This window comes from Microbulbifer yueqingensis, assembly GCF_900100355.1.
Taxonomy (GTDB): domain Bacteria; phylum Pseudomonadota; class Gammaproteobacteria; order Pseudomonadales; family Cellvibrionaceae; genus Microbulbifer; species Microbulbifer yueqingensis.
The window spans coordinates 1-56,010 of the sequence record NZ_FNFH01000008.1; the positions used below are offsets into that span (position 1 = coordinate 1).

Annotated in this window: 56 protein-coding genes, 1 tRNA gene and 2 pseudogenes (1 of these 59 only partly in view); 21 read left to right on the forward strand and 38 right to left on the reverse strand. The window is 60.4% G+C overall.

Annotated features, from left to right (window positions below; translation table 11 throughout):
• Positions 1-90: 90 nt before the first annotated feature.
• The 18 genes from BLT26_RS16380 to BLT26_RS15050 all read right to left on the reverse strand — a co-directional run bounded on the left by BLT26_RS16380 (position 91) and on the right by BLT26_RS15050 (position 15,879).
• Positions 91-486: a hypothetical protein gene (locus BLT26_RS16380; protein ID WP_139169599.1), complete on the reverse strand. Its 396-nt coding sequence runs from the start codon at positions 484-486 to the stop codon at positions 91-93.
• A gap of 60 nt (positions 487-546) precedes the next feature.
• On the reverse strand, positions 547-921 hold the full coding sequence (locus BLT26_RS16385) for a hypothetical protein (RefSeq protein ID WP_139169601.1): 375 nt from the start codon (positions 919-921) through the stop codon (positions 547-549).
• A gap of 123 nt (positions 922-1,044) precedes the next feature.
• Positions 1,045-1,302, reverse strand: coding sequence for a hypothetical protein (locus BLT26_RS16390; protein WP_139169603.1), 258 nt, complete (start codon positions 1,300-1,302; stop codon positions 1,045-1,047).
• A 79-nt stretch (positions 1,303-1,381) separates the two neighbouring features.
• A complete protein-coding gene (locus BLT26_RS14980) occupies positions 1,382-2,023 on the reverse strand; it encodes an ankyrin repeat domain-containing protein (protein ID WP_091516450.1) in 642 nt (213 codons plus the stop codon).
• A gap of 121 nt (positions 2,024-2,144) precedes the next feature.
• Positions 2,145-2,546 carry a hypothetical protein gene (locus tag BLT26_RS14985; protein ID WP_091516453.1) on the reverse strand — a complete coding sequence of 134 codons (402 nt, stop codon included), beginning with the start codon at positions 2,544-2,546 and terminating at the stop codon, positions 2,145-2,147.
• A 41-nt stretch (positions 2,547-2,587) separates the two neighbouring features.
• Positions 2,588-4,051: a 4-hydroxy-3-polyprenylbenzoate decarboxylase gene (gene ubiD, locus BLT26_RS14990; protein ID WP_091516456.1), complete on the reverse strand. Its 1,464-nt coding sequence runs from the start codon at positions 4,049-4,051 to the stop codon at positions 2,588-2,590.
• Positions 4,052-4,212: 161 nt separating this feature from the next.
• Complete coding sequence (locus tag BLT26_RS14995) at positions 4,213-4,482, reverse strand: RNA recognition motif domain-containing protein (protein WP_091516460.1); 270 nt, start codon at positions 4,480-4,482, stop codon at positions 4,213-4,215.
• 283 nt (positions 4,483-4,765) lie between these two features.
• Positions 4,766-6,025: a transcription termination factor Rho gene (gene rho / locus BLT26_RS15000; protein ID WP_091388407.1), complete on the reverse strand. Its 1,260-nt coding sequence runs from the start codon at positions 6,023-6,025 to the stop codon at positions 4,766-4,768.
• A 408-nt stretch (positions 6,026-6,433) separates the two neighbouring features.
• Positions 6,434-6,757: a thioredoxin TrxA gene (gene trxA, locus BLT26_RS15005; RefSeq protein WP_091516465.1), complete on the reverse strand. Its 324-nt coding sequence runs from the start codon at positions 6,755-6,757 to the stop codon at positions 6,434-6,436.
• 175 nt (positions 6,758-6,932) lie between these two features.
• A complete protein-coding gene (hemW, locus tag BLT26_RS15010; protein WP_245720730.1) occupies positions 6,933-8,123 on the reverse strand; it encodes a radical SAM family heme chaperone HemW in 1,191 nt (396 codons plus the stop codon).
• Positions 8,116-8,751 carry an RdgB/HAM1 family non-canonical purine NTP pyrophosphatase gene (gene rdgB, locus BLT26_RS15015; RefSeq protein ID WP_217631465.1) on the reverse strand — a complete coding sequence of 212 codons (636 nt, stop codon included), beginning with the start codon at positions 8,749-8,751 and terminating at the stop codon, positions 8,116-8,118. The genes hemW and rdgB overlap by 8 nt, the downstream gene beginning before the upstream one ends.
• Before the next feature lie 133 nt (positions 8,752-8,884).
• Entirely contained in the window at positions 8,885-9,337 is a 453-nt protein-coding gene (locus tag BLT26_RS15020) for a DUF4426 domain-containing protein (RefSeq protein ID WP_091516833.1), read from the reverse strand.
• 89 nt (positions 9,338-9,426) lie between these two features.
• A complete protein-coding gene (gene metW, locus BLT26_RS15025; protein ID WP_091516471.1) occupies positions 9,427-10,017 on the reverse strand; it encodes a methionine biosynthesis protein MetW in 591 nt (196 codons plus the stop codon).
• Entirely contained in the window at positions 10,017-11,186 is a 1,170-nt protein-coding gene (gene metX / locus BLT26_RS15030; protein ID WP_091516836.1) for a homoserine O-succinyltransferase MetX, read from the reverse strand. The genes metW and metX overlap by 1 nt, the downstream gene beginning before the upstream one ends.
• 216 nt (positions 11,187-11,402) lie before the next feature.
• Positions 11,403-13,370: a dynamin family protein gene (locus BLT26_RS15035; protein ID WP_091516476.1), complete on the reverse strand. Its 1,968-nt coding sequence runs from the start codon at positions 13,368-13,370 to the stop codon at positions 11,403-11,405.
• Between the two features lie 198 nt (positions 13,371-13,568).
• A complete protein-coding gene (locus BLT26_RS15040; RefSeq protein ID WP_091516479.1) occupies positions 13,569-14,174 on the reverse strand; it encodes a YggT family protein in 606 nt (201 codons plus the stop codon).
• 47 nt (positions 14,175-14,221) lie between these two features.
• Positions 14,222-15,049, reverse strand: coding sequence for a pyrroline-5-carboxylate reductase (proC, locus tag BLT26_RS15045; RefSeq protein ID WP_175453147.1), 828 nt, complete (start codon positions 15,047-15,049; stop codon positions 14,222-14,224).
• 134 nt (positions 15,050-15,183) lie between these two features.
• Positions 15,184-15,879, reverse strand: a complete 696-nt coding sequence (locus tag BLT26_RS15050) for a YggS family pyridoxal phosphate-dependent enzyme (RefSeq protein ID WP_091516487.1) — start codon at positions 15,877-15,879, stop codon at positions 15,184-15,186.
• 111 nt (positions 15,880-15,990) lie between these two features.
• Here BLT26_RS15050 and BLT26_RS15055 point away from each other — a divergent pair, with 111 nt between their 5' ends.
• The gene (locus tag BLT26_RS15055) at positions 15,991-17,025 is read left to right on the forward strand and encodes a type IV pilus twitching motility protein PilT (RefSeq protein ID WP_091516490.1); all 1,035 of its coding nucleotides are present in this window, start codon (positions 15,991-15,993) and stop codon (positions 17,023-17,025) included.
• A 63-nt stretch (positions 17,026-17,088) separates the two neighbouring features.
• Positions 17,089-18,231, forward strand: a complete 1,143-nt coding sequence (locus BLT26_RS15060; protein WP_091516494.1) for a PilT/PilU family type 4a pilus ATPase — start codon at positions 17,089-17,091, stop codon at positions 18,229-18,231.
• Positions 18,232-18,271: 40 nt separating this feature from the next.
• Here the strand turns inward: BLT26_RS15060 and BLT26_RS15065 are convergent, their stop codons facing one another.
• Positions 18,272-19,024, reverse strand: a complete 753-nt coding sequence (locus BLT26_RS15065; protein ID WP_091516498.1) for a LytR/AlgR family response regulator transcription factor — start codon at positions 19,022-19,024, stop codon at positions 18,272-18,274.
• The gene (locus BLT26_RS15070) at positions 19,021-20,145 is read right to left on the reverse strand and encodes a sensor histidine kinase (protein ID WP_091516502.1); all 1,125 of its coding nucleotides are present in this window, start codon (positions 20,143-20,145) and stop codon (positions 19,021-19,023) included. The genes BLT26_RS15065 and BLT26_RS15070 overlap by 4 nt, the downstream gene beginning before the upstream one ends.
• 169 nt (positions 20,146-20,314) lie before the next feature.
• On the opposite strand from BLT26_RS15070, the gene argH reads away from it, so the two are divergent.
• Complete coding sequence (gene argH, locus BLT26_RS15075) at positions 20,315-21,730, forward strand: argininosuccinate lyase (protein ID WP_091516505.1); 1,416 nt, start codon at positions 20,315-20,317, stop codon at positions 21,728-21,730.
• A 102-nt stretch (positions 21,731-21,832) separates the two neighbouring features.
• On the opposite strand, the gene cyaY is transcribed toward argH, so the two are convergent.
• Positions 21,833-22,159 (reverse strand): iron donor protein CyaY, encoded by a 327-nt coding sequence (cyaY, locus tag BLT26_RS15080; protein WP_091516509.1) that lies wholly within the window; start codon positions 22,157-22,159, stop codon positions 21,833-21,835.
• 100 nt (positions 22,160-22,259) lie between these two features.
• Between cyaY and lptM the strand changes: the two genes are divergently transcribed.
• The 5 genes from lptM to xerC are packed head-to-tail and all read left to right on the forward strand — an operon-like array spanning position 22,260 to position 26,337.
• Positions 22,260-22,562: an LPS translocon maturation chaperone LptM gene (gene lptM, locus BLT26_RS15085; protein ID WP_091516512.1), complete on the forward strand. Its 303-nt coding sequence runs from the start codon at positions 22,260-22,262 to the stop codon at positions 22,560-22,562.
• Complete coding sequence (gene lysA, locus BLT26_RS15090; RefSeq protein ID WP_091516522.1) at positions 22,559-23,821, forward strand: diaminopimelate decarboxylase; 1,263 nt, start codon at positions 22,559-22,561, stop codon at positions 23,819-23,821. The genes lptM and lysA overlap by 4 nt, the downstream gene beginning before the upstream one ends.
• 7 nt (positions 23,822-23,828) lie before the next feature.
• Positions 23,829-24,659, forward strand: coding sequence for a diaminopimelate epimerase (gene dapF / locus BLT26_RS15095; protein WP_091516525.1), 831 nt, complete (start codon positions 23,829-23,831; stop codon positions 24,657-24,659).
• Positions 24,660-24,678: 19 nt separating this feature from the next.
• A complete protein-coding gene (locus BLT26_RS15100) occupies positions 24,679-25,419 on the forward strand; it encodes a DUF484 family protein (RefSeq protein WP_091516528.1) in 741 nt (246 codons plus the stop codon).
• 6 nt (positions 25,420-25,425) lie between these two features.
• Positions 25,426-26,337, forward strand: coding sequence for a tyrosine recombinase XerC (gene xerC, locus BLT26_RS15105; RefSeq protein WP_091516530.1), 912 nt, complete (start codon positions 25,426-25,428; stop codon positions 26,335-26,337).
• Here xerC and BLT26_RS15110 read toward each other — a convergent pair.
• From BLT26_RS15110 to BLT26_RS15135, 6 genes are all read right to left on the reverse strand, one after another.
• Positions 26,334-28,226: a DUF3604 domain-containing protein gene (locus BLT26_RS15110; RefSeq protein WP_091516533.1), complete on the reverse strand. Its 1,893-nt coding sequence runs from the start codon at positions 28,224-28,226 to the stop codon at positions 26,334-26,336. The two genes, xerC and BLT26_RS15110, sit on opposite strands and share 4 nt — an antisense overlap.
• Positions 28,227-28,403: 177 nt before the next feature.
• Complete coding sequence (locus tag BLT26_RS15115; protein WP_091516536.1) at positions 28,404-28,631, reverse strand: hypothetical protein; 228 nt, start codon at positions 28,629-28,631, stop codon at positions 28,404-28,406.
• 383 nt (positions 28,632-29,014) lie between these two features.
• The gene (locus BLT26_RS15120) at positions 29,015-29,353 is read right to left on the reverse strand and encodes a P-II family nitrogen regulator (RefSeq protein ID WP_091516539.1); all 339 of its coding nucleotides are present in this window, start codon (positions 29,351-29,353) and stop codon (positions 29,015-29,017) included.
• Between the two features lie 124 nt (positions 29,354-29,477).
• Complete coding sequence (locus BLT26_RS15125) at positions 29,478-30,737, reverse strand: ammonium transporter (RefSeq protein ID WP_091516542.1); 1,260 nt, start codon at positions 30,735-30,737, stop codon at positions 29,478-29,480.
• Positions 30,738-30,810: 73 nt separating this feature from the next.
• A complete protein-coding gene (locus BLT26_RS15130; protein ID WP_091516545.1) occupies positions 30,811-31,149 on the reverse strand; it encodes a P-II family nitrogen regulator in 339 nt (112 codons plus the stop codon).
• Positions 31,150-31,210: 61 nt separating this feature from the next.
• Entirely contained in the window at positions 31,211-31,924 is a 714-nt protein-coding gene (locus BLT26_RS15135) for a TorF family putative porin (protein WP_245720731.1), read from the reverse strand.
• Between the two features lie 467 nt (positions 31,925-32,391).
• On the opposite strand from BLT26_RS15135, the gene BLT26_RS15140 reads away from it, so the two are divergent.
• The 7 genes and pseudogenes from BLT26_RS15140 to BLT26_RS15160 all read left to right on the forward strand — a co-directional run bounded on the left by BLT26_RS15140 (position 32,392) and on the right by BLT26_RS15160 (position 36,148).
• Positions 32,392-32,637, forward strand: coding sequence for an accessory factor UbiK family protein (locus BLT26_RS15140; RefSeq protein ID WP_091516840.1), 246 nt, complete (start codon positions 32,392-32,394; stop codon positions 32,635-32,637).
• Between the two features lie 45 nt (positions 32,638-32,682).
• A pseudogene (locus BLT26_RS15145) lies at positions 32,683-33,321 on the forward strand (magnesium chelatase domain-containing protein); the annotation flags it as partial.
• An 81-nt stretch (positions 33,322-33,402) separates the two neighbouring features.
• A complete protein-coding gene (locus tag BLT26_RS15150) occupies positions 33,403-33,702 on the forward strand; it encodes a hypothetical protein (protein ID WP_091516556.1) in 300 nt (99 codons plus the stop codon).
• A 71-nt stretch (positions 33,703-33,773) separates the two neighbouring features.
• Positions 33,774-34,298, forward strand: coding sequence for a thermonuclease family protein (locus BLT26_RS16770; protein ID WP_091516560.1), 525 nt, complete (start codon positions 33,774-33,776; stop codon positions 34,296-34,298).
• Between the two features lie 210 nt (positions 34,299-34,508).
• Positions 34,509-34,895: a hypothetical protein gene (locus BLT26_RS16395; protein ID WP_139169605.1), complete on the forward strand. Its 387-nt coding sequence runs from the start codon at positions 34,509-34,511 to the stop codon at positions 34,893-34,895.
• Positions 34,888-35,367, forward strand: a complete 480-nt coding sequence (locus BLT26_RS16400; protein WP_139169606.1) for a hypothetical protein — start codon at positions 34,888-34,890, stop codon at positions 35,365-35,367. Before BLT26_RS16395 ends, BLT26_RS16400 begins: the two co-directional genes overlap by 8 nt.
• A gap of 28 nt (positions 35,368-35,395) precedes the next feature.
• Positions 35,396-36,148 (forward strand): DUF4062 domain-containing protein, encoded by a 753-nt coding sequence (locus BLT26_RS15160; protein WP_091516563.1) that lies wholly within the window; start codon positions 35,396-35,398, stop codon positions 36,146-36,148.
• Here the strand turns inward: BLT26_RS15160 and BLT26_RS15165 are convergent.
• Complete coding sequence (locus tag BLT26_RS15165; protein ID WP_139169609.1) at positions 36,145-37,419, reverse strand: hypothetical protein; 1,275 nt, start codon at positions 37,417-37,419, stop codon at positions 36,145-36,147. The genes BLT26_RS15160 and BLT26_RS15165 overlap by 4 nt on opposite strands.
• 243 nt (positions 37,420-37,662) lie before the next feature.
• Between BLT26_RS15165 and BLT26_RS15170 the strand changes: the two genes are divergently transcribed.
• Positions 37,663-38,226, forward strand: coding sequence for a recombinase family protein (locus BLT26_RS15170; RefSeq protein ID WP_091516568.1), 564 nt, complete (start codon positions 37,663-37,665; stop codon positions 38,224-38,226).
• A 236-nt stretch (positions 38,227-38,462) separates the two neighbouring features.
• Here the strand turns inward: BLT26_RS15170 and BLT26_RS16405 are convergent, their stop codons facing one another.
• Positions 38,463-39,017: a hypothetical protein gene (locus BLT26_RS16405; protein ID WP_139169612.1), complete on the reverse strand. Its 555-nt coding sequence runs from the start codon at positions 39,015-39,017 to the stop codon at positions 38,463-38,465.
• 239 nt (positions 39,018-39,256) lie between these two features.
• On the opposite strand from BLT26_RS16405, the gene BLT26_RS16410 reads away from it, so the two are divergent.
• A complete protein-coding gene (locus BLT26_RS16410) occupies positions 39,257-39,586 on the forward strand; it encodes a hypothetical protein (RefSeq protein ID WP_139169615.1) in 330 nt (109 codons plus the stop codon).
• A gap of 49 nt (positions 39,587-39,635) precedes the next feature.
• On the opposite strand, the gene BLT26_RS15175 is transcribed toward BLT26_RS16410, so the two are convergent.
• Positions 39,636-41,366, reverse strand: a complete 1,731-nt coding sequence (locus BLT26_RS15175) for a recombinase family protein (protein ID WP_091516572.1) — start codon at positions 41,364-41,366, stop codon at positions 39,636-39,638.
• 37 nt (positions 41,367-41,403) lie between these two features.
• On the opposite strand from BLT26_RS15175, the pseudogene BLT26_RS15180 reads away from it, so the two are divergent.
• Positions 41,404-42,273: pseudogene (locus BLT26_RS15180) on the forward strand (YifB family Mg chelatase-like AAA ATPase); the annotation flags it as partial.
• Between the two features lie 42 nt (positions 42,274-42,315).
• Positions 42,316-42,798, forward strand: coding sequence for a methyltransferase family protein (locus BLT26_RS15185; RefSeq protein ID WP_091516578.1), 483 nt, complete (start codon positions 42,316-42,318; stop codon positions 42,796-42,798).
• A gap of 18 nt (positions 42,799-42,816) precedes the next feature.
• On the opposite strand, the gene BLT26_RS15190 is transcribed toward BLT26_RS15185, so the two are convergent.
• The 6 genes from BLT26_RS15190 to BLT26_RS15215 are packed head-to-tail and all read right to left on the reverse strand — an operon-like array spanning position 42,817 to position 46,574.
• On the reverse strand, positions 42,817-43,809 hold the full coding sequence (locus BLT26_RS15190; RefSeq protein ID WP_091516581.1) for a D-cysteine desulfhydrase family protein: 993 nt from the start codon (positions 43,807-43,809) through the stop codon (positions 42,817-42,819).
• Positions 43,810-43,852: 43 nt separating this feature from the next.
• The gene (locus BLT26_RS15195; RefSeq protein WP_217631466.1) at positions 43,853-44,407 is read right to left on the reverse strand and encodes a GNAT family N-acetyltransferase; all 555 of its coding nucleotides are present in this window, start codon (positions 44,405-44,407) and stop codon (positions 43,853-43,855) included.
• Positions 44,400-45,290 (reverse strand): subclass B3 metallo-beta-lactamase, encoded by an 891-nt coding sequence (gene bla, locus BLT26_RS15200; RefSeq protein ID WP_091516588.1) that lies wholly within the window; start codon positions 45,288-45,290, stop codon positions 44,400-44,402. The genes BLT26_RS15195 and bla overlap by 8 nt, the downstream gene beginning before the upstream one ends.
• A gap of 29 nt (positions 45,291-45,319) precedes the next feature.
• Positions 45,320-45,832, reverse strand: a complete 513-nt coding sequence (locus BLT26_RS15205) for a GNAT family N-acetyltransferase (protein ID WP_091516593.1) — start codon at positions 45,830-45,832, stop codon at positions 45,320-45,322.
• Positions 45,832-46,305 (reverse strand): YaiI/YqxD family protein, encoded by a 474-nt coding sequence (locus tag BLT26_RS15210; RefSeq protein WP_091516596.1) that lies wholly within the window; start codon positions 46,303-46,305, stop codon positions 45,832-45,834. Before BLT26_RS15210 ends, BLT26_RS15205 begins: the two co-directional genes overlap by 1 nt.
• Positions 46,305-46,574, reverse strand: a complete 270-nt coding sequence (locus BLT26_RS15215) for a DUF3565 domain-containing protein (protein ID WP_091516600.1) — start codon at positions 46,572-46,574, stop codon at positions 46,305-46,307. The genes BLT26_RS15210 and BLT26_RS15215 overlap by 1 nt, the downstream gene beginning before the upstream one ends.
• Before the next feature lie 199 nt (positions 46,575-46,773).
• Here BLT26_RS15215 and rep point away from each other — a divergent pair, with 199 nt between their 5' ends.
• On the forward strand, positions 46,774-48,807 hold the full coding sequence (gene rep, locus BLT26_RS15220; RefSeq protein WP_091516606.1) for a DNA helicase Rep: 2,034 nt from the start codon (positions 46,774-46,776) through the stop codon (positions 48,805-48,807).
• A gap of 108 nt (positions 48,808-48,915) precedes the next feature.
• On the opposite strand, the gene BLT26_RS15225 is transcribed toward rep, so the two are convergent.
• Positions 48,916-49,338, reverse strand: coding sequence for a c-type cytochrome (locus BLT26_RS15225; RefSeq protein WP_091516609.1), 423 nt, complete (start codon positions 49,336-49,338; stop codon positions 48,916-48,918).
• 227 nt (positions 49,339-49,565) lie between these two features.
• Here BLT26_RS15225 and BLT26_RS15230 point away from each other — a divergent pair.
• A tRNA-Arg gene (locus BLT26_RS15230) sits at positions 49,566-49,642 on the forward strand.
• A 691-nt stretch (positions 49,643-50,333) separates the two neighbouring features.
• Here the strand turns inward: BLT26_RS15230 and BLT26_RS15235 are convergent.
• Positions 50,334-56,010, reverse strand: partial view of a hypothetical protein gene (locus BLT26_RS15235; protein ID WP_091516611.1) — the 3' portion only. It continues 1,286 nt past the right edge of the window; only the last 5,677 of its 6,963 coding nucleotides appear in the window; its start codon lies beyond the right edge, outside the window; it ends in the stop codon at positions 50,334-50,336.

A 56,010-nucleotide genomic window follows, 5' to 3' on the forward strand; every position in this document is an offset into this window, starting at 1 on the left:
TTGGACGTCCCGCGGAGGCCCGAAGGGCCGTAGCAAACTGCTTGCGCTTGTTATGGTGTATGCCTGCCATTCACAACTACTGCCCTTACCTCAACCACACACTTCATTAATTTCGCTCATTCTTTTCTTGGCGCGAGAGATAGCTGAATCGAGCATATACTTCGATAATTCGGGTGACGCTTCCTTAGCATGGATCTGGATTAGTGTATTAATCTGTTCATTTTGTATCCGCTGGATCAAACGAAGTCTGCACATTTGACTAGCAATTTGCTCTGAAAGCGCATCTTGAGATCTTGAATTATGTGCAATAGCAGGGATTGTACATAGAGCTGAAAATATAAAGACAACCTGTACATTTCGCGTCATATCAAAAATTCCTTCCTTGCTATTTACCATATAGCGCCATAACGCCGCCAGCAGGGGCAGCTTATTTTGTGTACATTTTGTGCAAAAATGGGAGCGAAGCGACCTGCGCAAAATGTGCACAAGGTAAGCTGTCCCGCGTAGGGCCGAAGGCCCGAAGCTTTACTGCCTGGCCTTGTTATGTCACGGGAGTTGGATGGTTTGGGAAAGGCACCGACCATAAATTACGCTCACGCTAACAGGCTGTTCAAAATCTGGGTTTTTCGAGACAAAAACTGAATACCCGCTTTCCTCTCTCGCCATTTCCAATTGTGTTAAAAGTGACCATCTTTCTTTACTTCCGATAATCAATAGACTTTGTGACAACTCATAGCCTTTTAGCACCTCAGGAAACGTTACTGTATAGGATGCTTCTTGCGCATTGATTTTATTCTTGGCTACGTTCAGAGCCCTTAAATTTTTCTTAGATAATTCCAGCTCTTGCTTAGAACAAGAAATATCTACTGCAAGTGACGAGCAGGCGAAAAATGACAGTAGTACCGAAAGCAAAATTTTCATCTTAGTGACATAACGCCCACAGCAGGGGCGGCCGAAGCGTAGCGTAGGCCGTCCCGCAGAGGCCCTACGGGGCCGGCGCAAACTGCCTGTGATTGTTAGCTGCATTACCGGTTTATCTTAGAGTTAGCAACCGTCCCAACGCACGCGGACAGATCTTCTCGCGTCTTCAACAAGTTCATCATAATCGGAGGAGAATGGCTCAACCAATGTGCATTCCAGTGCTCCATGAACTTGCCACAATGAATAAAGTTCTGATCTATCCGCTATATGTAATTCAGTAAGCCGCTCACCTTCTGGTAATTTATCATCAATATCATCATGTCTAGCCAGAAATTCAAAAAGAACAAGTGCATCTGCGTCGCTGAGTTCTATTTTTACCATATCCAGCTCCAAAAGCAGCTAACGCCGTGCTCTGGGGCAAACCGGAGCGTAGCGGAGGTTTGTCCCTAGCAGCACTTTGTTAGGCATGCCGCGCCCGCTCTACAATTTCTTTCATTTCATGGCGATTGCTGTTTTTTGACCAAGCTTCGACCTCATCTTCAACTGTTCTTCCCCTCCAGTCTTTGATAGTCAAGTCTGGCCCATACTTCATTAACAGCCTGAACATATCAATGTTGTAGCTTTGGTTTTCAGCTACGAACATAGTCGCAGTTGTATTACTTCCATTAACCGAATTAATATTTGCACCAGCCTCTAAAAGCAGAGAAGCCACATCCAAATATCCTCGGTTTGCGGCCCACATTAGTGGAGTCATATTTTCATACGCTCCATCGCTATCTGAAGTTGCTATGTTTACATCAGCTCCTGAAATAATTAAAGCTTTTACAATTCCAATGTGCCCCCTGATTGAGGCACCAATTAAAGGACTTGAGCCGCTGTTTTTTGATACATGATTTACATCTAATCCCAAGTCCACAAACTTCTTTACTAATTTTTCATTACCTGCTTGAGCAGCAGCAGTTAATACTGATGAACCCCATTTATCTTTTGATTTTAAATGATACCTTTTTGCAGCCAGCGACAATATTTTTGTTTCATCGCCTTTTTCAATAGCCTCAAATATTGGTGATTCTCGAAACTTGTAATATAGAGAAAAAAACATTTACCTCGATCCAGTTTCTATTGCCTAACAGTTTATTCTTAGGCATGGTCATATCTGACCACATGGGTATATGTAACCATGCATGGATATATCTAGCCACAAATGCCCAGATATAGCCATGTTACAGCTCAATGCTGGTATCGATGTCGGTGCATTCTTCTGCCAATCCTTCGACGATGCGGTGTGCCAGTCCGAGGGTATTTGCTGTCTCGCGCAGGATGACCCAGGCCTTTGCGACCCGGCTCCAGCGGCCGCCCGCCTGCTTCACCAGGCGACGCATGGCGTGCTCCTCGTAACCAATGGAAAGTGCGACCGCCTCTGATTTTCGGTATGCATGTACCGCTGCGAGGGAGGCGCCTGGAGCGGGCTTTTCCCGCTCCTCGACGATCAGCTCCACGGTGGTGAGAATTTTCTGGCCGCAGGGCGACTCGCGATAGCGTACGGCGCACAGGCGCTTGCCGAATCGCTGTTCGAATCGCCGGGCGCCGCCCTGGCCCGGGCGGATGGTCTTGATGACGTGCATGCTCCCCTCCCTGGGAATGCAAAAAGGTGGTTGCTAACGGATCAGAGGCCGAGCTTTTCCCAGATCTCGTCTACCTTCCTGACGACTTCCGGATCCCGTTCGATGGGGCGGCCCCATTCGCGGTCGGTTTCGCCGGGCCACTTGTTGGTGGCGTCGAACCCGATCTTGGAACCCAGCCCGGACACCGGCGAGGCGAAATCCAGGTAGTCGATGGGCGTGTTCTCCACCATTACCGTGTCCCGCGCCGGGTCCATGCGGGTGGTCATGGCCCAGATCACGTCGTTCCAATCGCGGGTGTTCACGTCGTCGTCAGTGACGATCACGAACTTGGTGTACATGAACTGGCGCAGGAACGACCACACACCCATCATCACCCGCTTGGCGTGTCCGGGGTACTGCTTCTTCATGCTCACCACCGCCAGGCGATAGGAACAGCCCTCCGGGGGCAGGTAGAAGTCCACGATCTCCGGGAACTGCTTTTTCAGGATCGGCACGAACACCTCGTTGAGGGCCTCGCCCAGCACGGCGGGCTCGTCCGGCGGGCGGCCGGTATAGGTGCTGTGGTAGATGGGGTCCCTGCGGTGGGTGATTTTCTCCACGGTGAAGACCGGGAAGCGATCCACCTCGTTGTAGTAGCCGGTGTGGTCGCCGTAGGGCCCCTCGTCGGCCATGTCGTCGGGGTGGATAAAGCCTTCCAGCACATACTCGGCGCTGGCCGGTACCTGCAGGTCGCTGAGGGTGGCCTCGGCCACTTCGGTCTTGTCGCCCCGCAGCAATCCGGCGAAGGCGTATTCGGACAGGGTGTCGGGCACCGGAGTAACGGCACCGAGGATGGTGGCGGGATCGGCGCCCAGCGCCACCGCCACCGGATAGGGCTTGCCCGGATTGCGCTGGCACCAGTCGCGGAAATCGAGTGCGCCCCCGCGGTGGGAGAGCCAGCGCATGATCAGTCGGTTCCTGCCGATCAGCTGCATGCGGTAGATGCCCAGGTTCTGGCGCTTCTTCTCGGGGCCGCGGGTGATTACCAGCGGCCAGGTGACGAGCGGCGCGGCGTCGCCGGGCCAGCAGGTCTGGATCGGCATGCGGTACAGGTCCACCTCATCACCGCTAAGCTGCACCTGCTGGCAGGCGGCATTCTTCACCACCCTGGGGCCCATGTTCAGCACCTGCCTGAATACCGGCAGCTTTTCCCAGGCATCGCGGAGGCTCTCCGGCGGCTGCGGTTCCTTGAGGAAGGCCAGCAGCTCGCCCACCTCACGCAGTTCCTTTACGCTTTCACGGCCCATGCCCAGGGCGACACGTTCCGGGGTGCCGAACAGGTTGGCCAGCACCGGGGTGTCGAAGCCCACCGGGTTCTCGAACAATAGCGCCGGGCCGCCGGCGCGCAGCACGCGGTCGGCGATCTCCGTCATCTCGAGGTTCGGGTCCACCGGATGCTTGATACGCTTTAACAGGCCACGCTTTTCCAGCAGCTTGATGAAGTCGCGCAGGTCTTTGTATTTCATGCAGGTCCTGACATCGGTTTCAAAACCACGCCAGTGTAAATGACTCGGCACAAAATGGGGAATGGCAGCCCGGAAGTTACGGGTGCAGGGGGAGGAGGGAAAACGACCCGCCGGGCGGCGGGCCGTTAAATTCTTAAGCTATCCCGATCGGGACCAACAGCTTAGAAGCGGGGGCGACGCGGACGATCTTCGCGCGGCTTGGCTTCGTTAACACGGATGTTACGGCCAGACAGCGGCTGATCATTCATTTCTTCGATCGCCTTGCGAGCTTCGTCGTCGTTCGGCATTTCTACGAAACCGAAGCCTTTAGAGCGGCCAGTTTCCCGGTCGGTGATGACTGTAGCGCGGGAGATTTCCCCGAAAGCACCGAATGCCTCTTGCAGGTCGTCAGAGGTTACCGCGTAGGCCAGATTTCCAATATAGATATTCACAAAAAGTTCTCACTGAGTATGTGGGCTGTCGTGCAGTCACAAATGGATAACCAGCTCCACCAGATCATCCACCTGAGATTGGCCCCTTGAGTACCCACCAGTTTCTGGCTGGTACCGGCCAATTCGGTCGGGCGTCGTTCGTTCAATACACATCCAGCGCCACAATGTGGGACTTTATATGCCTAACGGCTCGCCTTTTCAACAGAAACCGGCGCAAATAATCGCCAATTTCCTCGCGAATTCAATTCGGGCACCCTGCCAGGTGCCCTATTGTGAATCGCTATTATTTCCGTTTCATGGACAGGAAGAACTCGTCGTTGGTCTTGAAGTCCTTCAGCTTGTCGATCAGGAACTCGGTTGCCGCGAGATCCTCCATATCGTGCAGCAGCTTGCGCAGGATCCATACCCGCTGCAGCTCTCCCTCGGGCATCAGCAGCTCCTCGCGGCGGGTGCCGGAGCGGCGCACGTTGATGGCCGGGTAGACGCGTTTTTCGGCGATCTTGCGGTCCAGCTGCAGCTCCATGTTACCGGTGCCCTTGAACTCCTCGAAGATCACCTCGTCCATCTTGGAACCGGTGTCCACCAGCGCGGTGGCGATGATGGACAGGCTGCCACCTTCTTCGATGTTACGCGCGGCGCCAAAGAAACGCTTCGGCCGCTCCAGGGCGTGGGCGTCCACGCCACCGGTCAGCACCTTGCCGGAACTGGGTACGGTGGTGTTGTAGGCGCGCGCCAGGCGGGTAATGGAGTCCAGCAGGATCACCACGTCCTTCTTGTGCTCCACCAGGCGCTTGGCCTTCTCGATCACCATCTCGGCCACCTGTACGTGACGGGCCGGCGGCTCATCGAAGGTAGAGGCAACCACCTCGCCGCGGACGGAGCGCTGCATCTCGGTGACTTCTTCCGGGCGCTCGTCGATCAGCAGGACGATCAGGTGGCACTCCGGGCTGTTGCGCGTAATGGCCTGGGCCATGTTCTGCAACATGATGGTCTTACCGGCCTTCGGCGGTGCGACGATCAATCCGCGCTGTCCCTTGCCGATCGGTGCCACCAGGTCGATGATGCGGCCGATCAGATCCTCGGAGGAACCGTTGCCACATTCGAGGGTCAGGCGGTCGTTGGGGAACAGCGGGGTGAGGTTTTCGAACAGGATCTTGTTGCGGGCGTTTTCCGGCTTGTCGAAGTTGATCTCACTGACTTTCAGCAGCGCGAAGTAGCGCTCGCCCTCTTTCGGCGGGCGGATCTTGCCGGCAATGGAATCGCCTGTGCGCAGGTTGAAACGCCGGATCTGGCTGGGTGAAACGTAGATGTCATCCGGGCCCGCCAGGTAAGAGGAGTCGGCGGAGCGCAAAAAACCAAAACCATCTTGCAGGATTTCCAGGACACCGTCACCGTAGATGTCCTCGCCACTTTTCGCGTGGCGTTTGAGAATGTTGAAGATAATGTCTTGTTTGCGCGAGCGAGCCAGGTTTTCAAGGCCCATGCCCTTGGCAATTTCGATCAGCTCTTCAATGGGTTTGGTTTTTAATTCGGAAAGATTCATACCAATTGCTTTATAGACGTTTCTGTTTTCATTTGGCGCGGACGCGCCTGATTTTTTAGGAGGGGTTTGAGAAATCTGTTCTATCTTGCCCACACTTAGGTGCCCAGGTTATGGCCGAATCAGGTTGGCCGCGAACGCGACAACGTCAGGAGAAATCACACCGCTCTCAAGCCAGCTAATCGGGCAGCTCTGCTTCGGATAAGTTCAACTCGAGGAATTTGTGCGCCGGGGGGTCTGTAACCTTGCGGAGGGGCGACTTGGTTCAGCTCGGTCCAGGATCAGTTAATTGGCTCGTCGGAGCGGTTTCAAGAATGATAGCCAGTATAACGGCAGAATGCCATCCTGCAAGGGATATTTACTCCCCCGCAGGAGGTACCCGCCGGGCAAGCCCGGCCGGGTGGACGGGGCTTACAGCTGGCTGTCGATGAACTCGGTCAGCTGGGCGCGGGACAGGGCACCCACCTTGGTGCCTTCCACGTTGCCGCCCTTGAACAGCAGCAGGGTGGGGATACCGCGAACATTGTACTTGGCCGGGGATTCCTTGTTGGCATCCACGTCGACCTTGACGATTTTCAGCTTGTCGCCGTAATGGCCGGCCAGGTCTTCCAGTACCGGAGCGATCATCTTGCAGGGACCGCACCACTGCGCCCAGAAATCTACCAGTACCGGGCCCTCGGCCTTCAGTACCTCGGCTTCGAATTCGGCGTCGGTGACATTAACAATCTCGCTCATTTTGCTTTCCTGTTCTCTGGGTTGCTCGGTGCGGCCTGCCACATGGGGCGCCGGCACATGATAAGGACAGCGCACCCCGGCCTGCAAGGAAAGCGGCCCGGGGCGCGGGTTTCCGCATAGATGGGGGCCATACCCCCCGGTTTCAAGTGCCGCCCGGGGCCGCCTGCCCAAATGCTCAGGGCTGCTCCAGGAACCGCTGCAGGATTTCATCAAGGTAGTCGAAGCCGAAGGAGCTGGCGGCGATTCGCGGCCCCAGCGGCTGCACCAGTTGCAGCTGCTCCAGAGTGGGCCACTGCCGCTCCAGCGCCTGCAGGGGAAGTCCGGTGCGCGCACTGAACACCCCGACCGGCACACCTCGCACCAGCCGCAGGGCGTTCATGAGGAACTCCAGCGGCAGCTCTTCGGTGGCAACCTCGTTCACCAGTGGCGATTCCAGGGCGTCCTGCCCGCCTGCGGCCAGCGGCAATGCCAAATAGTGCCGGGGAGCACGGGTGCGCCGGGTGCGGAGTATCCGGCCCTCCCCGGGCAGGGTGACCTTGCCATGGGCACCGGCACCGATGCCCAGGTAGTCGCCGAAGGCCCAGTAATTGAGGTTGTGCCGGGACTCGAGCCCCGGGCGGCTGTAGGCGGAAACCTCATAGCGGCCGTACCCCTGCAGCGCCAGGTACTCGCGGCCGGAGCCCTGCATCGAGACGATATGCGCCGGGCCCGGCACCACCGGCGGGGCGCTGTAGAAGGCGGTATTGGGCTCGATGGTCAGCTGGTACCAGGAGATATGCTCCGGAGCCAGGGACACCGCCCGGCGCAGGTCGGCCAGCGCCTCCTCCTCGGATTGCTGCGGCAGGCCGTGCATCAGGTCCAGGTTGATGTTGTCGAAGCCGGCCCGGCGGGCCATCTCCAGCGCGCCCTCGGCCTCGGCGCCGGAATGGATGCGGCCCAGGTTGTCGAGTTGCTGCGTATCGAAGCTCTGCACCCCGATGGACAGGCGATTGACCCCGGCAGCGCGGTAGCCCGCAAACTTGGCCTGCTCGAATGTGCCGGGATTGGCCTCGAGGGTGATCTCGATATCGTCAGCGAAACCGATTTCCTCTTCCGCCATCGCCAGGATGGCACCGATGGCCTGCGGCGAGAACAGGCTTGGTGTACCGCCGCCGAAGAAGATGCTCTGTAACCGGCGCCCCTGCGCCCAGGGCTGCTGGCTGCGCAGGTCGCGGTGCAACTGTGCCACGTACTCCGCCTCCGGCAGCGACTCGCCGGCAGCGTGCGAATTAAAGTCGCAGTAGGGGCACTTGCGCACGCACCAGGGGATATGAACATACAGGCTGAGCGGCGGGCGCTCGAGCAGGCCGGTGGAGTCCTCAGCCAAGGCCGCCCCCGTCCCGCACATGCTCGCGGTCCATATGTTCCCGCCACAGCGCGGCAAACTGCTGCACTGCACGGGCACGGTGGCTGATGCGGTTTTTCACCTCGCGCGGCAGCTGCGCCGAGCTGCAACCCTGCTCTTCCACATAGAACAACGGGTCGTAACCAAACCCCTGTTCCCCGGCGGGCTGGTGCAGGATGCGCCCGCTCCAGCGGGCGCTGCATACCAGGGGCACCGGGTCGTCGTGGCGGCGCACAAAGGCGAGTGCACAGTGGAAGCTGGCACCGCGCCGGGCATCGGGCACATCTGCCAGTGCCTCCAGCAGCCTGGCGTTGTTGTCAGCATCGGTGGCCCCCGCCCCGGCGTAGCGGGCCGAATAGATTCCGGGCGCGCCGTCGAGGGCATCGACGGCCAGCCCGGAGTCGTCCGCCAGCGCCGGCAGGCCGCTGATGCGGCTGGCGTGACGGGCCTTGATCAGGGCGTTCTCGATAAAGCTGAGGCCGGTCTCATCCGCTTCCGGCACATCGAAATCAGACTGGGGCACCACAGCGATGTCCCAGTCGGAAAACAGCTGCGAAAATTCACGCAGCTTGCCGGCATTGCCGCTGGCAAGCACAATTTTTTCGATCATTTAAAGATTTTTCCGTGAGCGTTTTTCCGGGCCCCAATGCAAGAGCGAGCGCGGAACGCTCGCCTGGATGGATGGAGCCATCGGGGATTCGCAGGTAGAAGTGATTGCGCCTCCCGGGGGAGGCGCGGCTTCGTCAGTCGCGTTCCAGCCGGCGCCGGAAGGTGATGTTCTCGGTGCGGCCGTCGGGCAGCGTGACATTGACGTCAAACGTCAGTGTCTCCTCGTCATCGAAGCGCAGTGGCGCCAGGTAGTAGATCGCGTCGCCGTCACGCACCTCCTGGAATTTCAGCGGGCGCGACTGCTGCATCAGGTTGGTGGCGGTCCCGGACATCTCCGCGGGCAGGCCCTTGCTGCCGTCCTTCTTCACCACCGAGACATTGACGAAGGCCCGGTCCTTGCCGCGGATCAACTGGTAGTTCCGCGCAATTTCCGGCTTGATGAACTCGCTGTTAAACACCGAATAGAAAACCCGGTAATCACCGAAATCCTGGTGGCTCTTGATGATCTTGGCTTCCTGCACGGCGGCGGCGCTCGCAGCCCAGAACAGCAGGGCAGCCGCGGCTACTGCGCTTAAAATGCGTTTCACATTTACCTCCTCTGTCACCTGCGGTGCGCGGTCTGCGCTGCCCGCTGCAACGGGGCGCATGGCGCGCTTTTAGTCGTGGTCCCTTCAGTTTAGCGAGTCAGGTGGTAGATTGCCGTCTCGCCGAACAGATTGGGCAGGAAATCCTTGAATGCCCGGCCCGGAAGAGTCTCCGATACTACCTGGCGGTGCAGGATAGTCCAGTCATTCTCCCGGCACAGCAGGTCGAAGTCCCTGAAAGTACAAAAGTGAATATTGGGCGTGTCATACCATTCATATGGCAATAAATCCGATACAGGCATGCGGCCGGAGGCCGCCAGGTGCCAGCGGGCCTTCCACTGCCCGAAATTGGGAAAGGTGATGATGCACTCGCGCCCCACCCGCAGCATCTCCCGCACTACCAGGTGGGGCTGGCGCAGGGTCTGCAGGGCCTGGGTCATGACCACCGTGTCGAAACTGCCGTCGGCGAAGTTGCCCAGCCCCTGGTCGAGGTTCTGCTCCACCACGTTGACGCCCCGCTCCAGGCAGCGCTCAATGCGGGCCGGGTCGATCTCCAGGCCGTAGCCGCTCACCTGCTTGTTGCGGCCGAGCATCTCCAGCAGCGCCCCGTCGCCACAGCCCAGGTCCAGTACCCTGGAGCGCGGCTCGATCCACTCCTGGATCACATCGAAATCGACACGCATCAGCGATCCCCCCCGTCGGAACACTCCGCGGCAACACCATTCATGTAGGCCGCAAATACCCTGCGGTAACGCTCGTTGGGCAACAGGAAGGCATCATGCCCCATGGCCGACTCGATCTCCGCGTAACTCACCGGCAAGTTGGCGTGCATCAGTGCATCGGCGATCTCCCGCGAGCGCTCCGGCGCAAAGCGCCAGTCGGAGGTGAAGGAAACCAGCAGGAAGCGGCAGCGCGCATGGGAGAATGCCGCCACCGGGTCGTCGCCGTACTCCCGCGCCAGGTCAAAGTAATCGAGCGCGCGGGTCATCAGGATATAGGTGTTGGGGTCGAAACTGCCGGAAAAGCTGTCGCCCTGGTAACGCAGGTAACTCTGCACCTGGAACTCCACCTCTTCCTCCTCGCCAAGGCGGAAACTGCCCGAGCGCAGCTCGCGCCCGAACTTGCGTCCCAGCCCGTCGTCCGACAGATAGGTGATGTGGCCGATCATCCGCGCCACCGCCAGCCCGCGGCGCGGCAGCCTGCCCTGCTCCAGGTAGCGGCCACCACAGAAATCCGGGTCCGAGGTAATCGCCTGGCGGGCGGTCTCGTTGAAGGCGATATTCTGCGCGGAAAGCTTCATCGCCGAGGCGATCACTACGCAGTGGCGCAAGCGATCCGGGTACTCCAGCGCCCAGCGCATCGCCTGCATGCCGCCCAGGCTGCCGCCGATCACCGCGGCCCACTGGTCGATGCCCAGTAGATCCGCCAGCCGGGCCTGGCTGTGCACCCAGTCCCGCACCCGCAGCATGGGAAAATCCGGGCCCCAGGGCTTGCCGGTCTCCGGGTTGGTGTCGGCCGGCCCGGTGGAACCGTGGCAGCCGCCCAGGTTGTTGAGGGAAACCACGAAAAAGCGGTCGGTGTCGATAGGCTTGCCGGGGCCGATGTAGTTGTCCCACCAGCCGGGGCGCTTGTCATCCGGGCTGTGGCGACCGGCCGCGTGGTGATGGCCGGACAGCGCGTGGCAGATCAGCACCGCATTGCTGCGCTCGGCATTCAGCTCGCCGTAGGTTTCATAAACCAGCGTGTAATCCCGCAGCGTGCGGCCGCAGGCGAGTTCCAGTGGTTCGCTGAAAGTGTGTCGCTGCGGCACCACTATCCCCACCGAGCCCTCGCTGGCGGCGGTAGCGGGCACGGCGGGCGCGTCGCCGCCGTCGTGCGGGCGCGCAGAAAGAGAGGATGAAATTTTTTCCGTGGACAAGGCGCTTTCGCTTGGTGAACAGACCGGGACAACCCGGCGCGCAGGCGCCGGGATCGCGACCCCCGGAGGGGGAGCCGCCAGTTTAAGGGAGCCCGGCAGCGAAATACAAATGCCGCCGCCCACCCCGGGCCACCTCCTGCACCGGCGCTATCAGCTGCTGGCCGGCGCCTTCAGCGGCGTGACATTGCTGGCCCTCGGCGCGGGAGGCAGCGGTCGCGGCGACGGCACGTTACGGCGCAGCAGCTCCTCGAGCGAGGCCAGCGCCTGGTCATTGCGGAGCACCTCGGACTCCAGTGCGCGCAGGTCGGTGCGCTTGCTCTGGGTCTTCTGCTTCAGCTCCGTCAGCTTGATCAGGTGGCGGTTGAGGAGATGCTTCTGGTACTGAACGTGCTGCTTGAGCGGTTCCAGCGCCTGGTCGAGCCAGCCGTCGGCGGCGGAGATCAGCTGGCTGTAGAGGCGCCCCACCTCGCTGGCCAGCGTGGCCAGGAAGCGCTCGGTCAGGCGGTTGCGGCGCGCCAGCAGCAATTGCGGGGAGCGGCGCAGCTGCGCCGCCTGTCGGTGCAGGCCGCGCAGCGCCAGGCGGAAGCCACCCATGTTGAGGTGCTGCTCGCTGGCGTCCAGGTGGCTGAGGGACGAGCGTTCGAAAATCGCATCCACCACGCGGTTGGCCTGTTCCACCTCGCGCTCCAGGCTGCCGAGCTGGTGGTCCACCCCGTGCATGAAATCGTCGATGGCCTTGGCCAGGCCCAGCGGGGTCCAGCGCTCGTAGAGTGCGCGACTGGTCTCGTCGACCAGCATCTGCAGTTGCTGGCTGGAGATCGGCTCCAGCAGCGCCGTGCGCTGGCGTGCCAGCATGCGCTGGCTGGATTTCAGCGTAAGCAGCTCCTGGTGGCATTGCTTGTGCTGTTCGCGGGCCGTCTTCTGCAGGGCGACCAGCTCCTCCAGTTGCTCGGCGCTGGTGCCGGTATTCTGCTCCAGGTGCGCCAGCGCCGCGCGGCCGCTGTTCAACCGGCGCTTGAGCAGGTCGCGGGTATCTGCCATGAGGGTAAGCGCCTGGTGCAGCGAGCGGTGCTCGGCTACCGTCTGGCGGTGGGCCATCAGTCGCTCCACCAGCAGGCGCTCGAAATCGGGAAAATGGCTGTCCTGCAGCAGCTCCTGGTCCTGCTGGTGGTGGGCTACCAGCGCCTGCTTGGCGGACACCCCCACGACGCTTTCCATCGGCAGTTCCAGCAACTTGGCCACCTGGGCGCGCATGCCCCGCACCATCTGCTCGGCGTCCTCGTCGGGATCGTCCCAGAGCACATCAATCTTGTTCAGCAGCGCCATTACCGCAGTGCCGCGGTGCTGCTTGAGGGGGACCAGGTGGGTTTCCCACATATTCAGGTCGGTACCGGTGACCCCCGCATCGGCGGACAGCAGGAAAGCCACCGCCTGGGCGCCCGGCAGGGTGCTGAGGGTCAGCTCGGGCTCGTTGCCCAAAGCATTCAGCCCCGGGGTGTCGAGGATACGCAGGCCCTGGGCCAGCAGCGGATGGGGCAGGCAAATGAGGGCATAGCGCCAGGCGGGAATCTCCACCAGCTTGCCGCGGCCATCCAGGTGGCGCCGGTCAAAGCCGTAGCGCGCAGCCTCTTCGGGGGTCACGGCCTTGCTCGCCGCAACCTTCTGCAGCGCCGCGCGGGTAGCATCCGGGTCGTCGGCATCGAATTCGTGCGTCACCCATTTCTGCGGAATGCGGCGGAAACTGTCGAGGCTGGTGTTGGTGGACAGCGTCTCGATGGGCAGCAGGCGCAGGCTGGCCTGCCCGCTGCCGTCACTGTAGATTTCGGTGGGACACATGGTGGTGCGCCCGGGCCGGGAGGGCAGCAGCCGCTTGCCGTAGGTGTGTGACAGCAGGGCGTTGATCAGTTCGGTCTTGCCGCGCGAGAACTCGCCTACCAGCGCCAGGGTAAACTGGTCGTCGGCCAGCAGGGTCCGGGCCTGCTGCACCACCTGGCGCGCCCCGGCGGAGTTGGGGAAATGCTCCGCAAGCCAGGCATTGAACTCACCGAACTGGTGGTCCAGCGATTTCTTCCAGCGGTCGTAGTCCGCAATATGCTGTCGCAAGATGGCGTCTTCCATGTATTCCTGTTTTTGTTTTACTGCTTGTTGTTATGCGGGAGCTCCCTGAGCACAGGACATTGTCCGCCAACCGGCCCGGTTATAAAAGCTGATACGCGTGAAAATTGCGATCCAGTGCGCGGAAAACGCGTGCGAGCGCACACTGCGGGGAGGGAAAGTCCGCCCGCCGTGGCGGCGGGCGGTGCAGCGCCAGGCTGCTCAGAAGGGAATATGCCAGAACAGGTTGTAGGCGAAAGCCGGCATCCGCACTGCCTGGGCGACGCCGAGCAACAGCTTGTCGGCCACCGTCAGCAGGATAAACACAAAGATGGGGCTGATATCGATCATGCCCAGCGGCGGGATAACCTTGCGCACCGGCCCCATGAACGGCTCCAGCAGCTGGTGCAGGAGCAGCAGTGCCGGATGGTTGCTCTGCGGCGCAATCCAGCTGAATACGATGGAGACAAGCATCCCCACGAATACGATGGCAATCAGGGTGCTGAGGCAACCCAGCAGCGCCCACAACAGCGCACCCAGCGGGTTCACCACCCCCACCCCGATCATCAGGCCGCACACGATAATCATCAGCCAGCCCACCAGCAGTGCCAGCACCAGCGAGGCCATATCCACACCGAGCAGCCCCGGTATCACCTTGCGCAGCGGCAGCAGCAGCGGATTGGTGACCTTCACCACCCCCTGGGAAATGGGATTGTAGAAGTCCGCCCGCGCCAGCTGCAGCAGGAAACGCAGCAGGACCGCAAACAAGTAGAGGATGCCGAGTGTCGCGACGAGGAAAACGCCAATATTGGAGAAGGTATTACCCATGAATTACCCCTGTTATCTCTGATCCGGTGCCGGCGACGGGCCGGAAATTACTGGTCCAGCTCGCGCGCCATCTGCGCGGCGCGCTCGGCGCAGTCGGACATGGCCTGCTCCACCAGTTGCTCAAGCCCCCCTTGCTGGAAACGCTGGACAGCCCGCTCGGTGGTGCCGCCCGGGGACATCACATTGCGCCGCAACTGCGCCACATCCACATCGCTGGCCGCTGCCAGTTTCGCCGCGCCCAGCGCCGTTTGCAAGGTGAGCCGCTCGGCATCCGCGCGGGCCATGCCGGCCTTCTCCGCCGCATCGATCATCGCTTCCATGAACAGGAAATAATAGGCGGGACCTGAACCGGAGACGGCAATCACCTGGTCGATACCCGACTCGTCGTCGACCCAGTGGGCCAGGCCCACCGCCTCGGCAATGCGCTGCGCCTGGCCGCGCTGCTGTTCGCTGACATCCGCGGCCGCATACAGGCCGGTGACGCCGGTACCCACGAGTGCCGGAGTGTTGGGCATGGCCCGCACCACCGGCACGCCCTCCCCCAGCCAGCGCTGGTAGGCAGCCAGGGGAATACCCGCCGCCAGGGTAACCACCAGCGGGCGGCGCTGTTGCACCGCATCGCGAATGGATTCACACAGATCCTTCATCACCTGGGGCTTCACTGACAGCACCAGTATATCCGCGTCGCCGATTGCGGTTTCGTTGTCGGTGCTCACCTGAACCCCGCTGCGGGCGGCAAACTCATCCAACTTTCCGCGGTTGCGGCCCGTGGCGACGATCCGGTCCGCCGGATAGCCGTCCGCCACCAGCCCGCCAATCACCGCGCCGGCCATATTGCCGGCACCGCCGATAAATACCATTGTGGGTGTACTCACTTCTCTCCCCTCCGTTTTCCGGACCCTCTAACCTGCCCGGCAGAATTATGACCAATGACATCGGTGCCGGGTAAGCCGACGCCGAAACCGCGACACGGGCGGCGTAATTGGGCGGTGACTGAATTGCCGGGGCGCTAGTCCCGCCGCCCAAATATATCGGTGCCCACGCGCACCATGGTGCTGCCGGCCTCGATGGCGGCCTCCATGTCCGCGGACATACCCATGGACAGTGTGTCCAGCGGCGCGCCCGGCAGCTGCTCGCGCAGCGATTGCAGTAACGATGCGAGCGCCTCCAGGGGTGCGCGCTGTTCCGCCCGCTCCCCGCGCGGGGCCGGGATCGCCATCAGGCCGCGCAGGCGTATATTGGGCAGCTCGGCCACGGCCTGCGCGAGCTGCGGCAGCTCGCCCGGGGCCACCCCGGACTTGCTTTCCTCGGCGTCGATGTTCACCTGCAGGCAGACTTCCAGCGGGGGGAGCCCGGCGGGACGCTGCTCCGACAGGCGCCGCGCGATCTTCAGCCGGTCCACGGTATGCACCCACTGGAAGTGCTCGGCCACCTGGCGAGTCTTATTGGATTGCAGCGGGCCGATGAAATGCCAGCGGATTGGCAGGTCTGACAGCTCTGCCTGTTTCTCCAGCGCCTCCTGCAGGTAGTTCTCGCCGAAATCCCGCTGGCCAGCTGCAAAAGCCGCGCGCAGGGCGGAAGCCGGCTTGGTCTTGGAGACGGCCAGCAGGGTCACCTCTCCCTCGCCCCGCCCGCAGGCCCCGCAACATGTGACAATCCGCTCACGGACGCGATTGAGGTTTTCGGTGATCTCCGCTTTGCGCATATACTAGTCCGGTACCAGAAATGGGCGGATTGTACTAACAGAGTCAGGCGAAGGCATTCCCCGCCGGCCCAGTCACCGAATCGTATCCGCCGAGAACAATAAGGTAGCAGTATGGATATCACCGAACTCCTCGCCTTCAGCGCCAAGCAAAACGCCTCCGACCTGCACCTGTCCGCCGGGTTGCCCCCCATGATCCGCGTGGACGGTGACGTGCGCCGCATCAACCTGCCGCCCATGGAGCACAAGGAAGTCCACGCGCTGATCTACGAGATCATGAATGACAAGCAGCGCAAGGACTACGAGGAATTCCTGGAGACCGACTTCTCCTTCGAGGTGCCGGGTGTGGCGCGCTTCCGGGTCAACGCCTTCAACCACAACCGTGGCGCGGGCGCCGTGTTCCGGACCATTCCCTCCAAGGTACTGACCATGGAGGACCTGGGCATGGGCCAGGTGTTCAAGCAGATTTCCGACACCCCGCGCGGCCTGGTGCTGGTGACCGGTCCCACCGGCTCGGGTAAGTCGACCAGCCTGGCGGCCATGATCGACTACATTAACGACAACAAGTACGAGCATATCCTCACCGTCGAGGACCCGATCGAATTCGTGCACGAGTCGAAGAAGTGCCTGGTGAACCAGCGCGAGGTACACCGGGATACCCACGGCTTCGCCGAGGCACTGCGCTCGGCCCTGCGGGAAGACCCGGACATCATCCTGGTGGGTGAGATGCGGGACCTGGAAACCATCCGCCTGGCCCTGACCGCCGCCGAAACCGGCCACCTGGTATTCGGCACCCTGCACACCACCTCCGCGGCCAAGACCATCGACCGGGTGGTGGACGTGTTCCCTGCGGAGGAGAAGGCCATGGTGCGCTCCATGCTGTCGGAATCACTGCAGGCGGTGATCTCCCAGACCCTGCTCAAGCGCACCGGCGGCGGCCGGGTGGCGGCGCACGAGATCATGCGCGGCACCCCGGCGATCCGCAACCTGATCCGCGAGGACAAGATCGCGCAGATGTACTCGGCCATCCAGACCGGTGCCAGCGTGGGCATGCAGACCATGGACCAGTGCCTGCAAGAGCTGGTGGAAAAGCGCATCATCAGCCGCGATACCGCCCGCGAAAAGGCCAAGATGCCCGAGAATTTCTAACAGAGACGGCCCGGCGCGAGGGCCACAGGCCCTACAACCAACAAATAAATAGCGGTAACCACAATGGAAATCGAAAGACTCCTCCAGCTTGTCGTCGAGAAAGGCGCGTCCGACCTCTTCATCACCGCCGGCGTGCCGCCCTCGATGAAAGTGCACGGCAAGGTGGTGCCCGTGAGCAGCACCGCGCTGACACCGGAAAAGGCCCGCGAGCTGGTGGTGGGCGTAATGAACGAGAAGCAGCGGCGTGAATTCGCCGAGAAAAAGGAGCTCAACTTCGCCATCGCCGTGCGCAACGTGGGGCGCTTCCGGGTATCGGCCTTCTTCCAGCGCAACCTGGTGGGCATGGTGCTGCGCCGCATCGAGACCAAGATCCCAACCATCGATGGCCTGGGCCTGCCGGAAGTGGTCAAGGAGCTGGCGATGACCAAGCGCGGCCTGATTATCTTCGTGGGCGCCACCGGTACCGGTAAGTCCACCTCGCTGGCGTCGATGATCGGCCACCGCAACGAGAACTCCAAGGGCCACATCATCTCCATCGAGGACCCGATCGAATTCGTCCATCAGCACCGCGGCTGTATCGTCACCCAGCGCGAGGTGGGGCTGGATACCGAATCTTTCGAGGTGGCACTGAAGAATACCCTGCGCCAGGCGCCGGACGTCATCCTGATCGGTGAGGTGCGCTCGCGCGAGACCATGGACCACGCCATCGCCTTCGCCGAGACCGGCCACCTGTGCCTCTGCACCCTGCACGCCAACAATGCCAACCAGGCGCTGGACCGCATCATCCACTTCTTCCCGGCGGACCGTCACCATCAGCTCTATATGGATCTGTCACTTAACCTCAAGGCCATGGTGGCCCAGCAGCTGGTCCCCACACCAGATGGCGACGGTCGTCGCGCCTGTCTCGAGATCATGATCAATACTCCCCTGATGTCGGACCTGATCCGCAAGGGCGAGGTGCACAAGATGAAGGAGCTCATGAAGCGCTCCAACGAGCAGGGCATGCAGACCTTCGACCAGGCCCTGTACGAGCTGTACGACCGCGGCGAGATCACCTACGAGGATGCCCTTGCCCACGCCGACTCCGCCAACGACCTGCGCCTGATGATCAAGCTCAAGTCGGAATCCGATGCCGAGTACCTGAACGAGGCGGCGGGCGAGCTGAGCCTCGAGGGCGACCGGGACGACGGCCCCCAGGTGTTCTGATTGGACAGGCCGGTGCCGCTCGCGGGGCCGGTGCGGGTAGTCAGGCCATCTCGGCCAGCAACGCCTTCACCTGTCCCAGCATGCGACGACTGACGGCCGGGCGCACCCCGACCCCGTCGAGTTCGACCCGGTAACCCCCCTCCTCGCGGTGCAGGGCGCGGACATGCTGCGCTGCCACCAGGGCACCCCGGTGCACGCGCACGAACAGCCCGGCAAACTCCGCCTCCAGGTCACGCAGGGACTCGTCCAGCACGGTCTCGCCGCGCCCGTGGTGCGCGACCACATACTTGCTGTCCGCGATAAAACAGCGGATCTCCCCTACGTCCAGCAGCTCCACACCCAGGCGACTGACCGCGTGGATACGCCGGCGCGCCGCAGCGGGCACCGTCGGCGTGGCCGGCAGGCCCGCCAGCTTGCGCTGGGAGCGGTTCAGTTGCACCGCCTTATCCACCGCCGCCGCCAGGTCCGCCGCCGAGACCGGCTTCAGCAGGTAGCCCACCGCCGCGGTGGCGAAAGCCGGCAGGGCAAATTCATCGTGGGCGGTGCAGAAAATCAGTGCCGGGGGGGAATCCATTTGTGACAGGCGGCGGGCCAGTTGCAGGCCGTTGTCGCCGGGCATCTCGATATCCAGCAGCACCAGGTCCGGGTCGAGCCGCTCCACCTGCTCCAGCGCCTCGACCGCATCGGCCGCCTCGCCCAGCAGTTCGCAATGTTCCAGCTTCCCCAGCTGGCGCGCCAGCCGCGCGCGGGCCAGCGGCTCATCGTCAACGATCAGTACGCCCAGTTCGATCATGCCGGCACCCCTCCTGCGGCCTGCCCCTGCCCCGGGGAGAGCGGCAGTGCCACCTCCACGCGATAGCGGTCGCCGTCAGCGGCGGCATCCAGGCGGAAGCCCTGGGGGTAGTGCGCCGCCAGGCGCTGGCGGGTATTTTCCAGGGCCATGCCGTTGCCGCCGCGTGCCGTTGGCTCTTCACCCCCGGCGAGAGGGTTTTCGATGCTCAGCGCCAGCTGGCGGCCGTGGCGTGTGACCTCGACACGGATGCAGCCACCGCCGCGCAGCCGTGCCACACCGTGCAGCACCGCGTTTTCCAGCAGCGGCTGCAACAGCATGGAGGGTACCGGGGTGTCGGCGAGGCTCTCGTCCACCTGCCACTCCAGCCGCAGCCGCGGCCCCAGGCGTAACGCCTCGATCTCCATGTAGCGACGTGCCAGCGCCAGCTCCTGGGCCAGGGTCACCATCCGCGGCTCGGCGAGGCTGGCGCGGAACAGGGCGGAGAGCTCCTCCACCAGCCGCTCGGCCCGATCCGGGTCCACCGCGATCAGGCTGGCCAGGCTGTTGAGGCTGTTGAACAGGAAATGCGGCCGCATGCGGGATTGCAGGGCCTCGATGCGAGCGCCCAGCTCGGCGCGCTGCTGGTTACGCAGCTGCTGCTGTACATAGGCATAGCGCAGCACCACCCCGGCGCAGATGGCCCCCAGCAGCAGGTTGCCCGCCAGCGCCCAGAGATCCAGGGGCTCACCGGACAGCCGCGCCTGCCACCACTGCTGGACCAGCATCACCGTCGCCAGCACTGCCAGCACCACCGCAAAACTGGTGGCACCGGCGCGCCACCGAGGCAGCCGCGCCAGGCGGGGGCGCAGGCGGCACAGCAGCGCCGCAGCCGGCAGGATCACCCACTGGGCGGTGAGCGAGAAAAGCCCCAGGCGCTGCCAGCTGAACTCGCGCAGACCGTCCACCGCCAGCACCAGCACCACCGCCAGCAGCTCGCCCATCATCACCAGTACCGCCACGGCGGATACGCCGCACAGGTCCGGCAGGAACTGCGGATACGCAGAATCTTTCTCTTCGGGGGCTGTTTCGCGAATTTGCTGCGCTATAATGCCCGCCGGCCGCGCGGGCTGTGGGGAAGTCATACCACTTAACCAGTCTTCCGGGATTGTTATCTATTCTTGGGCCATCGCTGCCGCAACGCTGTGGCGCGGCGAGCGGTAGACAGCCAAGATACCGCCATCCCCCGCGCACTTCCACTACCCTGCGCACAGGCAGGCGCAACCGACACAGAGGCATCGTCACAGAGGGACTATGAGCAAAGACAAGACCGCTTCCGCCAACCCCGCCGCCAAGCTCTGGGGGGGCCGTTTCAGCGAGGCCACCGATGCCTTCGTCGAGCGTTTTACCGCCTCGGTGAACTTCGACCAGCGCATGGCGCTCGAGGATATCCAGGGTTCGCTGGCCCACGCGCAGATGCTGTCCGAGGTGGGCGTGCTGACAGAGGATGAGTACCGGCAGATCGCCGACGGCCTGCGGGAGATCGGCATTGAGATCGAGGCGGGTGAGTTCCCCTGGTCGGTACAGCTGGAAGACGTGCACATGAACATCGAGGCGCGACTGACCGATCGCATTGGCGCCACCGGCAAGAAACTGCACACCGGTCGCTCCCGCAACGACCAGGTGGCAACCGACATCCGCCTGTGGCTGCGCGGGCGCATCGACCAGATCGCGGCCGAGCTGACGCGCCTGCAATCCGGCCTGGTGGACCTGGCCGAGCGGGAAGCCGACACCATCATGCCGGGCTTCACCCACCTGCAGTCGGCGCAGCCGGTCACCTTCGGCCATCACCTGCTGGCCTGGAACGAGATGCTCACCCGTGACTACGAGCGCCTGCTGGACTGCCGCAAGCGGGTCAACCGCTCGCCACTCGGTGCCGCGGCACTGGCCGGCACCAGCTACCCCATCGATCGCGCGCGCACCGCCGAGCTGCTGGGCTTTGATGCCCCCACCGAGAACTCGCTGGACTCCGTCAGCGACCGCGACTTCGCCATCGAATTCTGTGCGTTTGCCGCGCTGCTCCTGACCCACCTGTCCCGCGCCAGCGAGGAACTGGTGCTGTGGACCTCGAGCCAGTTCGACTTCATCGACCTGCCGGACCGCTTCTGCACCGGGTCGTCCATCATGCCGCAGAAGAAAAACCCGGATGTGCCGGAGCTGGTGCGCGGCAAGACCGGGCGCGTCAACGGCCACCTGGTAGCCCTGCTGACCCTGATGAAGAGCCAGCCGCTGGCATACAACAAGGACAACCAGGAGGACAAGGAGCCGCTGTTCGACGCAGCGGACACCGCACTGGATTGCCTGCGCGCCTTCGCCGATATGGCGCCGGCGCTCAGGGCGAAAAAAGAAAACATGCTGGCCGCCGCGGCCAAGGGCTTCTCCACCGCCACCGATCTCGCCGATTACCTGGTGCGCAGGGGCGTCGCCTTCCGTGATGCGCACGAGATCGTCGGCCAGTCGGTTTCATTTGCCATCGAGCAGGACAAAGACCTGGCAGAACTCAGCCTGGCGCAACTGCAGCAGTTCTCCGACCAGATCGGTGACGATGTTTTTGAGGTGCTTACCCTGGAGGGGTCCGTAGCCGCCCGCGATCATATCGGCGGCACCGCCCCGGCACAGGTACGCGCCGCCTGCGAGCGGGCGAGGAAGCTGATTGCCGCCAGGGGTTAAACGGCGTTTTTGTAGGAGCGGCCCATGGCCGCGATTTTTTCAGGCGCAATAGAAGCCCGGACTGGTCGCGGCCAGCGGCCGCTCCTACAGGACAGGGATGATTTAAAGGTCGAGGTCCAGTGACACCGGCTCGCCCTGCTGTTCGCTCAGCACGCGGTCCAGCAGGGTCGGCAGGTCCTCGCCGGTGGTGGTGCACTTCCAGCCCGGGTTCTCAAACGCAAGATGGTAGCCACCGGAGCGGGCCGCCACCCACAACTCCCGGTTGGCAGTCTGGCGCGAGAGGATTACCTGGCTGCCATTGTCCTCCAGGGTCAGGGTCAGCACCGCATCCGCGCGCTCGTAGTCGATATCCCACTCGCACTCATCCAGGGCATCCTCGATCGCGATCAGGGTGCGCTCGATGGCCGCATCGAATTCCGTCTGGCTCATAAAAATGGTTACTTCTGTTACCGTGTACGATATGGATCTGAGGTGGCTATACTAGCAGGCTTTCAGCCGATATCCGCCAACCAGCTGCAGGAAGCCGCGCATGCTTCACAGATTTCCCGTCGCCATTTTATTTACTCTCGTATTTACGCTCGTCGCACTGGGCGGCTGCGGACAGAAAGGCCCGCTCTACCTGCCGCAGGACCCTGCACAACCCGCAGCCCCGGCCAGCGCAGCACCGGCGCCGGGCACCCCCCTGGTGCCCACCGCACCCACAGACACCGATGAGGTCCTGCAACCGGAACGCACAGCGCCGCAGGCAGGCCCGGTAACCGCATCACCGGAAGAGCCCGCAGGGGACACCGACCAAACCGAAACGCCGGAGCAGCAAGAAGCAGGAAAATGAGCGATTTCAGTTATCGCGAGGGTACTCTCTGGGCAGAGCAGGTCTCGCTGGAAAGCATCGCCGAGCAATTCGGCACCCCGACCTACGTCTACAGCCGTGCGCACTTCGAGCAGCAGTATCGCGACTACGCGGATGCCCTCGGCGATCATCCCGGCATGATCTGCTATGCGGTCAAGGCCAACAGCAACCTGGGTATCCTGTCGCTGTTGGCGCAGCTGGGGGCCGGCTTCGATATCGTCTCCGGCGGCGAGCTGGAGCGCGTCCTGCTCGCCGGCGGCGACCCCTCGCGGGTGGTCTTTTCCGGCGTGGGCAAGACTGCCGCCGAGATGCGGCGCGCCCTCGAGGTGGGCGTGCACTGCTTCAACGTCGAGTCCGACGCGGAGCTGGAGCGGCTCGATGCCGTGGCCTCGGAACTGGGTGTCATCGCACCGGTATCCCTGCGGGTAAACCCCGACGTGGATGCCAGGACCCACCCCTATATCTCCACCGGCCTGAAAGAAAACAAGTTTGGCATCGCCATCGACGGCGCGCTGGACAGCTACCAGCGCGCGGCGCAGTCCGCCCACCTGGAGGTGGTCGGTGTCGACTGCCATATCGGCTCACAGCTGACCGAGCTGTCCCCTTTCCTCGATGCGCTGGAACGCCTGCTGGTGCTGATCGACCAGCTGGCGGCCGAGGGTATCCAGCTGAAACACCTGGACCTGGGCGGCGGGCTGGGCGTGCGTTATCGCGGCGAAACCCCGCCCCCGGTGAGCGACTACCTGGGTGCCGTGAAGCAGCGCCTGCAGGGGCGCGACCTGGCCATCATCATGGAGCCCGGCCGCTCCATCGCCGCCAACGGCGGGCTGCTGCTCACACGGGTGGAGTTCCTCAAGCGCACCGAAGAGCACAACTTCGCCATCGTGGACGCGGCCATGAACGATAACCTGCGCCCCGCGCTCTACCAGGCCTGGCAGGACATCGTGCCGGTAAAGCCCAACAACGGCGAAGTGGAGATCTGGGATATCGTCGGCCCGGTGTGCGAGACCGGCGACTTCCTCGGCAAGCGCCGCGAGCTGGCGCTGCAACCGGGCCAGCTGCTGGCCCTGCTCTCTGCCGGCGCCTACGGTTTCACCATGAGCTCCAATTACAATTCACGCCCGCGCGCCGCGGAGGTAATCGTCGACGGCGACCGCACCTACCAGGTACGCGCCCGCGAGAGCATGGCCGACCTGGTCCGCGGCGAGACCGCCATACCGCCTACCGCCAGCGAGGACTGAACAGCCTATGCGCCTGAGATTCACCAAGATGCACGGGCTGGGCAATGACTTTGTCATGCTCGACGGCATCAGCCAACGGATCAAACTGTCACCGGACAAGATCCGCCGCCTCGCCGACCGTCACCTGGGGGTCGGCTGCGACCAGGTACTGCTGGTGGAGGCGCCGCGCAACCCGGAGGCGGACTTCCGCTACCGGATTTTCAACGCCGACGGCAGCGAGGTGGAGAATTGCGGCAACGGCGCGCGCTGCTTTGCCCGCTTCGTACGCGAGCGTCGCCTGACCGGCAAGCGCAGCCTGCTGGTGGAAACCGCCGGCGGCCTGCTGCAACTGAACATCGCTGACAATGACCGCGTCAGCGTGGATATGGGCGCGCCGATCCTGGAGCCGGCGGAGATTCCCTTCGAAGCCGACCTCCGCGCGGAGACCTACCCGCTGGAGGTGGAAGGCGAGACCTATATCGTCGGTGCCGTCTCCATGGGCAATCCCCACGCCGTACTGCTGGTCGACGACGTCGACAGCGCACCGGTTGCAACGCTCGGGCCCGCAATAGAAAGCCACCCGCGATTCCCCAACCGGGTCAACGTCGGCTTCATGCAGGTTCAGTCCCGGGACCGGATACGCCTGCGGGTGTTCGAGCGCGGGGTCGGGGAGACCCGTGCCTGCGGCACCGGCGCCTGCGCCGCCATGGTGTCCGCACGCCTGCGCGAACTGGTCGATGACACGGTCACCGTGGTCCTGCCGGGCGGCGAGCTGACGATCCACTGGAGCGCACCGGGCGAGCCGGTTACCATGACCGGGCCCGCGACCACCGTGTTCCAGGGGCAGATTCTTCTCTAGGCAGGTATCAAGAACAACCATGACGGAAAGCAGCGACGCCATCGAGGCCCAGGCCACCGAAGCAGAAAACCGCGAGAGCCCGAGGGACAAGAAAATCCTGTCGCGCCAGGTGGCCCGCTACCTGGTCCAGAACCCGGATTTCTTCGCCGACCATATGGAGCTGCTGGAGACCATCCAGCTGCCCAGGCAGAGTGGCAAGACCGTGTCGCTGATGACGCACCAGACCAACCTGCTGCGCGAGCGCAATATCGAGATGCGCCAGCGCCTCGACCAGCTGCTGCAGGCCGCGCGCGACAACGACCAGCTGTTCATGTACAGCCGGCGGCTGGTGCTGGCGCTGCTGGATGCACAGAGCGTGGCCGAGGCCGGCGATGCCCTGATGCGCAGTTTCCGCGACGATTTCGGCGTCGAGACCACCGCCCTTACCCTGTTCGAGCCGTTGCCGCCGGGCAAACGTGAACTCGGCGAGGTGCGGGCGAGCAGCCGCGCCGGCGCCGAAACCGCGGTGGGCCCGATCCTGCGCAACGGCCGCACCGTCTGCGGTGTGCTGCGCCCGGCAGAGCGGGAATACCTGTTCGGCAAGGAGGCAGCGGACCGGGTGGCGTCCGCGGCGGTTGTGCCGCTCGCCAACCAGCTGGGCATTCTTGCTGTGGGCTCGAGTGATCCCCAGCACTACAGTTCCAGCCTCGGCACGCTGTTCCTCTCCTATATCGGCGAAGTCCTCGAGCGCGTGCTCCCGCGGCTGCTCGACCAGGGCTGAGTGCCGATGCTGCTGCGCGACGCGGTCGACCGCTTCCTGCGCCACCTGGCCGAGGTGCGGCAGCTCTCCCCCCATACCCAGGCGGCCTACCGCCGCGACCTGGAACAGCTACTGCACCATGCCGGCGAGGATTCCGTCGACCGCATCACCGACCTCAGGGAAATGACTCTGCGCAGCTGGCTGGCCCGGCTGCACCGGCAGGGACTGGGCCCGCGCAGCCTGCAGCGCTGGCTGTCGGCGGTGCGCAGCCTGTGCAATTTTGCCCTGCGCCAGGGCTGGCTGGCGGCCAACCCTGCGGCGGGGTTGCGCGCACCCAAGCCGGACCGGAAACTGCCACGGGTGCTGGACGTGGATGCGGCGGGAGAGTTTGTGGAGAGCCCCGCCCGGGGGGATGGTGACGAGCGCCTGCAGCTGCGCGATCGCGCCCTGCTGGAGCTTTTCTACAGCAGCGGGCTGCGCCTGTCCGAGCTGACCGCGCTGGACTGGTCCCAACTGGACCTGGGCGCGGGTGAGGTGCGCGTGACCGGCAAGGGCGGCAAGGCGCGCGTGTTGCCGGTGGGCCGGCAGGCTCGCGAAGCCCTGCAGGCCTGGCGGCGGGTCGCGCCGCCGGGAAGCGACGAAGCGGTGTTTACCAGCCTGAAAGGCCGCCGCCTGGGCAACCGCGCCGTGCAGGCGCGGCTGGCACACTGGTCGCGGGCCGGCGGCGCCGAGCAGCGGGTTCACCCCCACATGCTGCGCCACTCTTTTGCCAGCCACATGCTTGAATCCAGCAGCGACCTGCGCGCGGTACAGGAGCTGCTCGGCCACGCCGATATCAGCACTACGCAGATCTACACTCACCTGGACTTCCAGCACCTGGCCAGCGTTTACGACCGGGCGCATCCACGGGCGAAAGACAAAAAGTCCGAGCCCGGCTAGGGGTTGTACCAGATGGGTGAGGTATAGGCGCGCTCCTGGATACTGGCGGGCACATCATCCGGCCGCTTCAGGCCGAAGTACCTCGCATCGTAGGTGGTCCAGCGCGGCGTCGGTATCTCGAGGACGCGCACGTAGTAGAAGGCGTTCTGGCCGGCATCGAAGTCGGGGTCTTTCCAGAATGCCTGCAGGAACGGGGCACCGATTGCGTTGGTGTAGGTGGCGTTCTTCACGTCTACCGTATTGCCCACCGGTTTTTTCGCCCGCCCGTCCGCACCTATCTTGCGGTCACCGGATACCGCCACATCGTAGATCCGTTCATGGGTCTTGCCCGCACTGTCGAGCCAGCCCTTGATGATCTGGATGCGATCCAGGTTCGCGCCGTCCGGGTCGCGCATCGCCCGCACCAGGAAGGTGGGGGCCTTGTCAGACTGCTTGAGGTCCCCGCCCATGGGGACCCCGTTGTCATAGCCATACTTGGCGAAGTCTGACCGGTAGAGGTCCTTGTCGGTAAAGCCGTAACCGGCAAAGACACGAACTATCGGCCGTGTCCCCGTCGTGGCGTACACCTCCCTACGGGCCATGGCATCCCAGAGGGCCTCGCGGGTATTTTCCCTGGCCCAGACCGCCGCGAGACCGGAGGCACTGGCCTGGTAGTGCCGGATTGCATAGTCGCGCCCCTGCGGGTCGGGCAGGTAACCGGTGATCCTCTCCTCGAAGCGGATCGGGTCCTCGCTCGGCTCCATCGCCGTGGCCTTGCCGAAGAAATTGTCCTCCCCGCTGGTGGCCAGCGAGGTATGGGAGTCGGTGCTGCCGATCATGCCGAATTTGAACGGGTTTTCGCCCAGTTTTTGCTTATAAACCAGCCCCTGCTTCAGGGCCTCGCGGGCGTACTCCCGCGGCAGCATGTCCTTTTCCTTGGCCGCACCGAAACTGCCCTTGTCCCAGGTTTCGAAATCGGCGAATTCATCGTTCGGCGAAAGCAGCGGATGGGTCTCCCCGTCGCCCTTTATCTGGGTGACCTCGTAGAGCGGCTCCCATTTGCTGCGGCGCTCGGCATAGTCCCGGTCCAGCGGCTTTTTCCCGCTGAGGGTGACGGTATCGAACATCAGGCCATTGGACAGGTTGCCGTTGTGCGGGATCGCCAGCACCTGCCCGCCGGTTTTCTCCTCATACCGGGCCATCCATCGCCACAGGTCCTCCGGGTCCTCCGAGTCATAGGCGGACATTGGAATAACCTGGTCGGCCTTGTCTTTGTTGTCGCGGAAGACGACATTGCGGTGCAGGTTGCTGCCATCGGGGCTGGAGGTCCACTCGAATCCGATCAGCGCCGTGAAGAGCCCCGGCTCATTGTGCTCTTCCGCCGCCTTCGTGATGCGGTGCCACATCGACTCCATCAGGCCGGCGATATTTTTAAGCGGGTCTTCCCGTTTAGTGACCGCCGCGCCCCACATCGCGTAGGCCTCGCCAGGCTTGCCTGCCCTGGTGAGATCGTGGACCCGCTTGCCCCATTCGCTGGCTAGCAGCCGTTTGTCGGACTCTTCGATCAACGGCGCCAGGCCGAGATTCTCGGCATGGTCGGCGACAACCAGGAAGTCGAGGGGGCGATGCAGGCGCGCGGGAACCCCGGTACTCGAGGTGACCGTCTCCCCTCTGGCGAAGCGATAGGCGGCATCCGGCCCCAGGGTATTGCCGAACATGCCGGCATCCGTGGAGTAGCTGGTATGCAGGTGGGTATCGCCAAAGAAGACCCGGTTCGGGAAATCCTGCTTCGGATAGGGCGAGTAATCGGCACCGGGCTTCGGCGCCGCCGGCGGCGAATCCTGCGCGAGGCTGCCGGCCGTTAAGAACAAAATGAGGACCGGCGCCACCAGTCCGCTGCGCATGGACATCCGCGACCTCCGTTCATGTACACGGCGCACCGCTGGCGCGCTCACAGCGCGCCCGAAACCAGCAGCGCCGGCCGACCGGGAATGCTCCGGTCGGTCAAGCACCGGCCGCTGAAAATGCGGGTTTCGCCGCCGGTCCGCGCGGCGGACGCGCCACAACAGAGCCAGGCTAACGCCTGCTCAGATCGGGCGACTGCCGTATTTGGGCTGGGGTTTGCGCGGGGGATCCGCGGTGACCTCCGGATCTATCTCACTGATGGCACCGCCACCGGCGAGGAACTCCTCGATTTCCCTTTCCAGCTGGCTGCGGGCCCGCTCGCGGGAAGTGATACTGCGTTCCTCGGCAAAGTCCTCGTTGTCCTTGCTGCGGGAACTGCTGCTCTGCTCTTCGTAACCATCAGTTTTCATTGCTAATACCCTGTAACTGCTACTCCTGTTACAGAGGAAGTACCCCTGTGCCGCGCTGTCCCGGACATGAGTCCGCACCGGACCGCACAACTTGTGGCTGCGCTGTTAGTCGCGGCGAATAATATATAGGCACTGGGAGGGAGCGGTGCCAGCTCGCGGGGAAGCTTCAGGTAGAGTTTTTTGAAGCGTTGCGGGTGGGGCCATATTGCTGCTGGTTATGCAAAATCGGGCGCCAGAATGTGCCCGCCAATCGTGCCAGTGACCAAAGGTTCCCTGGCCCCGGCCGCGGCACTTTATGCCGGCAACAACGAAAAAAGGCCCCGGAGGGGCCTTTTCGGGCAGTGGCGCAAGTTTCGTTGCGCCGCTTTCGGCGGGCGCGGAAGTTACACTGCCTCGCTGCCGGTCTCGCCGGTGCGGATGCGGATTACTTCCTGCAGCGCGGTAATAAAGATTTTACCGTCACCGATCTTGCCGGTCTGGGCGGCCTTGGTGATGGCCTCCACGGCGCTGTCCACCATGCTGTCATCGACCGCCAGCTCCAGCTTGACCTTGGGCAGGAAATCCACCACGTATTCGGCGCCACGGTAAAGCTCCGTGTGCCCTTTCTGGCGACCGAAGCCCTTTACTTCCGTCACCGTCATGCCCTGTACACCCACTTCGGACAGTGCGGTGCGCACGTCGTCCAGCTTGAAGGGCTTAACCACAGCCGTAATCAATTTCATCTTGTGTATTCCCCTGGTTTGAGGCCTGGAATCTGACCTGATTGCTTTATTCTGCCGGGCCGCGATTCAATCCCGGTCCCGGAAGGGCCGGCGGCAGAGCCGCCGGCCGCTCGCGGCGGGGCGCTTACTTGCCCATGAATTCGGGATAAGCTTCCATTCCGCACTCTACCAAGTCAACACCTTCTTGCTCCTCGTCCTCGCTCACGCGGATACCGGTGATGACCTTCAGCAGGAACCACACGGCGAAGGAGGTGGCGAATACCCAGGCGAAGATGGTGGCGGCACCGATCAGCTGGCCAGTGAAAGTGGAACCGTCATTGGTGAGCGGCACCAGCAGCAGGCCCAGCAGGCCGACAACGCCGTGCACGGAGATGGCGCCTACCGGGTCATCGATGCGCAGCTTGTCCAGGGTGACGATGGACAGGACTACCAGCACACCACCCAGGGCACCGAACAGGGTTGCCTGCAGCGCGGTCGGGGTGGACGGCTCGGCGGTAATCGCCACCAAGCCGGCCAGCGCGCCGTTCAGCAGCATGGTCAGGTCGGCCTTGCCGAACAGCACGCGCGCGGTGATCAGCGCGGCCACAGCACCACCGGCAGCGGCAGTGTTAGTGTTCAGGAATACCATGGCCACCGAGTGTGCGTTGGCGGCATCGCCCAGCTTCAGTACGGAACCGCCGTTGAAGCCGAACCAGCCCATCCACAGGATGAAGGTACCCAGCGTGGCCAGCGGCAGGTTGGCACCCGGAATGGCGTAGACCTCGCCGTTGGGACCGTACTTGCCCTTACGCGCGCCCAGCAGCAGCACACCGGCCAGGGCCGCGGCGGCGCCCGCCATGTGCACGATGCCGGAACCGGCGAAATCGGAGAAGCCCAGGTCCTCCAGGCTGTACAGGCCGAATACCTCGGCACCGCCCCAGGTCCAGGAGCCTTCCAGCGGGTAGATGAAGCCGGTGAGCACAACGGCGAACACGAGGAAGCTCCACAACTTCATGCGCTCGGCCACAGCACCGGAGACAATGGACATGGCGGTTGCCACGAACACCACCTGGAAGAAGAAGTCGGACGCACCGGAGTAGACCGAATCGCCGTCGAAACCGTTCTCCGCAGAGTCCGCCAGTACCGTATCCAGGCTGAACGCCTCGATGCCGGACAGCGCGAGGCTTCCGTCATACATGATGGCGTAGCCGGTCAGCAGGTACATGATGCAGGCGATGGCGAACAGCGCCACGTTCTTGGTTAGGATTTCCGTGGTGTTCTTCGAACGCACCAGGCCGGCTTCAAGCATTGCAAAGCCGGCAGCCATCCACATGACCAGTGCGCCACACACGAGGAAGTAAAACGTATCAATTGCATACTGCAATTGAAAAATCTGGTTTTCCATCTTTCGCTCCGTTCAATCCCGAAATTGTTGGAAATTGCTATAGTTTTAGTCTGCCGACGCGGTCATCGGCGGGTTAAATGGCTTCCGCCCCGGTCTCACCGGTACGTATGCGGATGACCTGCTCGAGGTCGGCCACGAAAATCTTTCCGTCGCCGATCTTGCCGCTGTGTGCGCCGGATCCGATGGCCTCCAGCACGGCGTCGAGCTGGTCGTCACCCACGGCGATCTGCAGCATCGTCTTGGGCAGGAAGTCGACCACGTATTCGGCTCCGCGGTAGAGCTCGGTGTGCCCCTTCTGCCGGCCGAAACCTTTCACTTCACTCACGGTAATACCGTTGACGCCCGCCTCGGCCAGCGCGTCCCGCACGGTGTCGAGCTTGAACGGCTTGATGATTGCGGTGACCAGTTTCATGCGTTTCTCCCCTTGCTATACCGGGTGGAGCGGCCCCGCTCGCCGGAGCGGGGCCCGCGCCTTAGAAGGTGTAAGTGGCACCGGCGAGCACAGACGGCTCACACCAGTCCAGGCCATAACATTCGCTGTCGCTGATGTCGGTACCGACCAGCGAAGCGGTCAGGCTGAGCCCGCCGAATTCCTTGCCTACTGAAACCGAGTAGTCGATGTAGGAGTCCGCCTCGAACAGGAAGCCCTCATCGTCGAATACGTTGGCACCAACGTGGAGATCCAGGGTCATGTCGGCCGGCAGCGCGAAGCTGTACTCGGCGTAGGGATAATAGAAGGCACCGGTGCCGGCCCAGTAGTCGTCGGAGTAGGCCAGGCCCAGGGTGAGGTCGGAGACGCTGACGCTGCCGTACACCTCCTGGTAGTCCTCGTCCCAGTCGCTGCCGTGATAGGCGTAGTAGATGTAACCCACGTCGTAGCTCACGGTGGAGCTGATCTCGCCGGCATAGCCCGCGTAAAAGTCCTGCTCAATCGAGGTTTCGTCATCCCCGTAGGCGAAGTCCACCTGCGAGGCCCAGGTGCCCGCGTACAGGCCGTTGCCGAAGTCCAGGTCGACACCGCCCTGCAGGGCCGGGCTGCCGTCGGTCTGGGAGATACCGCGGAACTTGTAGTCACTTACCACACCCACGTTGGCACTGGCACTGATACCGCCCTCTGCGGCATTGACGGTAGTGGCGGTACCCAGGGCGATGGCGCTGGCTGTCAACATGGAAGCAATTTTTTTCATATTCATTCCCACCTGATTTCTCCTTGGTCTCTGTGATTTTCTCGTCAGAATTATTCGGTGCAGTCTGCTGTCAGCTTCGGGCGACCGCCACGGAGGTAGGTGTGGCCCCTGATCTTCTTGTATGCCTTGTGAGCAATTTCCTTGCCCGCTGGCTGAAATAATCTGCAGTGGTCTGCAGTGGTGCATCTGCAGGGTTGATGCCAACTTTGCAAAACGCCGCCAGATCAATGGCTTACGGTAAACTTGAGGATGCGGGAGGAGCGAACAGGAAAAGAGTGCCCCGCGGGCGTGCACCACAATGCACCGGGCATCGGGGCGGCGCACCCAATTGGGGAGGGGGCAGGTGCACGCGAACCATGACGGCGCATAGGGCGGAATTCCCGGCCGGCGCCATCGCTTTTGGCGTTTCCGGCGCTGGGTTACAATCCGGGATTAACAGGAAGCAGTTTTTTAGGAAGGAATTGCACGTGCCAGCGGATAAATTGCAACAGTTACTTCACGAACTGCAACAGCAGGGCGCGGTAATCAGCGGCGACCTGCGCGACGCGCTGGGTGTCGCGCTCAACCGCCTGCCGCTGGTGAGCCAGGCGGAGTTCGATACCCAGGCGGCCATCCTCGAGCGCACCCGCCAGAAGGTGGCGCGACTGGAAGCCCAGCTGGCGGAAATCGAGCGCCAGCTACAGGAACAGCACCCGCCCGGGGACACAGACTGACGACTGGCAGTCACCCCGGGGAACTCGCCATTCAAGGATGAAACCGTGAGCCTCTCTGTCACCTACACCCGCGCCCAGCTGGGTGTCTCCGCCCCGCCGGTCACCGTCGAGACCCACCTCGCCAACGGCCTGCCGGCATTCAATATCGTCGGACTGCCCGAGGCGGCAGTGCGCGAGAGCCGCGACCGGGTGCGCAGCGCACTGGTCAACAGCCACTTCGAATTTCCCCAGCGCCGCATCACCGTCAACCTGGCGCCGGCAGACCTGCCGAAGGAAGGCGGCCGCTACGACCTGGCGATTGCGCTCGGCATCCTCGCCGCCTCGGGCCAGGTACCCGCGGAGTCACTGGCCGATACCGAATTCATCGGCGAGCTGGCGCTGACCGGGGACCTGCGCGAGGTGCCGGGTGCCCTGCCGGCGGCCATCGCCTGCACCGACGCCGGGCGCAGCCTGGTGCTGCCGCGCGCTTCTGGCCCGGAGGCCGCACTCGCCGGCGGCGAGGTGCTGGTAGCGGACAACCTGCTGCAGGTGTGCGCCCACCTCCACCGCCGCGAGCCCCTGCCAGTGGCCGTGCAGCCGGGGGACGCGACACCGCCGCCGGTGGACGACCTGGCCGATGTGCGCGGGCAGCTGCGCGCGCGGCGCGCGCTCGAGATCGCCGCTGCGGGCGGCCACAACCTGCTATCGTCATGACCTATTAGCAGACCTTTTCACTGACTATCCGTCCATCTATGATGCTCGTTTCACCAATGCAAGGATTAAGCTATGTGGGACACGTTTAAGGACATTTTCAAGGGGCTTGCTGAGGGACTTAGAACTGATGACGAAGGGCGTACAAAGGCTACTGAAGCAGTTATGAATAGTGACATGCCACCTGACCGGAAGGCGGACTTTGTCGAGCAAGCAGAGAATCATCGCCACCAGGAGAACTCATTGAAAATCGTTGGCGCAGTAGCCGTCGTCGGCGTGGGCGGCTGTTATGTCGCGTACAAATATAATGAAAACAATTCTCAAGGCGATACTTCCATCGAAGAGAGTGGAATTGCAGCTCTGATCGACGATTGATCAATTGTTAGGCACTATAAATCGATGCCTCTTGACGGAACCACATAAATTAATTTTTTAAAAGCACTGGTATGGTGAGTAAATCGCTCATTTGGAAATTCTTACTGGTAGTGGCAGCAGGGGGCGCAGCCCTAGATCGCTCTCAATCAACGTTTCATTCAGGTGAGCGCCAACCTGCCTCCGAGATTCTCTCTGCCGAAGTCATTAGGATCGTTGATGGTGACACCATCCATATCCAGGGAGCAGACAAGCAACCCATTAAGATAAGACTGGCGGGGATTGATTGTCCTGAAAGAGATCAGCCTTGGGGCGACACCGCCACTAGAGCGCTATCCCGGTTGGTGACTGGTCAAGTAGTAGACATAGCTGTGGTAGACATTGACCGATATGGCCGCACAGTGGGAAGAGTTTTCTTAAGAGATCAGAATATCAACAGGGTAATGGTAAAGGCAGGCAACTGTTGGGCCTACACACGCTATGTCAGAGATTCCAAGTTACTCGAGCTGGAGAAGGAAGCCCAGCTAGCTAATCGAGGCCTGTGGAGCCAGCCTAAGGCTAACCAGATTCCCCCGTGGGAATGGCGCCGTCATAAGTAGATCTGACCTATCCCCCTAGGTGCTATTTGGCACTAGGGGAGCTTCTTAGCTTGATCTAGAGAGGCCCCCCTACATGATAAGCCATACTGATCACTTGGCCTCCGCCTCTGGGTGCCTTAAAGGCGGTCGAGGTGATATGCTCAGCAGCGTTATCGCATCAAGGTTGTTAAGGCAAACCCCGCGACAAAGAAATATCTACAGTACAAAATCATGAAAGAAAAAGAGCTTAGACGTTACGGCAGGAGGTTCATAAGCGCTCTCTATCCGTACCTCAAGAAAAATTACTCTGTTGAAATGGACATTTATCCGACAGTATCGGAGGGTGGGGTTTTAGAGTTCAACATCAACCAAAAAAGCAATCGCGTTAGGGTACACGAACCGTTTAGGACACTGAGTACGGCTATTTCAGAGCTTCGACCAAACTTTATTCAAGGAAACAGTGACAGGGTTGAATTTGGTGGCACAAACCTGTTCATGGATAATAACAAAGTACTCGTAGTGAAAGCCGATAATGAGCCTAGCTCATGGAATAACCGCGCAGCTGCTGATGATGTGAGAAAGATAGTTGCTTCCTTTGCGGAGCAAAAAAATGGCTGAAGACAAGAGCAATTATAACAATGAAGTGATCGGCCAATTAAATCCTAATATATTGAATCTCGAGCGGCGACTGGGAAAACTCGAACAAGATGCCGGCTTAACGCGTTGGGAGCAGCTGTTCAGTCAAAAGCCCTGGGTTGTCATTACCGGAATTATAGTAATTATGGGTGGAGGCTGCGGCTGGATATTAGCATATCAGTCTAGCCAACACGGAAGTGAACTCACCCGCCTGCATAAGCGAATCGACTCTCTCAAAGAAGATAACAAGGCTAAAATTGCGTGGCTCAAGGAGTCGCATGAAAAAGACTTAAGTTCAGAATCAAAGAGCTGCAAATTCGACCTAAAAGTTCTTCGAAAAGAAAAAGATACATGCGAGACAGAGCTTACGAAACTGAACAAAAAGATAGCGCGGTTCAGCGCAGAAATCACTACCAAGCAAAAACCTTCAACCGGTAATACAGCATCCCTATAGAGAAAGCATGTTGGCGTAAGGATATAACGTGAATATAAATCGACACACTTCGCATCCGTCTGCTTTTATAAGCTCTACGTTTGTAGACTTACGACCTGAACGACTAGCGGTTGCTAGCGCCCTGAATGAATCCGGATTAAATGTCAATGCCCTAGACATCCAGCCCGCATCAAATGACTCATCTAAAAGAAAGATTTTAGAAGGAATTAAACAGAGTGACTTCGTCGTTCTCATTATTGGCGACAGGTATGGCACTATTCTTCCCGAAATGACGGGAAGTCCGTCGTTGAGCATTACTCAATGGGAATATCAAAGAGCGAAGCAACTTCAAAAGAATATTCTTGTTTATTTTAAGGAAGGCGAAAACCTGTTATCGGACGATCTGACAGATCCCGCCTACAAGAAGAAGAGACTTCTTTTTCAAAAGTTCAAAAATTTGGTCACCTCAAACCACAATCCAAAATTCTTTCATTCGGAAGAACAACTTGTTAAGGAAGTTCAATCAGCATTAATTCCTATATACCGAGAAGGCGTATTAAATCTTCTCACAACGAATACTCGGCTAAAAAGCGAGATAGAGCAGCTTAGAAGCGACCTGTCATCAATAAACCGCCCGAAGATCCCTGAGAGCCAACGTAATGCGCTAGCCAATATTATGAATACCAGTGATTATGGACTATCCGATTCGGATAAAGGGTATTTTAGTCAAGCAACCAAAAACATCGAAAATCGACTTCTTGGGCTAGCGGACCTCGCACGCAAAGACGACAAGGAAAACTAAATCGCAAACAGATAGTTCTTGCTGATATTGGTTTTCTGCTCTCTCAGAGAGAGCCCGTAGTTTTCTGAGCACGAAACTACATATTTATCAACATTGCGAAGTATTTGACCTACAAATACTCTTTCCCAAATATCTTTTTGAGCGTAGTCATTGTAGAAGGTCGGTTCTTCGCCGAGAAATCCCTCTTCACATAGAAGCTTTATGTCATGGTCTGCCCTACTAGAGATGTAGTCGCTTGCCATTTCTTGAAGCAGCGCGTTCTTTTCAACAACACCTCTATTATTGATTTGCTTTCGTAGCTCAAAATCAAGCCTCTTGAGCTCTCTATGGTTCTTGGAATTGGGATAGACATCATCTAGCTTCGATTTCAGCTGAGCAAACAATTGATACACCCCGCTTAACTCTTGTTCCCTCGTATGCCTTGAGTCGAATTGACTACTTTTCTCAAGAATATGCTGAGAAATGAGAACTCTGTATTTAGCTCTGAAATACACAGAAGCTAATCCACTTTGCGAGTTCTGCTTATCTGAATAGCCAGACTTCACAGATTTAGACTGCTCTCTAGCCAACTCATCCTCTATCCGTAAAAACTCTTCATCGTGCCAATCGTATATTTTTTGGCGACCCTCCCTTGTCAGCGGGAATTCAATCCAATGAGTGTATCTATCAGATAAGAGTCTGTTCTGAATGGTTGCGATATTTACTTCTGATGGAGATAGGTCACTTACGTCTAACTCAACTGCATGAATCCCCGCTTCAGCTATTAACGTTCGCTTTATGTCATCAATCCTGTGGGTACACTTAACCTCAATAGCGAGCAGCCCAACAGCAGTATCAAAAACGACATCGGGCGTAAATTTATCACTAATCGATCGGTCTTCTGTCCGAGCATTGCATAGCTTCCATTCTTTAGATGGCGCAACTTCAAAAGGTCGGATCTTCTTTTTTTTGTAATCTTTAAAGAAGTGCAATTTTGGGATCAATCGTATACGGTCTTGCTCACTTAGCAGCTGTTTCGTAAGCATATGTACAATGCTTTCTTGAGCCGCCTGCGGATTCGTACACTTAGCTTCGCTATTGACTGCTACATCATGTCGGAAGTATGAGTCAATTTTCGCTTTTGGATGACAAGCTATTAGCGATCCTTCACATCCTGGACATACACAATTGCAGTCTTGTCCATTAGGCACTTCATCTACATGCTTCCATTTACCTGAGCCTACTTGCACGGCCCAACGTAATTCACTTTCTTTGTAACGTTTGGATTCCATCCACTTTTCCTCCCTGCACTGTATGCCAGTACATTCGATGATAGGTTTGGAGAACTGAATGTTTACTGAACAAGAGAAAGCAGGCCGTTAGGCGCAGACTTAAGCCTTTAGTGGCGGCGCAGTGCTCTTCGAGCTCCTGCCTCTAATAAAGTAAAGTTTGCGAGACACCCCCAAAGTGGGCAAATGACATGTCTTAAAATTCGTACTAGAATGAAGTCTCGCAAACACTAGGGATTTTGATACATGGGTGAGACTATCGGTTACGCAAGGGTGAGCACGTCCGGTCAGAAGATCGAAACACAAGCTCTCAGGCTTCAGGAGCATGGCTGTAGCAAGGTATTTCAGGAAACATATACCGGAGGTAGCACCACAGGCCGAAAAGCTCTCCTAGGCCTTCTAGAGTACGTCCGCGAGGGCGACTCAGTCGTTGTAACCAAGCTAGATCGACTTGCTCGCTCAGCTATGGATTTAGGGCAGATCGCTAGCACTCTGGAAGATAAGAAGGTTGACCTGGTTGTGCTTGACCAAAAAATAGACACCTCATCTCCAGCAGGTAAGTTAATGTTCAACCTAATCGGTGCATTCGCAGAGTTCGAGCGCGACCTAATCCGTGAGCGCGTCCAAGAAGGGGTCAATAAGGCGAAAGAAAAAGGGGTCCAGTTCGGCAGGAAAGCGAAATTGACCAAACAGCAGCTTGAGTCGTTACGGAACGACTTTGCTGAGGGTGAACTGAGCAAAGGTCAACTCGCCGAAAAATATGGATTGTCACGTTCTAGCGTATATCGGCTTGTTAAATCAGAGCACTGAAATCCTCGTTAATTAATCATCTTCCTGACTCGCTTTATCTGTGCTGGAGAAAGTTGTACTACGATTAGCTGCATTTTTAGTAGGAGGCGTTCTCTCTCAATCCTAGAGTTTGACTTTCCCCATGCTCTGAAGGCGTGTCTATATGCAATTTCGGCTGAGGGTTTTCCCCTACCATTCTCTGAAATAAATTTTTTGAAGCTCTTCATTCTAATCTCTCATTTGTTCCTCTCTATTATTTAGCAGCCGAAGTGAACATACTCAGCACCAAGCAAACCTATAGTGTCTCCTTTTTCATCAATCTCGGAAGAAAAACTATCAAAGTTTTTTGTTAAGTACTCCTCTAATCGAGAATCTCCGTTATTCTTGTAGGGCTGAAGTAGCCAACCTCTGTCTCCGATTAAGCGTCTTTTCACTCGATGTTTGGAATTGTGCCCAATAGAAGACAATTTAGGTATCAGCTCCTCAAGGACTATTCTTATTGGAAACCGGCTCTCCAGGTCTCCTCTTTTATCCCGAATTAAGATATGAAAATGCAGCGTACCGTTTCCACACCTTTCCCTTGCAACAAAACCATCGATAAACCTATTTTTATGAAGATACCTCCTTCCAAATAGCCTTTGATTTAAACACTTCATTAGAAAATTCAGACTACCTAAAGCAACGTCATCTTTCGTTCCTTCTCTAAAGGTTATGGTCAAATGATATTTGTTGTACTCACTAGTTAGCATTTCTTTAAATGCATTTCTCATCTTATTTTTTTCACTATTAATTCCATTGTGTAGATCTTTCATGGCTCCCACTTTTCTCTTAGGTACAGTTAACCAATCAAGAGCTATTAAGGCTCTTGAGGATTTGCGTTATTGGTAACCAGAGTAGCGACGACCGGATATACACGAGCCCCCACTGGTCACTTTTTGAGCAAAGGCTGGATTCTCAGCTCATACTCATACTTCTATTTATGGAATAAGGGGGGTGTAAAACCGCAATATGTGGTAAATTCGCCAATGAATTTCTACAGATAGCATGAAAGATGAAAAGAAGAGGCAACCCAAACTTTGCTCAGGTACGGAATAGTGATACCAGGGCAGCTACTAAAGCAGCTCAGGAAAAGGCCCATGAGCGGATCAGAGAAGTTTATTTCCAGATACGGGAGATCATGGAACAAGAGGTTACTAGCTATACCGGCATCGCTAGTGAGCTAAAGAAAAGAAGAGTGAGGACCGCCAATGGGGGCTTAAATTGGGATGCAACTCGCGTCCGCAACATATTTAAAAAGATAGCAACTTTTACTCGCGTATCACCAAAGGGGCAGACTTGCCTAGAAGACTTTATGGAGCCGATTGATACATCACAAAAATAGCTAAAAAAGGTGTTTTTCTAATGGGCAAAACAAAATCGTTTGAGGTCATTTATCCATTATCACATTCGTCGAATATACTCACATAATCGCTATTTGCGAGTAACTCGTACTTTTCTGGGTTCTCCGGATCCGGAATAACAATTTGATAAGCCCCATTCTTGTACCACGACACATAATATGGATTAGATGTTCGGTTTTGCCTACGCATCTCAAGAAAATCTTCGACCTCGACTTCAGAAAACCCGCCGTCTTCAGTCAGAGTTTTCTTCATGTCAGAGTCAGATACCGGTGGCTTCCTACCGTCCGTGAAAATTTCGATCTTTTCTACTGTATTCAGTATCGCCTGACTTGCTCTTAGCCTAGCTTCTGCTAGTTCGCTGGAAGCGCCAGAATTTGATATATCTATGAGTTTTTTTGCGACGGACTGGCTTTCTTGGTGCTTGAGTAGCATAGATGACAATGTATCAAGCTCACTTCTTTTTTTATCTACCAAATCCTTAATACTTTCTTGCTTTACTTTGTTAAGCTCAATCCTCTGTATAATTTGAGGCAATTCTCCTCCAGACTCAGCCAGATCGATTAAGTTTTCTAGCCTTCTTTCCAGCTCCTCAAGCTCAGACTCAAGAGCATTGATTTCTAACTTTAGATTTTTCTTTTTATCTACGTCTCCACTACGCATAACTGAGCTAAAGTCTGTGTGGATGGTGTGTGAAAGAAAAGATTCTTCAAAAGAAAAATAATTCCAGTTTTTCTTTATACAGCCCATACCTCTATGTGCAGAATCGCATATGATATATCTCTGCTTACCCGACCCCTTTCTTCTATGCTTTATTGATCCACCACAGTATCCACATTTCAAAACTCCAGGAAACAAGCTCGTAACGCCTTCACCCTTCACGCCACCTTTTCTTAACCTCGACGATATAGCATTCTGAGCCTGATGGAATAACTCATACGTGATAACTTGAGGAAAGTAGTCTTCGATCACATCGCCTACAGGCGTAGGCTTTCCGCTGACCATTTTGTGAGGCTGAAAATCCCCCAATACGGCTCTGGTTTTAAGTAGCTTATCAATATAGCTAGTTTGCCAACCTAGGCTTCTTCCCCATGGTTTAATTTTATTTTCGTTAAGGTATGTGGCAATAGCATTTTTGCCGTGCCCATCGACTGACATCCTGTATATTTCCTTGAGCAATGAGGCTCTCTCCTCAATAATTTCATAGGAAGAGCGACCTTCATTAAGTCGCAGCCATGCCGGACACTTTGCCGTGAGCTTTCTCCGCGATATAAGCTTTCGCTTTTGTTCCCAAACGGCTTTGAGTCGCCTACTTTTTGTGGCAGATTCTTCGTGAGCACGGGACATCAGCGTTAAGGAAATAAACAGTTGCCCTGCATTTGCACCTACTGACTCTTCGCTATATTCCATTCCGTCGCTCAGAGTGACGATCCTAATACCTGCTGTTAAGATGTTTGAGAAAACGTTAAAAGCTTTTAAGATTTCATCTCTCGACAAACGGTCGAGAGACTCAACAATGAGGCAAGATCCTGATGGAACCTCGCCATCTTGCACCAATCTCAAAAAGGCCCCGAGAGCGCCCTTTTCCACATTAGAACCATCGAAAGCTGATAAGCCGAGATCTTTCAGAATCAGGCTATCATCCAACTCATATCCATGAGTCTCTGCATAAAGTCGTGTGTCCTCTAACTGCCTCCGCAGGCTATCTCCTTTTGCCTGAGCTTTTGAACTGAACCTTATGTAGGAATATGCCTTCGGTCTCATGTCGATCTAGATGCCATTACATTTGTGTTTAATATACCACAACATGCTCTTCTACGGGCCGCCGGGCACCGGCAAGACCATGCTCGCCAGCCGCCTGCCGGGCATACTGCCTCCGCTGGGCCGGCGGGAGCTACTGGATGTGGCGGCCGTCTATTCAAGCGCGGGGCTGGCCCTGCCAAGCCAACGGCCCTTCCGCGCGCCCCATCACAGCGCCTCCCCCACCGCCCTGGTGGGTGGCGGCAGCAACCCCCGCCCCGGCGAAATCTCCCTGGCCCACCGGGGGGTGCTGTTCCTGGACGAGCTGCCGGAATTTCCCCGCCATGCACTGGAAATATTGCGCGAACCGCTGGAAAGCGGCGAGGTTCGCATCGCCCGCGCGCGCGCCAGTGTATCCTTCCCGGCGGCCTTCCAGCTGGTAGCGGCGATGAATCCCTGCCCCTGCGGCTACCTGGGAGAGGCACGATGCCGCTGCACGCCGAACCAGGTGCAGCGCTACCGCGGCAAGCTGTCCGGCCCGCTGCTGGACCGGATCGACATGCACGTGGAAGTTGCGGCCATATCCGCGGGACAACTGCAGGACGCGCCGGCGGGCGAGAGTTCCGGCGAAGTGCGGGAGCGGGTAATCGCCGCCCGCAGCAGGCAGGGGGAGCGCCAGCATCGAATCAACGCGGACCTCAGGGGCCGAGAACTGGAGCGCCACTGCAGGCTGGCCGAAAATGAACGGCAGCTGCTGCGGCGCTCGGTGGACCAGCTGGGATTGTCCGCGCGCAGTTACCACCGGGTACTGAGGGTGGCGCGCACCATCGCCGACCTGTCGGGCGCCGCCACCATCGGCTGTGAGCACATCGCCGAGGCGCTGGCATACCGAAACCTGGACCGCCGGCAGGCAGTAGGTGCCGGGGCGTGAAGCAAAACCGGAAATATTCACCAGCAGTAAGAGTGGAGAACCATGAGCAGGCACAGTGAAGATGCGACTGATCACCCGGACATCATTGCCCTGCCGCCAATCATAGTCCTGGTGTTCCTGGCCGCTGCCCTGTTGCTGCAGTGGCTGTGGCCACTGTCACTGACGGAGGAACATCGCTACCTGTGGCGTCCGTGCCTGGTCCTGGCCGGAATGGGCCTGGCCCTCGCCCTGTGGGGCAAGCGCGCGCTGGACCGGGCCGGGACCAACGTGGACCCGCGCAAGCCCACCACCGGTATCGTCAGCGACGGGCCCTACCGCTTTTCCCGCAACCCGCTGTATCTCGCCCAGGCGCTGGTTTACCTGGGCATCACCCTGCTGTTCAACAGCTGGTGGGGGCCGGCGCTACTGGCGCCCCTGATGGCGACCCTGCATTTCGGGGTAATCCGGCCGGAGGAGCGCTACCTGCTGGAAAAATTCGGGGGGGAGTACCGCAGCTACCGCAAGCGGGTGCGGCGCTACCTGTAACCCAGTGTCCATCCCGGGCTACTCGGGTTGCAGTTCATCGGCATAGGCGAAGATCGCCGGCGCCCCGCCGGTGTGCCAGAAAAGCACCCGGTCGTCGGCATCGAAGACCCCGCGGCGCACCATGTCCAGCAGCCCGGCCATGGCACGCCCGGTGTAGACCGGGTCGAGCAGAATCCCCTCGGTGCGGGCCAGGAGGCTGATCGCCTCCCGCTCGGCCGGGCCCACCACCCCGTAGCCTTCACCCTGGTAGCCCTCTTCCAGCCACAGGTCCTCGGGCCCAAAGCGGCGCTCCCGGCCCAGGCGCGCAGACGCACGGCCCGCCAGCTCGATGATGTGGGCGTTATATGGCCGTTCGCCCGGCATGTCCTTGTCGACGCCGATACCGACGATTTGGGTCGGCATGCGCAGCAGTCGCGCACCGAGCATCAGGCCGGCATGGGTGCCGCCGGAGCTGGACGCGAACACGATATGGGTGAAGGGCCTGCCGCGACCACCCCACTGCCGCTGCAACTCCTCCAGCGCTGCCACAAACGCGATGGTGCCCAGCTCACTGGAGCCGCCATAGGGCACGAGATAAGGGCGGCGCCCGGCACTCTCCAGGTAGCGCATCACTTCTCGCAGGTCCTCGCCCTTGCGGTGCTCCCCGGCCCAGTGGAAGTGGCTGCCGAACAGCTGGTCCAGCAGCAGGTTCCCCTGGGATCCGTCCGGCGCGCGGCCGCCCAGCAGCAGGTGGCACTCCAGACCAAGCGCTGCGGCCGCGGCCGCTGTCTGGCGGCAGTGATTGGACTGGGAGGCGCCAGCGGTGACGATGGTATCGGCCCCCCGCTCCAGCGCATCGGCCAGGATAAATTCGAGCTTGCGGGTCTTGTTGCCACCGAGCGCCAGGCCGGTCTGGTCATCGCGCTTGATAAACAGGCGCGGCCCGCCCAGCGCGTCGCTCAGCCGCTCGAGCGCGTGTAGCGGCGTGGGGAAGAAGCCGAGGGACTCTCGCGGAAGCTTGTCTGTCAGCATGTCACCTCCGTCTGGTTGCCGGGCGGGTTGCAGTGGCCTGGCTTTACCGGCGCCACTGCCCGGCAGTGATCCGATAGAGGCAGTGGCGCCGGAGCGCGCTGCCCTCGGGCACCAGTGGATGCTCGAAGGTTTCCGGGGCCCGACACATGCCCAGGCGCTCCATTACCGCCCGCGAGGGCTGGTTGGTGAGCGCGGTATAGGACACCACCTGTTCCAGCCCCAGCTGTTCGAACGCCACAGCCAGCGATGCTCGCGCCGCCTCGGTGGCATAACCATAGCCCCAGTATGGCGCATCCAGGCGCCAGCCGATCTCCACCGCCGGGGAAAACGGCAATTCCCCCGGCGTGTGTTTCAGGCCGACAAACCCCATGAACGCCATGTCTTCCAGGCGCTCCACCGCCCAGAAGCCCCAACCGTGCTGTTCAATATGGGCAATCTGCCGGTCGATACCGGCATCGCTCCCGGCGCGGGTGAGTGTCGACGGAAAATACTCCATCACCCTGGGATCGGCATTGATGTCGGCGAATGGCGCCCGGTCGCTGTCACGCCACTGGCGCAACTGCAGCCGCTCGGTGACAGGTTCGATCAGTTTAGCCACGGGTGCTCCGCCCGGCGTTCTGCGCCCGCTGGCTGGCAAGCTGCTTTTCCAGTTTCCTGCGCGCATTGTCTGCATAGGCGGCACAACTGAGGCTTTCTGCCTGCACCTGTGCCGCGTCGTAACGCCAGCCACTGGCTGCCGCATGGGGTGTCAGCAGCAGGTCACAGGGAAGGCTGCGCACCCGCTCGAAGGTATCGCGATAATCGGCAACGATATTCGGGTAGCGGGGGTTGTCCAGCAACTGGTACCCGGGGGCGCTCAGGCTGTCGACATAGGCGATACGTACCGGGCTGCCCTCGCGGCTGTCGGTCCAGGTCCAGCTCAGGCTGCCGGGAGTATGCCCGGGAGTGAAATGCACCTGCAGCTCCAGGTCTCCCAGTACCACGCGCTCCCCGTCCTGCAGGAGCCGGTCCGCGTTCAGCGGTGGATACAGCAGGTCGTCGCCGAAATGCAGGTCGCCGGCGCCACCCCGGGCTAGCAGTTGCGCCGACTCCGCGCTGGTGGCCAGCTGGGCACCGGTCGCACGGCGCACGGCCGCCAGCGGGCCGACGTGGTCGGCGTGGGCGTGGCTGTGCAGGATGAATTTCAGGTCTCGCGGCTCCAGCCCGACCTTGCGCATGTTCGCCAGCAGCACCTCAGCCATTTGCGGCATGCCCCCGTCGATCAGCACTGCGCCCTCCGGGGTTTTCACCAGCAGCGCACTAATACCGGCACTGCCAATCTGCCAGGTGTGGTCGGCGATCTGCACCGGTTCAATCGGCTGGCGCCAGGAGCTGGGTACCGTGTAGGCCTCCAGCTGCGGCAGGGGCTGCGGCACCTCCGCGGCAGCATTGATGGACATAAGCGCCAGCAGCGCGGCGGAAATAGAGTTCGTTATTCTCATCAGGTTCCTCTAGTGCAACGTCGCAGGTATCAGTGATTGGTGGGCGACTCGTCCAGTGCGCCGGCGGGCGCGACCAGGAAATCGCACTGGTCCTGCCAGGGGAAGGATTCCGGATGCTCGGCCGGGACAAACCCCAGGCGACGGTAGAGGGCACGGGCGGCGGCATTGTTCTTGAGCACGAACAGGGAGCACTCCGCCGCTTCCAGCTCGGCACAGCCCCGCCGCGCCAGCGCACGGACCAGCCGTTTGCCCAACCCTTGGCCGCGGCGCCCCGGCGAGACGACCAGGTGACCCAGGTGGCAGCGACCGAGGCGGCGGTAGTACTGGCCGAACGCCACCATGTGGCCGCAACCATCGACCAGCACCCCGCCGGCCAGCTCGTCCCAGCGGCAGTCCTCGCGGAACGTCGCCGGTGAAAACGGGAAGCGGAATACCGGCCCGCCCCACTGGAGACACTGCTCCCGGTCAGCTATCCAGGACATCAGCACCTCAAGGTGCTGGGGGCCGGGCTCGTGCAGTTCTACCACTTCACCCGGCGCCATCACTTGCTCCCGTACTGCGGCTGCCGCTTTTGTCGGGCCAGCCACTTGTCCAGCTGGTCGGCAAAGGCCTTGCGGTCCTGCTGGTTCAGCGCCGGCGGGCCCCCGGTGTGCATGCCGCTGGCACGCATGGTATCCATAAAGTCGCGCATGTTGAGGCGCGCGCGGATATTGGCTTTCGTATGACGCTCCCCGCGCGGGCTCAGCGCGGTGGCGTCCTTGTCGATCACCTCGGCGGCCAGCGGGATATCGCTGGTGATCACCAGGTCCCCGGCGGCGCAGCGCTGCACGATTTCGTTGTCGGCCACATCGTAGCCGGCGGTCACCTGCATGGACTTGATGTAACGTGACGGCGGCACGCGTACAGGCTGGTTCGCCACCAGTGTCATTTCGGTGCCGGTGCGCTCGGCGGCGCGGAACAGGATCTCCTTGATCACCACCGGACACGCATCCGCATCCACCCAGATTCTTGCCATTAATTTGGTTCCTTGTCGCAGCGATCCTGCGGCGCACCTGTCTTGTGGTCCTGCGGCGCGCCTGTCTTACGGTCGAGAGGAGCGCCGCTGTCGCACTTCTTGCAATCGAGCCGGTAGCCCAGCATGGACTCGCGCCCCGCCGGGGTGGTCACCCAGAGGCGGCTCTGCCAGGGCGGGTGGTGGCGCACGTGCTGGTTGTGGCCACAGGCCAGTTGTGCGACCCAGTGATCTTCCTCGTCACGGTGATAGCCGGTGATCGGCTGCTGCATCCCTGGCTCCCGGGTCACGAATATGCGGCAGTTATAGCGGATAGCGCCGGTGGTGTACACGCACCGGCCAGGGGACAGCCGTGAACGCTGTCGCCAGGGGCAGTCGCATCCGCCCACGGGAACTCACTATTCAGTCGCGCACGGGGGCGCCTGCGGCTGATAGAATGCGCAGCCTCGACGCGGATAGATGTATTGCCCCATGACCAAGCTCAATCCCCGCCAGGCGGAGGCAGTGAAATATATCGATGGCCCCTGCCTGGTACTGGCCGGCGCCGGCTCCGGCAAGACCAGCGTGATCACCCGCAAGATCGCCTACCTGATCGAGGAGTGCGGCTATGCCGCGCGCAATATCGCCGCCCTGACCTTCACCAACAAGGCGGCGCGGGAGATGAAAGAGCGGGTGGGCAAACTGGTGACTGGCCCGGATGGCAAGAAATCCCGGGCCGCCCACGGCCTGACCGTGTCCACTTTCCACAACCTGGGGCTGAATATCCTGCGCAAGGAATACCGCGCTGCCGGGCTCAGCCCCGGCTTCTCCATCTTCGACGCCGAGGACGCCCGCGGCCTGATCAAGGAGCTGATGCTGCGCGATGGCGACCTGGACACCGACCTGCTGGACCGGGTGCAGAACCAGATCTCCAACTGGAAGAACGACATGCTGACCCCGCGCCAGGCCGTGGAACAGGCCCAGAGCCCGGGGGAGCAGGCGATCGCGGTGGCTTACGGGCGCTACTGCGACGCCCTCAGGGCCTACAACTCGGTGGACTTCGATGACCTGATCCTGCTGCCAGTGCAGCTGTTCGACTCCGACCCGGAGCTGCTGCAGCGCTGGCGCCGCAAGATCCGCTACCTGCTGGTGGACGAGTACCAGGACACCAACAACTCCCAGTACTTGCTGGTGAAACTGCTGGTGGGCGGCCGCGGCGGCCTCACCGTGGTTGGTGACGACGACCAGTCGATTTATGCCTGGCGTGGCGCACGGCCCGAGAACATGAGCCAGCTGAAGGTGGACTTCCCCAACCTGCGGCTGATCAAGCTGGAGCAGAACTACCGCTCCACCAGCCGTATCCTCAAGGTGGCCAACCACCTGATCGCCCACAACCCGCACGAGTTCGACAAGGCACTCTGGTCCGACCGCGGCCTGGGCGAGGAGATCCGCGTGGTGAAGGTGGGCAACGAGAATGAGGAGGCAGAGCGGGTCGCCAACGAGATATTCCTGCAGAAGTCCCGCCGCGGCTGCGGCTTCAAGGACTTCGCCGTGCTCTACCGGGGCAACCACCAGGCGCGGCTGATCGAGATGAAGCTGCAGGAAAACCAGATCCCCTACCAGATGTCCGGCGGCACCTCGTTTTTCGCCCGTGCGGAGATCAAGGACGTGATGGCCTATCTGCGCCTGCTGGTGAACCCGGACGACGACAACGCCTTCCTGCGCATCATCAACACGCCGCGCCGGCAGATCGGCACCAGCACCCTGGAGGCGCTGGGCAACTACGCCAAGGGGCGTGAGGTTTCCATGCTGCGCGCCTGCACCGAGATGGGCTTTCGCGAGCACATCAACGAGCAGGGCTACGAGCGCCTCAACCGCTTCGCCCTGTGGCTGGAGGCAGTGCAGCGCAACTGCCGCGAGAACAGCCCGGATTCCGCCCTGCGCGAGATGCTCGAGGACATCGACTACGCCGGCTGGCTGCGCCAGAACGCCAGCAGCGACAAGGTGGCCGAGAAGCGCATGGAGAACGTCTACTGGCTGCTGGAGAGCCTCAACAAGACCATGGAGGGCACCGACGACGAGCTGGAACAGGACGTGCGCCTGGAGCAGGCCATCTCCAAGCTGATCCTGCGCGACATGCTCGACCGCCAGGAAGAGGAAGAAGCCACCGACAAGGTCAGCCTGATGACCCTGCACGCGGCCAAGGGCCTGGAGTTCCCCCATGTGTTCATGATCGGCATGGAGGAAAACCTGCTGCCGCACCGCAACAGCATCGAGGATGACAATATCGAGGAGGAGCGGCGGCTGACCTACGTGGGCATCACCCGCGCCCAGCGCACCCTCACCATGACCCTGGCGGGCAAGCGCAAGATGTTCGGCGAGAACCAGGACACCACCCCCAGCCGCTTCCTGGACGAGCTGCCGGAGGAGGACGTGGAACTGGAGGGCTTCGGCCAGGCCACGCCGGAGCAGAACCAGGCCCGGGGCGAGGAGACGCTGGGATCGCTGCTCAGCATGTTCGATTGAGGTGCATTGCGAAAACGATGGCTGCCATTTCGCTTTCACCAGCTGAAATTCAGCCACAAAAAAGGCCGCTCGATGAGCGGCCTTTTCGCAGCTGGAGTAAGCAGTCGCTTACTTGCTGTTCTCCACCATGTAGTCGACGGCCGCCTTGACCTCGTCATCGGAGCAGTCGGCGCACAGGCCCTTGGCCGGCATGGCCCTGATGCCGTTGATCGCATTGCTGTACAGGGTATCCATGCCCTGGGCCACCCGGTCGGACCAGGCAGCGGCGTCGCCAAACTTGGGCGCACCGGCTACACCGGCCGCGTGACAGGTCTGGCAGGCGCTGTTGTAGACCTGCTCGCCACTGCGTGCGCCGTTGCCGCCAGAGGCAGCCGCGCCACCTGCGGGAGCCGCCGCTGCGCAGGCTTCGCCCTTCATGCAGAGCTCACCGGGCGGTGCCAGGCGCTCGGCGACCTGCTCGTCCACAGACTGTGCCACAGCCGCGGCAGTCCCGACGGCCAGGGCCGCAACAATACTCAGAATCGCTTTCATTTGGGGTCCCCCTCAAGGCCACCAGCGCGGCCCGTACACTTCCGGCACCTGCCCCGGTTTCCCGGCGGCACTGCCGCATACTTGTATCAGCCGGCATTATAAGCATTGTGCCGGCCCCTGCGAAGGGCGGCGCCAGCGAAAACCCAAATCCCGCTTTGCCCACCCCCGCCGCTTCTGTATAATCCGCGTCCTCGCCGGGGTAAGCCGTAGCAGACCCCGAGCACGATCCGCCCCTAGCTCAGCTGGATAGAGCGTCGCCCTCCGGAGGCGAAGGTCAGAGGTTCGAATCCTCTGGGGCGGGCCATTAAATACCAAAAAGGCCACCCAACGGGTGGCCTTTTTGGTATTTAACCGCCGCCGAGGCTTCCGTTAGGCCTCGTTCGACCCGCAGCGCAGCGGAGGGCCGCGACCGCAGGGAGCGCATCCTCTGGGGCAAGCCCGCGAAGCGGGCTTCCAAGCGACCGCCCCCCACAAAAAGACCACCTCTACCCAGCCAGGGTGGCCTTTCTGGTATTTAACCGCCTCCGAGGCTTCCGTTAGGCCTCGTTCGACCCGCAGCGCAGCGGAGGGCCGCGACCGCAGGGAGCGCATCCTCTGGGGCAAGCCCGCGAAGCGGGCTTCCAAGCGACCGCCCCCCACAAAAAGACCACCTCTACCCAGCCAGGGTGGCCTTTTTGGTATTTAACCGTCTTCTCCGAGGCTCCCTTTAGGCCTTGTTCGAGCCGTAGGCGCGCAGCGCCGGAGACCAGCGAGCCCGAAGGGCGAAGCTACCCGGAGCGCAGCGGAGGGCCGCGACCGCAGAGAGCGCATCCTCTGGGGCAAGCCCGCGAAGCGGGCTCACTCTGCCCTTTCCCCAAGCAGACCACCCCTACCCACCAACGGTAGCCTTTTGGTGTTTAACTGCACCTCACCTTTCGTCAGGCTTCTTTGAGCTCACAACCCATCAGAGGGCCGCGTAGCGACCCCCTCTTGTGAAAAGGCGACAGGGCTATAAGTTACTGGATCACCAGGTAGGCGACCTGCTCCGTAGTGTGGTTGCGCTCCTGGTTGGCCAGCTGGTCCTCATCCACCATGGGAGCGATGCTGGTACTGGTGGTGGATTCGCGCAGTGCTGCCCAGCTGCCATCCCCCCCGTCCATACCGGACTGCGAAAGGATAGTGGTAGCCGGAGAGGCCAGGCCGGTGTAGCTATAGGTCACCGCTGAATTGTCCGGGCCGCGTACGGTATCGGCACCCAGACCCGCCACCAACTCGCGACCATTGACGCTGGCGACACCGCTCTCAATTACCAGATAGGCCAGTTTCTCATTAACGCGGTCGGTATCGGGATCCTCGCCGGTGTGCTTGCCCAAATAGATGGCATCGTTCGCCGCAGGGGCTGTATGGCTGCTGCCCCGGCTCCAGAACACCGACCAGCGGCTGTCGTTGGCCGAAGCCACCTGGCCGAAAACTGCCGGGGCACTATAGGTGTTCAGGGGAGTGAACTGCTCGCCCTGCCAGCTGCCTTTGTGATCACTTGTAGTGCTGGTGAAATACCCCGCCTCCATAGTGATGCCATGGACAGCAGCGGTATATGCACCCGCCTCCACGACGACATAATGCACCGGCAGGCTGACGGGATCCGTGAGGCCATCCACGCGCTGCAGACGGATATCGAACTGGTTGCCGGCGACATTGCGCAGGCGAACCACCACCGGCGGCATTTCGGCGGTGTATTGCGGCGTGGTGACAATCACCGGCGCGGTGTAGGTACGCGGCATGGTTACGCGCGTCCAGCTGTCGGCAGTGACTGCAGGCAGCATCTCGCTGTGCAGGAACGGGTTTCCCGGGTCACCGGGATCAGTCGGATCAGTCCCTTGCTGGAACTCCGCCAGGTTGCTGCGTTCGTCACCATCGAGGTCTTGCTCCGCATCGGCGGCATCGAGCGCATCGAGACCGTACTGGTTTTCCCAGGCGTCCGGCAGGCCGTCATTGTCATCGTCGGTGTCGGTATTGTTACCGATGCCGTCGCCATCGGTATCGACGGACTCGGCCGGGTCCAGCGGCCAGAGGTCGACGTTGTCGGCCGCACCGTCGCCATCGGAGTCGCTGTTAAGCGGGTCCGTGCCGAGCGCGTATTCCTGCAGGCCGGTGAGCTGGTCGCCATCGGCATCGGCACTGGCATCGGCGGGATCCAGGGGATCCAGGCCCACCTGGATCTCCCAGTTGTCCGGCAGGCTGTCGTTGTCGTCGTCGGGGTCGGCATTGTTGCCGATACCATCCCCATCGGTGTCCAGTGACTCAGCAGCGTCCAGGGGCCACAGGTCCGCGTCGTCGGCGGCGCCGTCCCCATCAGTGTCTGCGTTCTTCGGGTCGGTACCAAGCTGGTATTCCGACAGGCTCGAGAGGTTGTCACCATCGGGATCAGCGCTGGCATCGACAGGGTTCAGCGGGTCCAAGCCATATTGGCTCTCCCAGCTGTCCGGCAGGCTGTCGTTGTCATCGTCCGGATCGGCATTGTTGCCGATGCCGTCGCCATCGGTATCGACAGACTCAGCCGGGTCGAGGGGCCAGAGATCGACGTTGTCGGCGGCACCGTCGCCGTCGGAATCAGGATTCAGCGGGTCCGTGCCCAGCTGGTATTCCGACAGGCTCGAGAGATTGTCACCATCGGGATCAGCGCTGGCATCGACGGGATTCAGCGGGTCGAGGCCATGCTGGCTCTCCCAGCTGTCCGGCAGGCTGTCGTTGTCATCGTCAGGATCGGCGTTGTTGCCGATACCGTCCCCATCGGTATCGACAGACTCAGCCGGGTCGAGAGGCCACAGATCCGCGTCATCGGCTGCGCCGTCCCCATCAGTGTCTGCGTTCTTCGGGTTGGTACCAAGCTGGTATTCCGACAGGCTCGAGAGATTGTCACCATCGGGATCAGCGCTGGCATCGACGGGATTCAGCGGGTCGAGGCCATGCTGGCTCTCCCAGCTGTCCGGCAGGCTGTCGTTGTCATCGTCGGTGTCGGCGTTGTTGCCGATACCGTCCCCATCGTTATCGACGGACTCGGCCGGGTCGAGGGGCCAGAGATCGACATTATCGGCCGCACCGTCGCCGTCGGAGTCGCTGTTGTGGGGGTCCGTGCCCAGCGCGTATTCCTGCAGGCCGGTAAGCTGGTCACCATCGTCATCAGCACTCGCATCAGCCGGATTCAGCGGGTCCATGCCATTCTGGACCTCCCAGCTGTCTGGCAGGCTGTCGTTGTCATCGTCCGGATCGGCATTGTTGCCGATGCCATCGGAATCGCTGTCGAGGGTCTCTGCGGGATCGAGAGGGAAACCGTCGACACTATCGTCAATACCATCCCCGTCGGTATCGGGGTTTGTGGGATCGGTGCCGAGGGCCAGCTCCTGTTGATAGGTCAGGCCATCGCCGTCCATATCCCCGAGCTCGTCGACAAGCGGGTCGGTACCGGCGACGAACTCATAACGATTGGGTACGCCGTCGTAGTCCGGGTCGTCAGCACCGTCGATGGCGTAGAGAGGACTGAAGCCGTAAAGCTCTTCCCAGCTATTGGGCATACCATCCCTGTCCTGATCGGCATAATAACGTCCGTCGAGCGGATAACGGTCATAACCATCCGGTACGAAATCGCCGTCGGTATCACTATTCAGGGGATCGGTACCGAGCTGGTATTCCTGTAGCGGTGTCAACTGGTCATCATCACCCATGCGCGGGTCGTTCGCGTCAAATGCATCATAGGGGCTCAGGCCATTGCCTAACTCCCAGGCGTCTGGCAGGCCATCGCCGTCGGTATCACGTTGATACCGGAAATCGGTGGGGGCGATATCACGGTTGTCAGGTTCGCCGTCGCCGTCCATATCCGGGTTGTCGATACTGGTGTTCGCCAGGAATTCCGCCAGGTTATTTAGGGTATCCCCATCGCAGTCCGCACTGGCATCGGTGGGATTACTATCTGAAAGACAGCCGGGGAAACTCGCCTCGAACTGGGCCGGCAGGCCATCGCCGTCATAATCTCGCGAAAATTCCGGCCTGGTGGGCCAGGCATCCTGCCCATCAATGATTCCATCTCCATCAGTATCTGCCACGTCAACACGGCTACCGGCCGCGAATTCTTCCCGATCGCTCAGGCCATCGAAGTCCAGGTCGTCCCCGGGCGTTGCGGGGAAATAGGGAGTCAGGCCGTGACTCTCCTCCCACGCGTCTGGCAGGCCATCGCTATCACTGTCGAATGCACGGGTGGGATCCAGCGGCCAAAGGTCCTCGCCATCAAAGGCGTAATCGTTGTCGGTGTCGGTGTGATTGGGATTGGTGCCGGCGGCAAACTCGAGAAACGCGGGCAGACCGTCACCGTCGTAATCGGCGGCACCATCGTACAGATCGTCATCGCGCATATCGTAGGCCTGCTCCCATTCAGCGGGAATGCCGTCGCGGTCGAAATCCATGGTGTAGCGCGGGTCGAGCGGATAGCGGTCGACAAGGTCATCCAGGCCGTCCCCGTCGGAATCATACCTGTCAGGCGCGGTGCCCTTACGGTATTCATCCAGGTTTGACAGCCGATCGCCGTCGGAATCAAGTAGCGCATCTGCGGGATCGTAGGCGTTCAGCCCGTACTTGTACTCGTATTCGTCCGGCATGCTATCGCCGTCTTCATCGAGGCGATAGTTGGGGTCGAGGGGGCTTATATCCTCTTTATCGGGAATACCGTCTGCGTCGCTATCGTTGAGGACCGGATCCGTACCCGCCGCATATTCATCGGCATTGGTCAGGCCATCGCCATCGTCATCCTCAGTGGCATCGCCCGGGAAATAGGGGTTGAGGGGGGGATAGGACAGCTCGAACGCGTCCGGCATACCGTCAGCATCAGAATCCAATGAGTACTCCGGGTTCAACGGGTAGGCATCGTCGCCGTCGGGCACGCCGTCACCGTCCGTATCCGGAAGGTCGGGTCGCGTTCCCTGTTCGTACTCGGCCAGGTTACTGAGACCATCACCATCGGCGTCCTGCTGAGCATCGGCCGGGTCATAGTCATTGAACTGGTAGAGGACCTCGAAGCTCAACGGCATCCCATCGCGGTCGTCATCCAGCGCCCTGGATGGGTCCAGGGGCCACAGATCGTTGCCGTCCCGTTCGCCATCATAGTCGGTGTCGTAATTGAATGGATCGGTGCCAAGGCTAAACTCCTGCCAATTCCTGAGCATGTCACCATCCAGATCCCCAGCAGCGTCCCAGATATCGGAGTCATTGAGGCCGAACTTTTGCTCCCATTCGAGGGGCATGCCGTCGCGGTCGAAATCCATGGTGTAGCGAGGGTCGAGCGGATAGCGGTCGACAAGGTCAATCAGGCCATCCCCGTCGGAATCATCCCTGTCGAGCCTGGTGCCCGCTCGGTATTCAGCCAGGTTCGACAGCCCATCACCGTCGGAATCCAGTAGTGCGTCTGCGGGATCGTAGGGGTTCAGCCCGTACTCATATTCGTATTCGTCCGGCATGCCATCCCCATCTTCGTCCAAGCGATAGTTGGGGTTGAGGGGGCTGGCATCTTCATTATCGAAAACGCCGTCGGAATCGGTGTCCATGAGGAAGGGATCCGTGCCCGCCGCAAATTCATCGGCATTGGTCAGGCCATCGCCATCGTCATCCCTCGTGGCATCACCGGGGTAATAGGGATCGAGGAAGGTGTAGGACAGCTCAAAGGCGTCCGGCATACCGTCACCATCGGAATCCATAGCGTATTCCGGGTCCAGCGGGAACGGATCCTGGTCGTCGGGCACCCCGTCGCGATCGGTGTCCATGAGATCCGGTCGGGTCCCCTGCTCAAACTCGGCCAGGTTGCTGAGGCCATCACCATCGGCATCCTGCTGGGCGTCGGCCGGGTCATAGTCACTGAAACTGTAAAGGACCTCGAAGCTCAGTGGCATTCCATCGCGGTCGTCATCCAGCGCCCTGGAAGGATCCAGGGGCCACTGGTCTGTACCGTCCAGCTCACCGTCATAGTCGGTGTCGGGATTGAATGGATCGGTGTTAAGGGTAAACTCCTGCCAGTTCCTGAGCATATCGCCGTCCGGGTCGAAACTGCCGTCCCAGATGTCGAAGTCATTGAGGCCAAACTTTTCCTCCCACTCGAAGGCCATGCCGTCGCGGTCATCGTCGCGCGTATAGCGGGCATCCGTGGGATAGCGGTCGTAAGTATCGACAAGTCCGTCAGCGTCGGTGTCGCTGTTCTGCGGGTTGGTACCCAGGGTAAACTCGCGCAGGTTGATAACCAGGTCGCCGTCCAGGTCCCCCAGGGCATCGCGCGGGTCTTCGTCGTAGAGGCCCCATTCCAGCTCCCACTTCATTGGCAGGCCGTCGCCATCCCGGTCCTCTGCATATCGGGCGTCGGCTGGGGCAATATCCTCCCCATCCATAACACCATCCTGGTCTGAATTCATATGGCCGGGATCGGTACCGGCGATAAACTCAGCCAGGTTGTCGAGACCGTCGCCATCGGAATCCCGGGTCGCGTCTGCAGGGTCCGCGGGGTTGAGGAAATAGGGATAAGCAAGCTCAAAGGCGTCGGGCAGCCCATCGCTGTCGCCATCGAGTCCGTATCGAGGATCGAGGGGCTGGCTGTCTTTCAGGTCTAAAACCCCATCATTGTCGCTATCGGGATTCGTGGGATCAGTCCCGGCGGTAAAC

Excerpts from the sequence above, each read along its gene's own strand:
- BLT26_RS15205 (WP_091516593.1), bottom strand. The coding sequence starts at position 45,832 with ATGGCGCCGGGTGAAGTGGTAGAACTGCACGAGCCCGGCCCCCAGCAC.
- BLT26_RS15185 (WP_091516578.1), top strand. The coding sequence starts at position 42,316 with ATGAGCAGGCACAGTGAAGATGCGACTGATCACCCGGACATCATTGCC.
- BLT26_RS15060 (WP_091516494.1), top strand. The coding sequence starts at position 17,089 with ATGGAAATCGAAAGACTCCTCCAGCTTGTCGTCGAGAAAGGCGCGTCC.
- BLT26_RS16390 (WP_139169603.1), bottom strand. The coding sequence starts at position 1,302 with ATGGTAAAAATAGAACTCAGCGACGCAGATGCACTTGTTCTTTTTGAA.
- BLT26_RS15165 (WP_139169609.1), bottom strand. The coding sequence starts at position 37,419 with ATGGAATCCAAACGTTACAAAGAAAGTGAATTACGTTGGGCCGTGCAA.
- BLT26_RS15040 (WP_091516479.1), bottom strand. The coding sequence starts at position 14,174 with ATGGGTAATACCTTCTCCAATATTGGCGTTTTCCTCGTCGCGACACTC.
- BLT26_RS16385 (WP_139169601.1), bottom strand. The coding sequence starts at position 921 with ATGAAAATTTTGCTTTCGGTACTACTGTCATTTTTCGCCTGCTCGTCA.
- BLT26_RS15135 (WP_245720731.1), bottom strand. The coding sequence starts at position 31,924 with ATGAAAAAAATTGCTTCCATGTTGACAGCCAGCGCCATCGCCCTGGGT.
- rep (WP_091516606.1), top strand. The coding sequence starts at position 46,774 with ATGACCAAGCTCAATCCCCGCCAGGCGGAGGCAGTGAAATATATCGAT.
- BLT26_RS15100 (WP_091516528.1), top strand. The coding sequence starts at position 24,679 with ATGACGGAAAGCAGCGACGCCATCGAGGCCCAGGCCACCGAAGCAGAA.
- BLT26_RS16405 (WP_139169612.1), bottom strand. The coding sequence starts at position 39,017 with ATGAAAGATCTACACAATGGAATTAATAGTGAAAAAAATAAGATGAGA.
- cyaY (WP_091516509.1), bottom strand. The coding sequence starts at position 22,159 with ATGAGCCAGACGGAATTCGATGCGGCCATCGAGCGCACCCTGATCGCG.
- BLT26_RS15175 (WP_091516572.1), bottom strand. The coding sequence starts at position 41,366 with ATGAGACCGAAGGCATATTCCTACATAAGGTTCAGTTCAAAAGCTCAG.
- BLT26_RS16395 (WP_139169605.1), top strand. The coding sequence starts at position 34,509 with ATGAAAGAAAAAGAGCTTAGACGTTACGGCAGGAGGTTCATAAGCGCT.
- BLT26_RS15150 (WP_091516556.1), top strand. The coding sequence starts at position 33,403 with ATGTGGGACACGTTTAAGGACATTTTCAAGGGGCTTGCTGAGGGACTT.
- BLT26_RS16400 (WP_139169606.1), top strand. The coding sequence starts at position 34,888 with ATGGCTGAAGACAAGAGCAATTATAACAATGAAGTGATCGGCCAATTA.
- BLT26_RS15115 (WP_091516536.1), bottom strand. The coding sequence starts at position 28,631 with ATGAAAACTGATGGTTACGAAGAGCAGAGCAGCAGTTCCCGCAGCAAG.
- trxA (WP_091516465.1), bottom strand. The coding sequence starts at position 6,757 with ATGAGCGAGATTGTTAATGTCACCGACGCCGAATTCGAAGCCGAGGTA.
- BLT26_RS15190 (WP_091516581.1), bottom strand. The coding sequence starts at position 43,809 with ATGCTGACAGACAAGCTTCCGCGAGAGTCCCTCGGCTTCTTCCCCACG.
- argH (WP_091516505.1), top strand. The coding sequence starts at position 20,315 with ATGAGCAAAGACAAGACCGCTTCCGCCAACCCCGCCGCCAAGCTCTGG.
- BLT26_RS15065 (WP_091516498.1), bottom strand. The coding sequence starts at position 19,024 with ATGATCGAACTGGGCGTACTGATCGTTGACGATGAGCCGCTGGCCCGC.
- BLT26_RS15215 (WP_091516600.1), bottom strand. The coding sequence starts at position 46,574 with ATGCAGCAGCCGATCACCGGCTATCACCGTGACGAGGAAGATCACTGG.
- BLT26_RS15035 (WP_091516476.1), bottom strand. The coding sequence starts at position 13,370 with ATGGAAGACGCCATCTTGCGACAGCATATTGCGGACTACGACCGCTGG.
- BLT26_RS15125 (WP_091516542.1), bottom strand. The coding sequence starts at position 30,737 with ATGGAAAACCAGATTTTTCAATTGCAGTATGCAATTGATACGTTTTAC.
- BLT26_RS16770 (WP_091516560.1), top strand. The coding sequence starts at position 33,774 with ATGGTGAGTAAATCGCTCATTTGGAAATTCTTACTGGTAGTGGCAGCA.
- BLT26_RS15110 (WP_091516533.1), bottom strand. The coding sequence starts at position 28,226 with ATGTCCATGCGCAGCGGACTGGTGGCGCCGGTCCTCATTTTGTTCTTA.
- lysA (WP_091516522.1), top strand. The coding sequence starts at position 22,559 with ATGAGCGATTTCAGTTATCGCGAGGGTACTCTCTGGGCAGAGCAGGTC.
- BLT26_RS15130 (WP_091516545.1), bottom strand. The coding sequence starts at position 31,149 with ATGAAACTGGTCACCGCAATCATCAAGCCGTTCAAGCTCGACACCGTG.
- BLT26_RS14980 (WP_091516450.1), bottom strand. The coding sequence starts at position 2,023 with ATGTTTTTTTCTCTATATTACAAGTTTCGAGAATCACCAATATTTGAG.
- BLT26_RS15225 (WP_091516609.1), bottom strand. The coding sequence starts at position 49,338 with ATGAAAGCGATTCTGAGTATTGTTGCGGCCCTGGCCGTCGGGACTGCC.
- BLT26_RS15170 (WP_091516568.1), top strand. The coding sequence starts at position 37,663 with ATGGGTGAGACTATCGGTTACGCAAGGGTGAGCACGTCCGGTCAGAAG.
- BLT26_RS14985 (WP_091516453.1), bottom strand. The coding sequence starts at position 2,546 with ATGCACGTCATCAAGACCATCCGCCCGGGCCAGGGCGGCGCCCGGCGA.
- BLT26_RS15120 (WP_091516539.1), bottom strand. The coding sequence starts at position 29,353 with ATGAAATTGATTACGGCTGTGGTTAAGCCCTTCAAGCTGGACGACGTG.
- BLT26_RS15055 (WP_091516490.1), top strand. The coding sequence starts at position 15,991 with ATGGATATCACCGAACTCCTCGCCTTCAGCGCCAAGCAAAACGCCTCC.
- BLT26_RS15070 (WP_091516502.1), bottom strand. The coding sequence starts at position 20,145 with ATGACTTCCCCACAGCCCGCGCGGCCGGCGGGCATTATAGCGCAGCAA.
- dapF (WP_091516525.1), top strand. The coding sequence starts at position 23,829 with ATGCGCCTGAGATTCACCAAGATGCACGGGCTGGGCAATGACTTTGTC.
- rho (WP_091388407.1), bottom strand. The coding sequence starts at position 6,025 with ATGAATCTTTCCGAATTAAAAACCAAACCCATTGAAGAGCTGATCGAA.
- BLT26_RS16410 (WP_139169615.1), top strand. The coding sequence starts at position 39,257 with ATGAAAAGAAGAGGCAACCCAAACTTTGCTCAGGTACGGAATAGTGAT.
- ubiD (WP_091516456.1), bottom strand. The coding sequence starts at position 4,051 with ATGAAATACAAAGACCTGCGCGACTTCATCAAGCTGCTGGAAAAGCGT.
- bla (WP_091516588.1), bottom strand. The coding sequence starts at position 45,290 with ATGAGAATAACGAACTCTATTTCCGCCGCGCTGCTGGCGCTTATGTCC.
- metW (WP_091516471.1), bottom strand. The coding sequence starts at position 10,017 with ATGCGTGTCGATTTCGATGTGATCCAGGAGTGGATCGAGCCGCGCTCC.
- BLT26_RS15210 (WP_091516596.1), bottom strand. The coding sequence starts at position 46,305 with ATGGCAAGAATCTGGGTGGATGCGGATGCGTGTCCGGTGGTGATCAAG.
- lptM (WP_091516512.1), top strand. The coding sequence starts at position 22,260 with ATGCTTCACAGATTTCCCGTCGCCATTTTATTTACTCTCGTATTTACG.
- BLT26_RS15050 (WP_091516487.1), bottom strand. The coding sequence starts at position 15,879 with ATGCGCAAAGCGGAGATCACCGAAAACCTCAATCGCGTCCGTGAGCGG.
- xerC (WP_091516530.1), top strand. The coding sequence starts at position 25,426 with ATGCTGCTGCGCGACGCGGTCGACCGCTTCCTGCGCCACCTGGCCGAG.
- rdgB (WP_217631465.1), bottom strand. The coding sequence starts at position 8,751 with ATGATCGAAAAAATTGTGCTTGCCAGCGGCAATGCCGGCAAGCTGCGT.